General features: G+C 71.1%; 52 protein-coding genes (2 of these 52 cut by a window edge). 31 read left to right on the top strand and 21 right to left on the bottom strand.

Translation table 11 applies throughout. The features are described 5' to 3' along the window. The 3 genes in view from SACCYDRAFT_RS25760 to rimP are tightly spaced (at most 23 nt apart) and all read right to left on the bottom strand, a layout consistent with a single transcriptional unit that may run on beyond the window. On the bottom strand, positions 1 to 27 hold the 5' portion of the coding sequence (locus SACCYDRAFT_RS25760) for a YlxR family protein (protein ID WP_005455521.1). The gene continues 333 nt to the left of window position 1, outside the view; only the first 27 of its 360 coding nucleotides appear in the window; the start codon lies at positions 25 to 27; its stop codon lies beyond the left edge, outside the window. 23 nt (positions 28 to 50) lie between these two features. After that, the gene (gene nusA / locus SACCYDRAFT_RS08855; protein WP_005455519.1) at positions 51 to 1,082 is read right to left on the bottom strand and encodes a transcription termination factor NusA; all 1,032 of its coding nucleotides are present in this window, start codon (positions 1,080 to 1,082) and stop codon (positions 51 to 53) included. Continuing rightward, positions 1,079 to 1,618 (bottom strand): ribosome maturation factor RimP, encoded by a 540-nt coding sequence (gene rimP, locus SACCYDRAFT_RS08850; RefSeq protein WP_005455518.1) that lies wholly within the window; start codon positions 1,616 to 1,618, stop codon positions 1,079 to 1,081. Before rimP ends, nusA begins: the two co-directional genes overlap by 4 nt. Before the next feature lie 100 nt (positions 1,619 to 1,718). On the opposite strand from rimP, the gene SACCYDRAFT_RS08845 reads away from it, so the two are divergent. Beyond that, positions 1,719 to 2,684, top strand: a complete 966-nt coding sequence (locus tag SACCYDRAFT_RS08845) for a ferritin-like domain-containing protein (RefSeq protein ID WP_005455517.1) — start codon at positions 1,719 to 1,721, stop codon at positions 2,682 to 2,684. A 41-nt stretch (positions 2,685 to 2,725) separates the two neighbouring features. On the opposite strand, the gene SACCYDRAFT_RS08840 is transcribed toward SACCYDRAFT_RS08845, so the two are convergent. From SACCYDRAFT_RS08840 to SACCYDRAFT_RS08830, 3 genes are read right to left on the bottom strand one after another with little or no spacing between them, the layout of a single operon-like run. Further along, on the bottom strand, positions 2,726 to 3,397 hold the full coding sequence (locus SACCYDRAFT_RS08840) for a hypothetical protein (protein ID WP_005455516.1): 672 nt from the start codon (positions 3,395 to 3,397) through the stop codon (positions 2,726 to 2,728). 49 nt (positions 3,398 to 3,446) lie between these two features. Next, positions 3,447 to 4,475, bottom strand: coding sequence for an aminotransferase class V-fold PLP-dependent enzyme (locus tag SACCYDRAFT_RS08835; RefSeq protein WP_005455515.1), 1,029 nt, complete (start codon positions 4,473 to 4,475; stop codon positions 3,447 to 3,449). Positions 4,476 to 4,529: 54 nt separating this feature from the next. Beyond that, a complete protein-coding gene (locus tag SACCYDRAFT_RS08830; protein ID WP_005455514.1) occupies positions 4,530 to 4,910 on the bottom strand; it encodes an ArsR/SmtB family transcription factor in 381 nt (126 codons plus the stop codon). Positions 4,911 to 4,980: 70 nt separating this feature from the next. Here SACCYDRAFT_RS08830 and SACCYDRAFT_RS08825 point away from each other — a divergent pair, with 70 nt between their 5' ends. Further along, positions 4,981 to 6,324, top strand: a complete 1,344-nt coding sequence (locus SACCYDRAFT_RS08825) for an MFS transporter (protein ID WP_005455509.1) — start codon at positions 4,981 to 4,983, stop codon at positions 6,322 to 6,324. Positions 6,325 to 6,394: 70 nt separating this feature from the next. Here SACCYDRAFT_RS08825 and SACCYDRAFT_RS08820 read toward each other — a convergent pair whose 3' ends face one another. From SACCYDRAFT_RS08820 to SACCYDRAFT_RS08810, 3 genes are all read right to left on the bottom strand, one after another. Beyond that, positions 6,395 to 7,924 carry a PH domain-containing protein gene (locus tag SACCYDRAFT_RS08820; protein WP_005455508.1) on the bottom strand — a complete coding sequence of 510 codons (1,530 nt, stop codon included), beginning with the start codon at positions 7,922 to 7,924 and terminating at the stop codon, positions 6,395 to 6,397. Further along, entirely contained in the window at positions 7,921 to 8,427 is a 507-nt protein-coding gene (locus tag SACCYDRAFT_RS08815) for a PH domain-containing protein (RefSeq protein ID WP_005455507.1), read from the bottom strand. Before SACCYDRAFT_RS08815 ends, SACCYDRAFT_RS08820 begins: the two co-directional genes overlap by 4 nt. Before the next feature lie 70 nt (positions 8,428 to 8,497). Beyond that, the gene (locus SACCYDRAFT_RS08810; protein ID WP_043536305.1) at positions 8,498 to 9,430 is read right to left on the bottom strand and encodes a threonine ammonia-lyase; all 933 of its coding nucleotides are present in this window, start codon (positions 9,428 to 9,430) and stop codon (positions 8,498 to 8,500) included. Positions 9,431 to 9,501: 71 nt separating this feature from the next. Here SACCYDRAFT_RS08810 and SACCYDRAFT_RS08805 point away from each other — a divergent pair, with 71 nt between their 5' ends. Beyond that, positions 9,502 to 10,431 carry a LysR family transcriptional regulator gene (locus SACCYDRAFT_RS08805; protein WP_005455505.1) on the top strand — a complete coding sequence of 310 codons (930 nt, stop codon included), beginning with the start codon at positions 9,502 to 9,504 and terminating at the stop codon, positions 10,429 to 10,431. Here the strand turns inward: SACCYDRAFT_RS08805 and SACCYDRAFT_RS08800 are convergent. Beyond that, positions 10,385 to 11,542, bottom strand: a complete 1,158-nt coding sequence (locus tag SACCYDRAFT_RS08800) for a CapA family protein (protein WP_005455504.1) — start codon at positions 11,540 to 11,542, stop codon at positions 10,385 to 10,387. The genes SACCYDRAFT_RS08805 and SACCYDRAFT_RS08800 overlap by 47 nt on opposite strands. 46 nt (positions 11,543 to 11,588) lie before the next feature. Beyond that, on the bottom strand, positions 11,589 to 12,746 hold the full coding sequence (locus SACCYDRAFT_RS08795; RefSeq protein ID WP_005455503.1) for an MBL fold metallo-hydrolase: 1,158 nt from the start codon (positions 12,744 to 12,746) through the stop codon (positions 11,589 to 11,591). 123 nt (positions 12,747 to 12,869) lie between these two features. Here SACCYDRAFT_RS08795 and SACCYDRAFT_RS08790 point away from each other — a divergent pair, with 123 nt between their 5' ends. Next, positions 12,870 to 13,808 (top strand): AraC family transcriptional regulator, encoded by a 939-nt coding sequence (locus SACCYDRAFT_RS08790; RefSeq protein WP_005455501.1) that lies wholly within the window; start codon positions 12,870 to 12,872, stop codon positions 13,806 to 13,808. On the opposite strand, the gene SACCYDRAFT_RS08785 is transcribed toward SACCYDRAFT_RS08790, so the two are convergent. After that, complete coding sequence (locus tag SACCYDRAFT_RS08785; protein WP_052309086.1) at positions 13,792 to 14,673, bottom strand: NAD(P)H-binding protein; 882 nt, start codon at positions 14,671 to 14,673, stop codon at positions 13,792 to 13,794. The genes SACCYDRAFT_RS08790 and SACCYDRAFT_RS08785 overlap by 17 nt on opposite strands. A 68-nt stretch (positions 14,674 to 14,741) precedes the next feature. Beyond that, positions 14,742 to 16,235, bottom strand: a complete 1,494-nt coding sequence (locus SACCYDRAFT_RS08780; RefSeq protein ID WP_005455497.1) for an aminotransferase-like domain-containing protein — start codon at positions 16,233 to 16,235, stop codon at positions 14,742 to 14,744. 95 nt (positions 16,236 to 16,330) lie between these two features. Here SACCYDRAFT_RS08780 and SACCYDRAFT_RS08775 point away from each other — a divergent pair, with 95 nt between their 5' ends. Continuing rightward, a complete protein-coding gene (locus SACCYDRAFT_RS08775; RefSeq protein WP_043537166.1) occupies positions 16,331 to 16,576 on the top strand; it encodes a hypothetical protein in 246 nt (81 codons plus the stop codon). 185 nt (positions 16,577 to 16,761) lie between these two features. Continuing rightward, complete coding sequence (locus SACCYDRAFT_RS08770) at positions 16,762 to 17,379, top strand: hypothetical protein (RefSeq protein WP_005455493.1); 618 nt, start codon at positions 16,762 to 16,764, stop codon at positions 17,377 to 17,379. A 144-nt stretch (positions 17,380 to 17,523) separates the two neighbouring features. On the opposite strand, the gene SACCYDRAFT_RS08765 is transcribed toward SACCYDRAFT_RS08770, so the two are convergent. After that, positions 17,524 to 18,291 carry an NAD(P)H-dependent oxidoreductase gene (locus SACCYDRAFT_RS08765; protein ID WP_005455491.1) on the bottom strand — a complete coding sequence of 256 codons (768 nt, stop codon included), beginning with the start codon at positions 18,289 to 18,291 and terminating at the stop codon, positions 17,524 to 17,526. Between the two features lie 71 nt (positions 18,292 to 18,362). On the opposite strand from SACCYDRAFT_RS08765, the gene SACCYDRAFT_RS08760 reads away from it, so the two are divergent. From SACCYDRAFT_RS08760 to ligD, 4 genes are all read left to right on the top strand, one after another. Continuing rightward, entirely contained in the window at positions 18,363 to 19,346 is a 984-nt protein-coding gene (locus SACCYDRAFT_RS08760; protein ID WP_005455489.1) for a GlxA family transcriptional regulator, read from the top strand. Between the two features lie 62 nt (positions 19,347 to 19,408). After that, on the top strand, positions 19,409 to 20,401 hold the full coding sequence (locus tag SACCYDRAFT_RS08755) for a sigma-70 family RNA polymerase sigma factor (RefSeq protein WP_005455488.1): 993 nt from the start codon (positions 19,409 to 19,411) through the stop codon (positions 20,399 to 20,401). Positions 20,402 to 20,507: 106 nt separating this feature from the next. Beyond that, positions 20,508 to 21,593, top strand: coding sequence for an ATP-dependent DNA ligase (locus SACCYDRAFT_RS08750; RefSeq protein WP_198284979.1), 1,086 nt, complete (start codon positions 20,508 to 20,510; stop codon positions 21,591 to 21,593). After that, complete coding sequence (gene ligD, locus SACCYDRAFT_RS08745) at positions 21,590 to 22,615, top strand: non-homologous end-joining DNA ligase (protein ID WP_005455484.1); 1,026 nt, start codon at positions 21,590 to 21,592, stop codon at positions 22,613 to 22,615. The genes SACCYDRAFT_RS08750 and ligD overlap by 4 nt, the downstream gene beginning before the upstream one ends. A 98-nt stretch (positions 22,616 to 22,713) precedes the next feature. On the opposite strand, the gene SACCYDRAFT_RS08740 is transcribed toward ligD, so the two are convergent. Next, entirely contained in the window at positions 22,714 to 23,118 is a 405-nt protein-coding gene (locus SACCYDRAFT_RS08740; protein WP_005455482.1) for a ChaB family protein, read from the bottom strand. Positions 23,119 to 23,371: 253 nt separating this feature from the next. Between SACCYDRAFT_RS08740 and SACCYDRAFT_RS08735 the strand changes: the two genes are divergently transcribed. The 4 genes from SACCYDRAFT_RS08735 to SACCYDRAFT_RS08720 all read left to right on the top strand — a co-directional run bounded on the left by SACCYDRAFT_RS08735 (position 23,372) and on the right by SACCYDRAFT_RS08720 (position 26,888). Further along, complete coding sequence (locus SACCYDRAFT_RS08735; RefSeq protein ID WP_005455479.1) at positions 23,372 to 24,421, top strand: helix-turn-helix domain-containing protein; 1,050 nt, start codon at positions 23,372 to 23,374, stop codon at positions 24,419 to 24,421. Positions 24,422 to 24,466: 45 nt separating this feature from the next. Then, on the top strand, positions 24,467 to 24,907 hold the full coding sequence (locus SACCYDRAFT_RS08730) for a hypothetical protein (protein ID WP_005455477.1): 441 nt from the start codon (positions 24,467 to 24,469) through the stop codon (positions 24,905 to 24,907). Between the two features lie 151 nt (positions 24,908 to 25,058). Beyond that, a complete protein-coding gene (locus tag SACCYDRAFT_RS08725; protein ID WP_005455476.1) occupies positions 25,059 to 25,823 on the top strand; it encodes a tyrosine-protein phosphatase in 765 nt (254 codons plus the stop codon). Positions 25,824 to 26,006: 183 nt separating this feature from the next. Further along, positions 26,007 to 26,888 carry a DUF4429 domain-containing protein gene (locus tag SACCYDRAFT_RS08720; RefSeq protein ID WP_005455475.1) on the top strand — a complete coding sequence of 294 codons (882 nt, stop codon included), beginning with the start codon at positions 26,007 to 26,009 and terminating at the stop codon, positions 26,886 to 26,888. A 1-nt stretch (position 26,889) separates the two neighbouring features. Here SACCYDRAFT_RS08720 and SACCYDRAFT_RS08715 read toward each other — a convergent pair whose 3' ends face one another. Then, the gene (locus SACCYDRAFT_RS08715) at positions 26,890 to 27,570 is read right to left on the bottom strand and encodes a hypothetical protein (RefSeq protein ID WP_005455474.1); all 681 of its coding nucleotides are present in this window, start codon (positions 27,568 to 27,570) and stop codon (positions 26,890 to 26,892) included. A gap of 63 nt (positions 27,571 to 27,633) precedes the next feature. Beyond that, complete coding sequence (gene ggt / locus SACCYDRAFT_RS08710) at positions 27,634 to 29,460, bottom strand: gamma-glutamyltransferase (RefSeq protein ID WP_005455473.1); 1,827 nt, start codon at positions 29,458 to 29,460, stop codon at positions 27,634 to 27,636. Between the two features lie 237 nt (positions 29,461 to 29,697). Between ggt and SACCYDRAFT_RS08705 the strand changes: the two genes are divergently transcribed. The 3 genes from SACCYDRAFT_RS08705 to SACCYDRAFT_RS08695 are packed head-to-tail and all read left to right on the top strand — an operon-like array spanning position 29,698 to position 33,402. Then, a complete protein-coding gene (locus SACCYDRAFT_RS08705) occupies positions 29,698 to 30,705 on the top strand; it encodes a TAXI family TRAP transporter solute-binding subunit (RefSeq protein WP_005455472.1) in 1,008 nt (335 codons plus the stop codon). A 28-nt stretch (positions 30,706 to 30,733) separates the two neighbouring features. After that, entirely contained in the window at positions 30,734 to 32,728 is a 1,995-nt protein-coding gene (locus SACCYDRAFT_RS08700) for a TRAP transporter permease (RefSeq protein WP_005455471.1), read from the top strand. Next, a complete protein-coding gene (locus SACCYDRAFT_RS08695) occupies positions 32,725 to 33,402 on the top strand; it encodes a GNAT family protein (RefSeq protein WP_005455469.1) in 678 nt (225 codons plus the stop codon). Before SACCYDRAFT_RS08700 ends, SACCYDRAFT_RS08695 begins: the two co-directional genes overlap by 4 nt. A gap of 14 nt (positions 33,403 to 33,416) precedes the next feature. Here SACCYDRAFT_RS08695 and SACCYDRAFT_RS08690 read toward each other — a convergent pair whose 3' ends face one another. Further along, the gene (locus tag SACCYDRAFT_RS08690; RefSeq protein WP_005455459.1) at positions 33,417 to 35,030 is read right to left on the bottom strand and encodes an amidase; all 1,614 of its coding nucleotides are present in this window, start codon (positions 35,028 to 35,030) and stop codon (positions 33,417 to 33,419) included. A gap of 268 nt (positions 35,031 to 35,298) precedes the next feature. On the opposite strand from SACCYDRAFT_RS08690, the gene SACCYDRAFT_RS08685 reads away from it, so the two are divergent. Both SACCYDRAFT_RS08685 and SACCYDRAFT_RS25755 read left to right on the top strand, forming a co-directional pair. Beyond that, positions 35,299 to 36,810: a sodium-dependent transporter gene (locus SACCYDRAFT_RS08685; RefSeq protein ID WP_005455458.1), complete on the top strand. Its 1,512-nt coding sequence runs from the start codon at positions 35,299 to 35,301 to the stop codon at positions 36,808 to 36,810. Then, positions 36,810 to 36,926, top strand: a complete 117-nt coding sequence (locus SACCYDRAFT_RS25755) for a methionine/alanine import family NSS transporter small subunit (RefSeq protein WP_005455457.1) — start codon at positions 36,810 to 36,812, stop codon at positions 36,924 to 36,926. Before SACCYDRAFT_RS08685 ends, SACCYDRAFT_RS25755 begins: the two co-directional genes overlap by 1 nt. A gap of 16 nt (positions 36,927 to 36,942) precedes the next feature. On the opposite strand, the gene SACCYDRAFT_RS08680 is transcribed toward SACCYDRAFT_RS25755, so the two are convergent. Further along, on the bottom strand, positions 36,943 to 38,022 hold the full coding sequence (locus SACCYDRAFT_RS08680) for an epoxide hydrolase family protein (protein WP_005455456.1): 1,080 nt from the start codon (positions 38,020 to 38,022) through the stop codon (positions 36,943 to 36,945). A gap of 86 nt (positions 38,023 to 38,108) precedes the next feature. Here SACCYDRAFT_RS08680 and SACCYDRAFT_RS08675 point away from each other — a divergent pair, with 86 nt between their 5' ends. After that, complete coding sequence (locus tag SACCYDRAFT_RS08675; protein ID WP_005455455.1) at positions 38,109 to 38,576, top strand: MarR family winged helix-turn-helix transcriptional regulator; 468 nt, start codon at positions 38,109 to 38,111, stop codon at positions 38,574 to 38,576. Between the two features lie 333 nt (positions 38,577 to 38,909). Here the strand turns inward: SACCYDRAFT_RS08675 and SACCYDRAFT_RS08670 are convergent, their stop codons facing one another. Next, positions 38,910 to 39,389 carry a DUF6292 family protein gene (locus SACCYDRAFT_RS08670; RefSeq protein WP_005455454.1) on the bottom strand — a complete coding sequence of 160 codons (480 nt, stop codon included), beginning with the start codon at positions 39,387 to 39,389 and terminating at the stop codon, positions 38,910 to 38,912. 285 nt (positions 39,390 to 39,674) lie between these two features. On the opposite strand from SACCYDRAFT_RS08670, the gene SACCYDRAFT_RS08665 reads away from it, so the two are divergent. The 10 genes from SACCYDRAFT_RS08665 (at position 39,675) to galK (ending at position 52,447) form a co-directional block, all read left to right on the top strand. After that, complete coding sequence (locus SACCYDRAFT_RS08665) at positions 39,675 to 40,673, top strand: 2-keto-3-deoxygluconate permease (RefSeq protein ID WP_005455453.1); 999 nt, start codon at positions 39,675 to 39,677, stop codon at positions 40,671 to 40,673. After that, the gene (locus SACCYDRAFT_RS08660; protein WP_005455452.1) at positions 40,670 to 41,851 is read left to right on the top strand and encodes a four-carbon acid sugar kinase family protein; all 1,182 of its coding nucleotides are present in this window, start codon (positions 40,670 to 40,672) and stop codon (positions 41,849 to 41,851) included. The genes SACCYDRAFT_RS08665 and SACCYDRAFT_RS08660 overlap by 4 nt, the downstream gene beginning before the upstream one ends. Before the next feature lie 3 nt (positions 41,852 to 41,854). Beyond that, a complete protein-coding gene (pdxA, locus tag SACCYDRAFT_RS08655) occupies positions 41,855 to 42,898 on the top strand; it encodes a 4-hydroxythreonine-4-phosphate dehydrogenase PdxA (RefSeq protein WP_005455450.1) in 1,044 nt (347 codons plus the stop codon). Positions 42,899 to 42,907: 9 nt separating this feature from the next. Beyond that, positions 42,908 to 43,759, top strand: coding sequence for a GntR family transcriptional regulator (locus SACCYDRAFT_RS08650; protein ID WP_005455448.1), 852 nt, complete (start codon positions 42,908 to 42,910; stop codon positions 43,757 to 43,759). A gap of 165 nt (positions 43,760 to 43,924) precedes the next feature. Further along, a complete protein-coding gene (locus SACCYDRAFT_RS08645) occupies positions 43,925 to 45,160 on the top strand; it encodes an SGNH/GDSL hydrolase family protein (protein WP_005455446.1) in 1,236 nt (411 codons plus the stop codon). A gap of 94 nt (positions 45,161 to 45,254) precedes the next feature. Next, positions 45,255 to 47,864 (top strand): P-loop NTPase fold protein, encoded by a 2,610-nt coding sequence (locus SACCYDRAFT_RS08640; RefSeq protein ID WP_332306971.1) that lies wholly within the window; start codon positions 45,255 to 45,257, stop codon positions 47,862 to 47,864. A 36-nt stretch (positions 47,865 to 47,900) separates the two neighbouring features. Further along, positions 47,901 to 49,655 (top strand): vWA domain-containing protein, encoded by a 1,755-nt coding sequence (locus SACCYDRAFT_RS08635; RefSeq protein WP_005455444.1) that lies wholly within the window; start codon positions 47,901 to 47,903, stop codon positions 49,653 to 49,655. After that, positions 49,636 to 50,166, top strand: coding sequence for a hypothetical protein (locus SACCYDRAFT_RS08630; protein WP_005455443.1), 531 nt, complete (start codon positions 49,636 to 49,638; stop codon positions 50,164 to 50,166). The genes SACCYDRAFT_RS08635 and SACCYDRAFT_RS08630 overlap by 20 nt, the downstream gene beginning before the upstream one ends. Before the next feature lie 281 nt (positions 50,167 to 50,447). Continuing rightward, positions 50,448 to 51,269, top strand: coding sequence for a DeoR/GlpR family DNA-binding transcription regulator (locus tag SACCYDRAFT_RS08625; RefSeq protein WP_005455442.1), 822 nt, complete (start codon positions 50,448 to 50,450; stop codon positions 51,267 to 51,269). Beyond that, positions 51,266 to 52,447 carry a galactokinase gene (galK, locus tag SACCYDRAFT_RS08620; protein WP_005455441.1) on the top strand — a complete coding sequence of 394 codons (1,182 nt, stop codon included), beginning with the start codon at positions 51,266 to 51,268 and terminating at the stop codon, positions 52,445 to 52,447. The genes SACCYDRAFT_RS08625 and galK overlap by 4 nt, the downstream gene beginning before the upstream one ends. A 44-nt stretch (positions 52,448 to 52,491) precedes the next feature. On the opposite strand, the gene SACCYDRAFT_RS08615 is transcribed toward galK, so the two are convergent. Continuing rightward, the gene (locus SACCYDRAFT_RS08615) at positions 52,492 to 55,038 is read right to left on the bottom strand and encodes a glycoside hydrolase family 2 (RefSeq protein WP_005455440.1); all 2,547 of its coding nucleotides are present in this window, start codon (positions 55,036 to 55,038) and stop codon (positions 52,492 to 52,494) included. A gap of 349 nt (positions 55,039 to 55,387) precedes the next feature. Here SACCYDRAFT_RS08615 and galT point away from each other — a divergent pair, with 349 nt between their 5' ends. Next, positions 55,388 to 56,044: the 5' portion of a galactose-1-phosphate uridylyltransferase gene (gene galT, locus SACCYDRAFT_RS08610; RefSeq protein ID WP_005455432.1), read on the top strand. It continues 420 nt past the right edge of the window; 657 of the gene's 1,077 nt are visible here — the first part of the coding sequence; the start codon lies at positions 55,388 to 55,390; its stop codon lies beyond the right edge, outside the window.

Below are 56,044 nucleotides of genomic sequence, written 5' to 3'. Positions count from 1 at the left end.
CGAACTCGGCTGTGGGTGTCGCACCACAACCCAGTCTAGACCTTGGTCAATCAGTCGGCGGAACCGGTCGCCGCGGGATGCCGCTTCTCGCTCTGCTCCCCCGCGTCGGGGGCCGCGTCACTGCGGATGTCGATCCGCCACCCGGTGAGCCGTGCGGCGAGCCGGGCGTTCTGACCTTCCTTACCGATCGCCAGGGACAGCTGGAAGTCGGGTACGACGACCCTGGCCGTCCTGGCCCGCTCGTCGACCACACTCACCGATACAACCTTCGCGGGCGACAGGGCATTCCCGACGAAGCGTGCCGGATCGTCCGAGTAGTCGATGATGTCGATCTTCTCGCCGCCGAGTTCGCTCATCACGTTGCGCACCCGAGCGCCCACGTGGCCGATACAGGCGCCCTTGGCGTTCACGCCGGGCACGGTGGACCGCACGGCGATCTTCGAACGGTGACCTGCCTCCCTCGCCACGGCCGTGATCTCGACGGTACCGTCGGCGATCTCGGGCACCTCCAGGGCGAAGAGCTTGCGCACGAGGTTGGGGTGGGTACGGGAGAGCGTGATCTGCGGACCGCGTGCCGAGCGGGCCACACCCACGACGTACGCCTTGAGTCGGGAGCCGTGCTCGTAGCTTTCCCCCGGCACCTGCTCGGCGGCGGGGAGCACGCCCTCGGTGTCGCCGACCTGAACGATCACCATGCCCCTGGCGTTCGCCTTGGCGTCGCGCTGCACGACACCGGCCACGATCTCGCCCTCCTGGGCCGAGAACTCGCCGTAGGTCTTCTCGTGCTCCGCGTCACGCAGCCGCTGGAGAATGACCTGGCGGGCGGTGGCGGCGGCGATCCGGCCGAAGCCTTCCGGAGTGTCGTCCCACTCCTCCTCCACCTCGCCGTCCGCACCGAGCGTGTAGGCCAGCACGCGTACGTAGCCGGTCTTGCGATCGATGTCGATCTTCGCGTGGGGCTGGTGGCCCTCGGTGTGCTTGTACGCCGTCAGCAGCGCACTCTCGATGGCCTCCAGAACCGTCTCGAAGGGGATGTCCTTGTCCCGTTCGATCGCGCGCAACGCCGCGATGTCGACGTTCACCTCGACTCCTCCTTCGTCCCGGTGCCTTCACCGATCTTGCCGCAACCGTCGTCTTCCAGCAGCTTGAGCTCCTCGGAAGGCGGCTGCTTGAACTCGACCTCGACCACGGCCCTGCGCACGTCGGCATAGGGCAGGTCGCGGATCTTCCCGTCCACAAGTATGCGCACCGAGTCCTCGCCCTCGGCACCGACACGACCGACGAAGTCGGAACCCTCCTGCGGAGTGACCCGGACCAGCCGGAACCGCGCTCTGCGCCAGTGCCGCGGCTTCGTCAGCGGTCTGTCGAGTCCCGGCGAGGTCACCTCCAGCGTGTAGGCGCCCGCGATCAGGTGCTCGTGCCGGTCGAGCACCGCGGACACCGCTCTGCTGATCTCCGCGACCTTGTCGAGTTCGACGCCGTCGTCGCCGTCGACCACGACCTTCACCAGCTTGCGCCTGCCCGCCTGTTGCACGTCCAGCGCGTCAAGGTCGAAACCCGCGGCCCCGACGGCCTCGGCCACGAGTGGCTCCAGCCTGCTGGCGAGTTCGTTGGGCACCGTGCTGCTCCCTGTTGTCCTTGTTCTGAAATGGTGGTCCAGCTTATCGTGCCCCGACCACCTCCCGCCGGGCGTCGCCCGCTGCTGGCAGGATGGCCGCGTGACTTCCCGATCTGGCAGAGCCGCGTTCGGCAGGCGGACGTTCCTGCGGGCCGCCGCGCTCACCGCGCTGACGGTTCCGGCGGCGTCCGGCCTCGCGGCGTGCACGTCCGGCTACGAGGACACTCCCGACCCGTTGCGGCGGCTGTGGTTGCAGGCCGCAGGCCACGCGAAGGCCGCAGAGAAGCTGGCCGCCGAGTCGGTCGACTTCGCCGACGTCGCACGCCAGGTGGCCGCCGTCCGTACCGCGCACGCCGAGGCGCTGCGGGCGGAGGTGGAACGGCTCAACCGTCCCGTGCCCGAGGGGGAGAAACCCCCGACGTTCGACACGGACGCCCACGAGCGCTTCTGGCCCTGGCTCGCCGAGGGCAAGGACGACGCGCTGCGGCTGGTCCCCGACCTTCCCCGCCACCGCGCGGGGCTGGTGGGTGCGGTGGCCGCCGGGTGCGCCGCGGCCATGGAACTGGGCCAGGCCCCCCAGGCCACCGAGCCCGCACTCGACCTGGCCTCGGTGACACGGCTGGAGGACGACACCGCGGAGGCGGTGCAGACGGCACTGGAGACGGAACACGCCGCCGTCTGGGTGTACGGCCTGGTGCGGGCGTTCCTCGACGACGACTACGAGGCCGGTGTCACGCGCGGCGAACGGGCCCACCTCGACCGCAGGGACTCGTGCGAACGGCTGCTGTCCGCCGCGGGCCGCGCACCCCGCCCGGCCGAACCCGCCTACACCCTCGCCGAGCCGGTGACCGACGGCGGCTCGGCCGCACGCGCGGTCGCCACCGCCGAGTCCGACGCCGCCACCGCCTGGCACGGCGTGCTCGAACGCACCGACGACAGGACGGTCCGCGAACTCGCCGTCCACTGCCTGATCGGTGCCGCGACACGCGGAGTCCACTGGCGCGGGGAGGCCGGGATCGAGCCGGTCGTGCCGCGGTTGCCGGGTCGGGAACCCGCCGCGCACTGAGACGGCGGCCGAGCTCCCGCCCCGAGCAGGTCGGCGCGAGGTCAACCCGAGGTCAGGTGCTCGGCCAGACCCGCGGCGTCCTGGCTGATGTCGGCGAGCAGTTGCTCGTCGGAGTGCCCGCCGAAGAAGTTGGCCTCGACGATCGTCACCTCACGTCCGTCGACCTCGGAGTGGTACTCGCCCTGGGCGACCACGGGCGCCCCGGGCAGGGTCACCGTTTCGTCGCGGGCGAGGTCGTTGACGTTGCCCGTGCCGTCGGTGTCGGTGACGGCCTTCAACTGCTGCGCCCCGGAGTCGTCCGGCATCACCACCACGACAACGGACACGAGGGCGCGCGCCTCGCCCTCCTGCACGGTGTAGAGGCCGCGAAGCACCTTCTCGCACGGGTGCTGGGAGAACCAGTCGATCATCTTGCCGTAGGAGTTGGCCGAGCAGTCGGCCGCCTCGACGGGACCGGCGACCACGTCGTAGGAGAACCGGCCGTCCGTCAGCGGGTTCGCTGACGGGGGCGCGGCCTGCGGAGTGCCCACCACGCCGCCGTCGCCTCCCGAGCGGACGATCCCCCAGACCAGTCCCGCCACCACGGCGACACCCACGAGCCCGGCTGCGAGGATGAGCGGCGACGGCCCCGTCCCGCCCGGCCGAGGCGCCGCCGGTGGCGCGCCGGACCCCCTGTCGGCCCCGACCGCCGGAAACTGCGCCGTGTTGGTCACTCCGTGTCTGTGCTCCTGTGCAGCCACGAGTCGTGACCGTAGTCGGCGCTCACCCGAGCGCGCGCACCACCCGGTCGACGTCGACCTCCGTGTTGTAGATATGGAAACCCACCCGCGCCCGTCCCGCGCGTGCGCTGGCGACCACGCCCGCCTCGGCCAGCCTCTCCACCCCGCCGTCGACGGTCAGCGCCACGACGGGGCTGTCCTGGGCGGGAAGCCCGACGGCCGCTCTCAGCCGGTCGGCGAGCCCGACTCCGTGGGCGCGCACGGAGTGGAGGTCGAGGGACGCGAGGTAGGACAACGCCGGTGCGGCCCCCGCGAACGCCGACCACGCCGGGGAGACGTCGAACCGGCGCGCACCGTCGGCCAGCCGCAGCGGCAGGTCGTAGATGCTGCTCCAGCGGTCCTGGCCGGCGTACCAGGACGCGGCTACGGGGCGCGTCCGCCCGACCGCCTTCGGGTGCACGGCCAGCCACGCCACACCCCGGGGCGCGAGCAGCCACTTGTATCCCGCCCCCACCACCCAGTCGGCCCAGTCGAGCCGCAGCGGCATCCATCCCGCGGCCTGGGTGACGTCGAGCAGGACGGGCACGTCGGCGGCCTCGGCGGCGGCACGCAGCGCCTCCAGGTCCACGACGGCTCCGTCGGCGGACTGCACGACGCTCACCGCCACGAGGTCGTGCTCCGCCACCGCGCCGGGCAACGCCGCCAGCGGCACCCCGGTGACCTTGACTCCCCGGTCGGCCTGAGCGGCGAACGGGAAGGTCACGCTCGTGAACTCGCCCTCGGCGACGAGGATGCGGCAGCCGTCGGGCACCGCCTGCGCCACCATGCCCACCAGCGGCGACACGGCCGAACCCACGGCCACCCGGTCACCGGGCACCCCCACGAGCCGCCCGAACGACTCACGGGTGTCGTCCACGGCCGCGTCGAAGTCGGCGGGCCGCTGCGCACCGGTGCGCCACCGCCTCACGAACTCCTCCACCGCCTCGGCGACGTGCACCGGCGGGACCCCGACAGCGGGAGTGTTCAGGTAGCCGTCGGCGAGGTCGAACTCGGCTCCGAAAGCAGTTCTCATGCGGTGACCCTAGCCGGGGCGGCCGACGAAGCAGGCCCGCGATCGCCGACGGGTTCAGCGGCTTCGGGTGGCGTGCCGCCGGTCGGCGGGGTGGTCGTCGCGGAGTCCCAGCCGGAGGTGCTCGATGTGGTAGACGGCTTCGTCGAGCAACATCGCGACGTGGCTGTCGTAGAGGCTGTACACGATGTTGCGTCCCTGGCGCGTGCCGGTGACCAGGCCGAGGTTGCGCAGGAGCCGTAGTTGGTGTGACACCGCGGAGGTCTCCATACCGACATCCTCAGCGAGGTCGGTCACCGCACAGGCGCCGGCCCGCAGCCTGGTGAGGATCAGCAGGCGGCTCGGTGTGGCCAGTGCCTGCAGGGTGGTGGCCACCGCAGTGGCGTCCTCCGCGCTCAGCTGAGCGGGCGGGGCGTGTCCCGGTGGCTGGTGACCCATGGCTGGAGTCTAGCGGCGAAGTACAGTTGAATAGTTCTTCAACTGTTCTGTTAATGTGCTCGGCGTGATCATGCACGAGAATCCGGTCCGGGGATCACTGTTCGGCAACCGGGACTACCGGCACCTGTTCGGCGCGCAGGTGGTGGCCCTGTTCGGCACGGGCCTGACCACGGTGGCGCTCGGGTTGCTGGCCTACGACCTGGCCGGAGCCGGGGCGGGCGCGGTGCTCGGGACCGCCCTGGCGATCAAGATGGTGGCCTACGTGACGATCGCTCCCGTCGCGGGTGCCTTCGCCGACCGGCTACCACGCCGACGGCTGCTCGTGGTGTTGGACGTGGTGCGAGCGGCCGTGGTGCTGGCGTTGCCCTTCGTCACCGAGGTCTGGCAGGTCTACGTGCTGATCCTCGTGTTGCAGTCGGCGTCGGCGGCGTTCACCCCGACCTTCCAGGCCGTGCTGCCGGACCTGCTTCCCGACGAGCGCGACTACACCCGGGCGTTGTCGGCCTCCCAACTGGCGTCCAGCCTGGAGACGCTGCTCAGCCCGGTACTGGCCGCCGCGCTGCTGAGCGTGCTGAGCTTCCACTGGTTGTTCACCGGCACCACCGCGGGATTCCTGGCCTCGGCCACCCTCGTGGTGACCGCGCGTGTCCCCCGCGCGCGACCGAGCCCCCGGGAGTCGCTGTGGGACCGCATCGCGGCGGGTAGCCGGATCTTTCTCACCACACCGCGGCTGCGCGGCGTGCTGGCCCTGGACCTCGCGGTCGCCGGTGCGGGTGCGGTGGTGATGGTCAACACGGTCAACTACGTGCGGGACGCGCTCGGCCGCACCGAAGCGGACGTCGCTCTCCTGCTGGGCGCCCACGGTGCGGGCACCATCCTCGTCGCGCTGGCGCTCCCGAAGGTGTTGGACCGGCTGCCCGAACGTCCGGTGATGCTCACCGGAGCCGGTGTCCTCTGCGCGGGATCGCTCGCCGCCGTCGCGCTGTCGACTGCGCACTCCGGCGAGTGGCGGTGGCCTGCCGCCGTCCTGGTGTGGACTCTCGTCGGGATCGGCTCGGGACTCGTGCTCACGCCGGTCGGCCGGGTACTGCGCCGCTCCGCCCGAGAGGCCGACCGGCCCGCCGTCTTCGCCGCGCAGTTCTCGCTGTCCCACGCCTGCTGGCTGCTGAGCTACCCGATCGCGGGCTGGCTCGTCACCGCGACCGGTTTCACCCCGGGCTGGCTCACCCTGGCCGCGCTCACCGTCCTCGGCGGCCTCGCCGCGACCCGGCTGTGGCCGCGCCACGACCCACCCACCCAACACGGTCCGGTCGCAGACGACCGCCTCGCCGGTGCCGAGCCCACCGGCGGCGGTGGGGAGCGCCCTCACCCCTTCACCGCCGGTCCTCGACACCCCCGCGGGCCCCGCCCCTGAGCGGGTCGGTCATCGGCCACGGGGGCGGCGCGAGCGAGGACGCCACCGCATCGGGGCCCCGCCCACCCTGCTACCGGTCGGCGCGCTCCAGAAACGGCGTCAGCAGTCCGGGCACGGCCTCCTCGGCGAACGCGAGGCCCTCGTGCTCACCCACGTCGTAGGCCGAGTACGCCTGGGAACCCGCCGCCGTGGTGGCGGTGACGGTCAGCAGTCCGCTCCTGCGCTGGAACACCGACTGCCGGATGGTCCACCCGATGACGCCACTGCGCCGCAGCGCCACGGTTCCGCGCCGGACGGCACCGTGCCGGGTGACGAGGTATCCGCCCGTGATGCCGTGTCCCAGGCTGCGGTACGCCGCGAACGCCAGGGCCACGGAGACCGGCAGCAGAACGACGGCACTGATCCACGCGACGTGCAGCAACACCGAGGTCACGGTGAGGCCGAGCACGACGAGCGGGAGCTCCACGGCGACGACGGCGGCCAGCGCCCAGCGGATCCGGCGGCCCAGAGCCGCCTTCGGGTGCGCCCGCAGCCGGACGGCCTCGGTCGGCGAGACCGGCTCGCGAAGAACCGCCGCGGCGATCCGGTGGACATGCTCCCGGGGAGCGGCCGGGTGAAGAGTGTTGTGATCGGCGTTGCGTTCCTGCTGCCGCTGCGCCAGTCCCGTGGCCACGGCGTCCACCCTGGCGGCGCCCGCCAGCCGGTTGCCCAGGGGCTCCACCAGCTCGATTCCGCGCAGCCGGCGCTCCTCCACGGAGATCGACCGCGTCGTGAGCAGTCCGCGCCGGACGCGCAGTGTGCCACCCGGCTCACGTTCCAGCCGGTACTGCCACCACATCTCGACGAACAGCGCCGTCGCCGCGACGACACCCACCACCAGGCCGACCGCCACCAGCAGCAGGATCGCCCCGACGAGCGGGATCTCGTCCAGCAGGTCGACGGCCCACATCACGACGTCGGACTGCAGGCCGAACCATTCCGACACCTGCAGCGCACCGCCGAACGCCGCAGCGCCCAGGGTCGGCGTCACGAACGACACCGGCGCGTACCGCGCCCACGAGAGGTCCAGAGTGGACAGGGTGCCGTTCTGGGTGGCTTCGGCCTCGCGCGTTCCGGCGCGGTCGAGCAGCGTCGTGCGCAACCACTCGGCGTCGGCCCGGCTGACCGGATTGAGCGACAGTGAACTGCTGTCGCCGCTCGTCTGCTCCCCTGTACCGACCTTGACGTGCACCAACCGGAACAGGCGCAGCAGCGGCGACGCGGTGATGTCGACCGTGCGGATACGGTCACGCTGGAGCGACCGGCGTGACCGTACGACGATGCCCTTGCGCAGCTCGAACCGGTCGGGCAGTACCCGGTAGCGGGTACGGCTCCAGCGGACACGGTCGACGGCGGTGCCCACCCCGACGAAGACGATCGCAGCGGCCACCACGATGGCGAGGACCGCCCACAACGGGAACACCTTGCTCAACCAGAAGGAGCCGGGCACCCCCGCGGCCACGGCGACCCCGAGGGACCGCAGCGCGGTGACGGTGACCGTGCGTCGGTCCAGCCGCTTCCACTCCGGTTCGGGGACGGATTCGGCGACGGACCCGCTCACGTCGCGTCACCCGGGGTGGCCTGCGTGGTGCGGGTCAGCTGCTCGACCAGGTCCGAGGCGAGCGCGTGGTCGAGCCCCGGGATCACCACGGCGCCCTTGGCCGACGCCGTGGTGACCGTGACGGTGGCGAGCCCGAACAGCCGCTCCACCGGACCCCGCTGGGTGTCGACGGTCTGGATGCGCGACATGGGCGCCACCCGCCACTCCTGCCAGAAACGCCCGGTGCGCGTGTAGACGGCGTCGTCGGTGACCTCCCAGCGATGCACGTGGTACCACCAGATCGGCAACAGCACGGCGGCCGGAACGCCCACGACCGCGAGCACCGCGAGCGAGAGCAGCAGCCACGGACGTGCGGGCGCGAGCAGCCACGCGAGCACGCCGAGTGCCAGGAACGCCGGCACCAGCGTCAGTGCCCACTGGGTCCACCACCAGGACCGGGCACGCCGGTCGATGTTCCGCCTCGGCGGCCGCAACCGAAGCTCGCCGCCCTCCCCCTGCGTCATCGGTCCTCCAGGCTCGGGGGACCGTCGACGACATCGCGCGATCGCGTCCCCCCAAAACGATCAAGCCAGGTCAGACTAGCAGGCCTGCCAGCGTGGGAAGGGCGATGTTCCGTCCGGAGACCACGGCCACGACCCGGCCGTCGACGGGGCCGATCCTGCCCGCGAGCACGGCCGCGAACGCGGCGGCCCCCGCGCCCTCGGCCACGACGCCGTGGGTACGCACCAGGTGCCGCACGGCGGCCCCGATCTCCTCCTCACTCACCGTGACAAGACGGTCGACGTGCTTGGAGACGAGGTCGATCGTCACCGCGCCCGGTTCGAGGTTGGCCGCGATGCCGTCCGCGACGGTCGGACGCACGTCGACGGGCACCGCGCGCCCGGCCCGCACGGCCTCGGCCATGGCGGGGGCGGCGTCGGCCTCCACCCCGATCACACGCACGTCGTCCCGCGTCGCCGCCCACAGGCCGAGGCCCGAGGCGAGCCCCCCGCCGCCGACCGCGCACACGACCGTCAGCGGGCCCCGGCACTGCGAGCCCAACTCCCAGCCGAGCGTGCCCTGTCCCGCGATGACGTCCGGGTCGTTGTAGGGCGACACGAAGCGCGCCCCACGCTCCGCGAGTTCCAGGGCGTGGGCCTCGGCCTCGGCATACTGCTCACCGTGCTGGACGAGGGTGATGTCGAACCGGCGCAGCGCGGCGACCTTCGCCTCGGACGCCGTGGCGGGCACCACCACGGTCGCCCGGCGTCCGAGCCGGGTGGCGGCGAACGCGATCCCGAGTGCGTGGTTGCCCGCCGACGCCGCGACCACCTCGTCGTCCGCGCCCACCGAGGCCAGCACCGCGAGCGCGCCCCGGACCTTGAAGGACCCGGTCGGTTGCCACGTCTCCAGTTTCAGTACGCACTTCCCGGTCACGGTCGGGGACGGGTCGAGCACCGACGCCACGACGTCCACGGCCTTCTCCACGTCCTCGGGGGACGGTGCCCGCACCACGCGATGAGTCATGGCACCAGAGTGGCCCCGTCGCGACGGGCGCGACAAGCGAGTGCTCCTTCGCCTGGCCGTAAGCTCGACTTGTGCTCGAACTCCGGCGGCTCGGACTGCTGAGGGACGTCGCCCGCACCGGCTCCATCGCGGGGGCCGCGCAGCTCGCGGGCCGCACGGCCGCCGCCGTGTCGCAACAACTCGCCGCGCTGGAACGGGAACTCGGCGTCGCTCTCCTGGAACGCGGGCCCCGCAGTGTCCGCCTCACGGACGCGGGGCGGGTGCTCGCCGAGCACGCCGACCGCGTGCTGACCGAGGCCGACAGCGCCGTGCAGGCCGTGCTGCGCGTGGCCGGACTGCACGGCGGCCGGGTGCGGGTCGCCGCGTTCGGCACGGCGGCGGGCTTCACCGTGCCCGCCCTCGCCTCGTTCGCCCGGAGCAGTCCCGAGGTGGAGCTCTCGTTCGTGGAGCTGGAGCCGGAGGAGTCGGTGCCCGCCGTCCGCGCGGGCGAGGTCGACGTCGCGGTGACCCACCAGTACGCCCGGTTGCCGCCTCCCGACCTCCGGGGGCTGAGGCAGACCCCGCTTCGCCGGGACCGGCTGCTGCTCGCCCTGCCGCCGAGTCTGGCGCCCGTGGGTGAGTCCTCGGTGGCGCTGTCCGACTACGCCCTGGCCACGTGGGTCTCGCCGCGTCCGAGTGCCGGATTCCAGGCCGTGGTGGAGCTCGCCTGTCGCGCGGCGGGGTTCGAACCGACCGTGGCGTTTCGCACCAACAGCTACGACATGATGCTCACGCTGGTGGCGGCCGACTTCGGGGTCGCGCTCGTGCCCGAACTCGCGGCGTCGCCCCGGCCCGGAGTGACGTTCCGGGACATCGGCGACCCCGTGGGCCTGGCCCGGGAGGTGCACGCGACCACCCGCGAGGCCGATCCCTCGCCCGCCGTGGCCCGGATCGTGGAGCTGCTCGTGGAGCGGGTCAGTTCCCGGGACGGGTCAGGCCGTCCTCGGCGCCGCCACGGCTGAGCACGATCTCGTCTGTGCGTTCCAGGGCCTGCGTCCTGCGTTCCGTCGGCTCCGCGGTGGTCAGGTCCACGAGGCGGATCGGCGGGCCCAGTTCCACGAGCGTGGGCAGGTACTCCGCCTGCTCGACCGACCAGCCGTCGTCCTCGCGGACGAACGTGAAGCGGGCCGCGATGCCCTCCTCCGACACGCCCCTGGGTTCGGCGTGCCGGGCGACCGAGTTGCCGAGCCCCCAGGCCACCCACGTGTCACCGACCTTCTCGATCGGCTGCACGACGTGGGCGTGGTGGCCGATGACGAGGTCGATCGCGTCCTCCGACGCCAGGCGCTCGGCGAGCGCCCGCTGCTGCGGCGTCGGCTCGTGCACGTACTCCTGTCCCCAGTGGACGCTGGCGATGACGACCTCGGCGCCCGCCTCCCTCGCCGCCTCGGCCTCGGCGACCAGGGCGTCCGCGTCCAGCGGATTCGACAGCCACGGCATGTCGTCGGGGAGTTCGAAGCCGTTGAACCCGAACGTGTAGGAGACGTGGCCGACCGCGACCCCGCCGACGTCGTACACCAGCGGTGTCTCGGCCTCCTCCTTGCTGCGTGCCGAACCGGTGTGCTCGATCCCGGCCTCGTCGAGGGCGTCCAGGGTGCTCGCGACGCCCTCGGTTCCGTGGTCGAGGGTGTGGTTCGAGGCCGTCGAGCAGCCGTCGTAGCCGGTGTCCGCCAGGTCGCCCGCGAGCTCGGGCGGAGCGATGAACTGCGGGTATCCGGAGTAGGGTCCGCCGTCCTCGGCCAGCGGCACCTCCAGGTGACACAGCGCGAGGTCGGCCTCCGACACGAGCGGCTTCACGCCGGCGAGCAGCGGACCGTAGTCGAACTCGTCCGGGCCACCGTTGCCCGCCGCGGCGGCGTCCTCGGCGGCCTGGTCGGTGAGTTCGGGGTGGATGAGGATGTCGCCGGTGGCCACCACGTTGAACGACGGCGGCTCGGCAGGTGAGGTGGCGGTGGGCTCGGCGGTCCGCGCAGCGGCCTCGTCGGGCCCGGGTTCGGGCGCCGAGGAACACCCGGCGACGAGTCCGGCGGTACCGAGTACCCCGAGTACCGCGGCCACGGCGCGACGCGACATGGATGAGCCCTTCGACGAGACGACAGGTCGGGCTCATCCTGCCCGTTCACTCAGCGTGACTCCGTGCACCCCGGCCGTCGTTGCCAGACGCCGGTACGAGTTCCCGCCACCAGTGCCGTGCCGATGACCGGGCCGGGTCCGCCGCCACGTCTGTCACGTCGATGCGTTCGCCCGGACGGGGCACGGCCACCCGCACGTCGTGTTCCTCGGCGGCCTTCAACAGCCGCTCCACCGGGTCGGCCCAGCCGTGGGGCGCGAGGTTGAAAGTGCCCCAGTGCACGGGCACGAGCAGCCCGCCACGGACGTCGAGATGCGTCGCCACGCCTTCCTCGGGGGTCATGTGGATGTCGGGCCAGCTGCTCGCGTACGCGCCGATCTGCACGAGCGTGAGGTCGAACGGCCCGTGGTCGCGGCCGATGTCGGCGAACGCGTCGCAGTACCCGGTGTCGCCGCTGTAGAACACGCGCCCGCGCGGCGTGGTCAGCACCCACGACGCCCACAACGTGGTGTTGCGGGTGAAAGCCCGGCCGGAGAAGTGCTGGGCCGGTGTCGCCGTGATCGTCAGCGCCCCGATGGACGTCCGCTGGTGCCAGTCCAGTTCGACGACGCGTTCCTCCGGAACCCCCCACGCCCGCAGGTGGGCGCCGACCCCGAGCGGCACCACGAACGGCGCCTGCTGCAGGCGGGTCAGCTCCCGGACGGTGGCGAAGTCCAGGTGGTCGTAGTGGTCGTGGGAGATCACGATCGCGTCGAGCCGGGGCAGGTCGGCGAGGCGGTGCGGCACGGGGTGCAGCCGCCGGGGGCCCGCGAACCGCACCGGGGACGCGCGGTCGCTCCACACCGGATCGAGCAACACCCGGACGCCGTCGAGTTCCACGAGCGACGACGCGTGGCCGAACCACGTGACATGCAGGCCGTCCGCCGGAGCCGCCATGGGCGCCACGAGCGGCACCCGGCCCACCGGTTTCCTGGGCTTGCGCGAGAGCAACATCTCACGCACCGCGTCACCCGTGCTGCCGCTCGGCAGCCACCGGGCGGGACGCGCGTTGTGGAAGGTGCCGTCGCGGTACTGCGGCGACGAACCCACGCTGTCCGGGTCAGGACGTCCGCCGAGGGCCGTGAGCAGTCGCGACGTGGCCACCGCCGCGCCCGCCGTGGCGAGCAGGCCCACACTCGCCGCCAGCACCGCCCCGGTTCCGCGCATGTGACCACACTCCGCCCGATCGACGCCCCTGCCGCAGTCACACCCTACTCCGGTTCCGCACCTCGAAGGCTTGCCCGAGCGACCCGCGACGCCCACGCCACGCCGTCGCTCTATGGTTGCGGCGTGGACGCGCTGGGCAGCCTGCTGGACGGGCCGAGAGCACACGGGGCGTTTCTTCTCAGGGCGGTGCTCGACCCGCCGTGGTCGCTGCGCGTGGAGGACCGCGCCGCCGTCACGGTGCTCGCGGCCACTCACGGGAGGGCGTGGCTCGTCCCCGACGGCGCCGAGCCGGTGTGTCTCGACGCGGGCGACGTCGCCGTCGTGCGCGGCCCCAACCCCTACACGGTGGCGTGTGATCCCGGCCTCGAACCCACGGTGGTGATCCAGCCCGGCCAGCGCAGCACCACCACGGACGGCGACGAGATCTGCACGACGTGGTCGCAGGGCGTGCGGACGTGGGGTTCCGGCACCACCGGGCGTGACACGATGCTGATCGGCGTCTACGAGCTGCGCGGGGAGGTCAGCGGCCGGCTGCTCGCTGCGCTGCCCCCACGGCTGGTGCTGCCCCGGGAAGCGGGCCAGGCACCGCTGGTGTCGCTGCTGGAGACGGAGATCGACCGGGACGAGCCCGGCCAGGAGGTCGTCCTGGACCGCCTGCTGGACCTGCTGCTGATCAGCGTCCTGCGCACGTGGTTCGCCCGCCCGGGCAGCGAGGCGCCCGGCTGGTTCCGCGCGCAGACCGACCCCGTGGTCGGCCAGACCCTGCGACTGATGCACGACGAACCCACACTGCCCTGGACGGTGTCGGCGCTCGCGTCCCGCGTCGGTGTGTCCCGGGCCGCCCTGGCCCGGCGGTTCACCGAACTGGTCGGGGAACCGCCGATGACCTACCTCACCGGATGGCGGCTCGCGCTCGCGGCGGAGGCATTGCGCGATCCCGAGCTCACGCTCGACGCGGTCGCTCGGCGGGTCGGCTACGGCACCGCGTTCGCGTTGAGCACCGCCTTCAAGCGTGCCTACGGCGTCAGCCCCAGCCAGTACCGGCTCACGCGCCTGGCGTGACGGTCGCGAGGTCCCACGCACCCTGGGCGGCGGCGTCGCGCACCGCCTCGCCGAAGTCGCGGGGCGGGCGGCCGAGCGCCTCGCGCACCCCGTCGGTGAGGTGGGCGTTGCGGCCGTCCAGCACCGTCGAGAACAACTCGGCCAAAAACGTCGCCTCGACCTCCGGCAGGCCGTGCTCGACGAGCATCGCGCCGTATTCCGCCTCGGGCACGGGCGCGTAACGCACCTCGCGTCCGGTCACTTCGGACAACTCCGCCGCCGCCTCGGCGAACGTCAGCGCGCGTGGGCCCGTCAGCTCGTAGACACGCCCCGCGTGGCCGTCGTCGAGCAGCGCCGCCACGGCCACGTCGGCGATGTCGTCCGCGTCCACGAACGGCTCCGGCACCTCGCCCGCGGGAAGGGCGATGGTGCCGTCCACCACCGCGTCCCGCAGGAAGTCCTCGCTGAACGCCTGGACGAACCAGGCGCACCGCACGACCGTCCACTCCGCACCCGAGGTGCGTACCGCGCGCTCGGCGCGGGCGGCTCCCTCCTCGCCCCGGCCCGAGAGCAGCACGAGCCTGCGCACCCCGAGGGCCACGGCACGCCGGGCGAACGAGCCCATGACCTCGTCCGCTCCCGGAGCACCGAGGTCCGGTGCGTAGACCACGTAGACGGCGTCCACCCCGTCGAGCACTTCGTCCCATGTGGACTCTTCGGTCCAGTCGAAACGCGGTCGCCCCGAGCGGGAGCCCACGCGCACCTCCACGTTCCCGCGCCGCCGGAGCCTGCTCACCACCCTGCGCCCGGTCTTGCCGGTGCCACCGAGCACCAACACCGTCGTGGAGTTCTTCTCGTTCGCTGTGTTCACTGTGTCCGCCGTCATGCCCCCAGCCAAGCAGCCCCGGCCGCGCCCGAACATGGGCAAGACACTCGCCCGCCTACGCGGCCGTCTCACACCACGGGCCGCAGCGGCAGGTCCTCGTGCGGACCGTGCCGCACCAGCTCCGTCCAGGCGGACGCCAGCCGGGAGACCAGTTCGGCCAGTTCCTCCAGCGGGCGCACGAACGGGATCCGGAAGTAGCCGTCGTGCTGACCCGTCGGGTCCATCGTCGACCCCGGAACCACCTCCACGCCGTGTCGCAGCGCGAGCTGGGCGTACACGTCGGCGCTGTGCCCGCCGGGTAGCCGCACCCACAGCGACGAGCCGCCGTCCGGTGTCGTCCAGGTCCACTCGGGCAGCCGCTGCCGCAGCAGGTGTTCGAGTTCGGCCAACTGCCTGCGCTGCACGACGCAGCGGGCCCTGGACAGCTCGGCCAGTCGCGGCACCAGCCGCGCCGCCACCGCCTGCTCGATCAACGGGCTTCCGAGGTCGGCCATGGCCTTACGCCGGGCACACCGTTCGATGATCCCGGCCGGACCCCGCACCCAGCCGACACGCAGACCGGCCCAGATTCCCTTCAGCGACTCGACGGTGAGCACCTCGCCCGACTCGGGGGCGTACGCGGCGAGCGGTGCGGGCAGGGCCGTCTCGTCGACGGTCAGACTGTGTCCGGCGTAGGCGTGGTCCTCGACCACAGCCACTCCGTGCCGCGCCGCCAGCTCGGCGACCTGCCGCCTGCGCGCGGCCGACATGAGACGGCCCGTGGGGTTGTGGAAGGTCGGCATCACGTAGAGCAGAGCGGGTGTCGTCCCGGTCAACGCCTCGGCGAGCGCGTGGACGTCGACGCCCTCGTCGTCGAGCCCCACCGGCACCAGCCGCACGCCGTGCTGGCGGAAGATGTCCAGGCACGGCGCCCAGCTCGGCACCTCCACCGCGACCGCCGAGGCACCGCGTAGGTACACCTCGGCCAGCAGCACCAGCGCCTGGTGTGCTCCGGTCGTCACGAGCACCTGCTCGGGGGAGGTGGGCAGCCCCTGGGTCGTGTAGTGGTGTGCCACCGCCTCACGCAGTGCGGGGAGGCCACGCGGGTGGTAGCCGGCGTCGCGCAGCAGCTCCGTGATGTCGTGGTCCGCCACGGCGCGCAGCGCCTCCGCCACCTCGGGCACGCCCGCGTCGGCCGCGCACCCGAGGGAGATGAGCCGTCCGGGGCCGTCGATGAGCCGCTGCACGATCGCGGTGCCCTGGCCGCCCCGCACCCGCCCGTCACTGCGGGGGATCCGCCGTCGGCCGTTGACCCTCGTGCCGCTGCCCTGCCTGCGGTCCACCACCCCGCGTCCGCGCAGGTCCTCGTAGGCGGCGACCACGGTGGCCCGGCTCACGGCCAGTACCCGGGACAGTTCGCGTTCCGCGGGCAGCCGCTCACCGGCCACCAGCGACCCGTCGTCCACGGCCCTGGCCACGGCGTCCGCCAGCTTGCGGTAGAGCGGACCGTCGCCCGCGCTCCAGTCCCCCAGCAGCATGGCCAGCGCCGCGCCGTGCTGAAAACGGTCCACTTCCCCCGACATTGGCTCTACCTCCAGTCCAATTCTCCGCCGATCGTAGAGCAGGGACAGACCAATATGAAGTGGACCTACGGAGAATGGTCCGGAAGGGGGTCGAAGTGGTTCTCACCGCGCTGTACGTCGCCGTCCTGGCCGCCGTGCTCGGCGGAATCGGTGCGGCCGTGCGTCACAGTGGTCCGGTGTTGGACGTGGAGCCCGCGTTCGCCCGCCGCGTGGCCGAGGGCCTTCGCGTGCTGTGGTCGGTGGGCGACGAGAACGCGAAGCGGACCGAACGGCTGCTCGACGAGCTGAGCCCGCCTCCGGTACCCACGCCCCCTACGCCACGCGCGAACACGCGGGCGTGAGCGCGGAAACGAGACGCCTCGGTCCGTGTCCGCTCCTGGTGTACGCGTGACCGCACCCTGGGTGCAGACACGCGTACAGGAACCGCGGACACGTCAGCGCCGATATCCTGTTCCCGCTGATCACGAGCCCGTGCTCAGCGGACCACGGCAGCGGGCGTGGGTACCGACGGCCTCGGAGGAGAGTCATGGCATCCGGCAAGGCCGGTCGCGGGCGGCGCCCCGCTGGTTCCGAGAAGTTCGAGAAGACGCTGACCCGGATCTGTGTGGGGCTCGTCATCGCGGGCCCCACGCTCGGCCTCGCGGCCGGTGCGCTGGGGGCGGCGGAGTTCTATCCGTCCGACCACATGTTGCCCGTCGCGCTGACCGTGATGCTGAGCCTGGTCGGGGCAGGGCTGTTGATCGCAGCCTGCGCCGGGGCCTACGTCCTGGGCGGTTGGAGGGCGACCCCGTTCGGCGTCGCCCTCGTCGCGGGTGTCGGTGTACTCGCCTACGGGTTGGCGGAGGCCGACGACGCGTGGCGTGACGTCGGTGTCGTCCTTCTCGCGACGTCCTGCGCCGGGTTCTGGGCCGCCCCGGCGGCGTCTCCACGGGAGCGGACGACGAGACGCAGGAGCGGCCCTGCGGCTTCCCGCACGCCGGCCGGGGTCGGCGGCGTCTTCGGCACCGGCGCGGTGATCGCGATCGTCGGACACGTGGTGAGCGTGTGGTGGGTGTTGCTGTTCGGCGCGTTGGCGGTGGGCGCCGCGACAGGTGCCGGGGTCGGCATGTGGCTGGAGAACCGCAGAGAGGCACGCGCGAGCTGAGGGCCGTCCCGTGGAAGCCCCACTGTGACGTGCGGACCGTGGATGGTTCCGGATGGGGACGCAACGGGCTCGGAGCCACCGCAGGCCGCGAAGCTCCGTACAGGAACTGCGAACACCCGTGCACAGCCTGCGGACACGGTGGCGTCAGGCGTAGTGGGCGGCGATGCCGGTGACGCCCGGTGCGACGTGGGGGCGCAGGACGAGGTCCGCGTCGTAGTCGCCGCCGTCCTGGGTGCGGAACGACACGGGGTCCGTCTCCTCCAACGTCGACAGCCGCTGCCGCAGGCGGGCCACCGCGGCCTGGTAGTCGCCCTCGGTGGCCCGGTCCGCGCCGTACACGGCCATCGGGGGCAAGGGGTCCATTCCGGTGTAGTGGGCGATGCCGTGCTGGACGGGGAACAGCACCTGCTCCAGTTCGCCGTGGATACCCCTCGGCCCGAACGACGCCTCCCGCGCCCCGACGGTGGTCACCACCATGGCGCGCCTGCCCCGCAGTCCTCCGTCGCCGTAGCGCAGCGTGGCACCGGTGACGGGGTCGCGCACACCGAAGGCGAAGCCGTTGACGAACACCCGGTCGAACCAGCCCTTCAGGATGGCGGGCATACCGAACCACCACAGCGGAAACTGCACGACCAGCACGTCAGAGGCACGCACGAGCTCCTGCTCGGCGCGGATGTCCTCGCACAGCCTCCCCCGGCGGTAGGCGTCCTCGGCCGCGGCGCCGACCAGCAACCGTTCGGCGGGGTCGTGGGCGAAGTCGGCTGCGTCCACCACCGGGTTCCACTTCATGGCATAGAGGTCGCGGACCCGCACCTCGTGACCGAGAGCGCGAAGGTGGCTGACTCCCTCGCAGGCGAGCGCGTGTGTCAGCGACCGGCGGTCCGGGTGGGCGACGATCCAGAGCACGTTCATGCCTTCGAGCGTGCTCGGCCTGCCCGCCCCCGGCGAGTGGCCGGAAAGACATCCTGCGAAAGAATCGGGCCATGGCAAGTCGACACCGTGTGGCCGTGCTGGTGCGCCACGGCGTGCTCCCGCTGGAACTGGGTCTCGTGCACCAACTGTTCGGGGTGGCCCGTTCGACAGGCGGCGCACCGCTGTACTCGGTGGAGACCTGCGCGCTCGAACCGGGGCCGGTCCGCACCGACGCGGACTTCGTCGTCCACGTCGAGAGCGGCCCCGACCTGCTCGCCCTGGCGGACACCGTCGTGATCCCCGCGAGCCACGAACTCGACGAGACCGACCGGGTGCTGCCCCCCGCGCTGGCCGACGCGTTGCGCCGGGTACGACCCGGCACGCGCCTGGCCTCGATCTGCACGGGAGCCTTCGTGCTCGCCGCGGCGGGCCTGCTCGACGGTCTCCGCGCCACCACACACTGGAAGTCGGCCGAGAGGTTCCGCAGGTCCTTTCCCGCCGTGGACCTCGATCCGGACGTGCTCTACACCGACAACGGCGACGTGCTGACCTCCGCGGGAGAGGCGGCGGGAATCGACCTGTGCCTCCACCTCATCCGCCGCGACCACGGTGCCGCGGTGGCGGGCGAGGTGGCCCGCAGCACGGTCGTGCCGCCGCACCGGGAGGGCGGGCAGGCCCAGTACCTGCAGGTCCCGGTGCCGCCGTCCGGAGCTCACGACTCCACGGCCCCGGCGCGTGAGTGGGCCCTGCGCAACCTGGACCGTCCCATGAGGCTGGCCGACCTGGCCGCGCGGGCGGCCATGAGCACACGGTCGTTCACCCGCCGCTTCCGGCAGGAGGTCGGCCTGTCCCCACGGCAGTGGCTGATCCGGCAGCGCGTCGAGCGCGCTCGCCAACTGCTGGAACGCACCGACCTGCCCGTCGACCGGGTGGCCGAGGCTGTGGGTTTCACCACGGCGGTGTCATTGCGGCAGCACTTCACGGGCACACTCGGTGTGTCCCCCAGCGCCTATCGACGTACCTTCCGTGGCAGCGGTCACAGCCCAGCCGGCTGACCGGCGTTCACGGAATGCATCCGGCCCGGAGTGCGTTGCTCCACGGGAAGGAGGGTGCAGAATTGGCTGACGCGACCCTGACCGCCGCACGTTCCTCGACCGCTCGGCACGCTTCCCGGCGTGGCCGCCCCGCGAACGACGAACCGGACATCGTCCGCTACTACCTCGACGAGGTCGGCGCGACGCCCCTGCTGACCGCCAACCAGGAAGTGGACCTCGCGAAGCGGATCGAGGCCGGAGTGTACGCCGCCGAGCTGCTTCGCCGAGCCGACGCGGACGAGACCACGCTCGACCACGACCGCCGCGAACTCGAAGCGATCGCCCGGGACGGACAGCGTGCCAAGGACCACATGGTCAAGGCTAACCTCCGGCTCGTCGTGACGGCCGCACGCAAGAACCGGCACACCAACCTGCCGCTGCTGGACGCGATCCAGGAGGGCAATCTCGGCCTGATCCGGGCCGTGGAGAAGTTCGACTACGCCAAGGGCTACAAGTTCTCCACCTACGCCATGTGGTGGATCCGCCAGGCCATCCAGCGCGGCAACGCGTTCCAGAGCAACACCATCCGCCTGCCGATGCACGTCAACGAGCAGGTCGCGAAGCTCGACCGCCTGGAGCGCACGCTTCAGGCCCACAGCGATCACGAGCCCACTCTGGAGGAGCTGGCCGCCGCCGCGGACATGCCGGTGGAACGTGTGGTGGCCCTGCGCCAGGCGGGTCGCTCGACCGTCAGCCTCGACGTGCCCCTCGACGAGGACGGTGAGCTGCACCTCGGCGACCTGGTGTCGGACGGCACCGTGCCCGCGGTCGGCGAGCGCCTCGAACGGCAGGCCATGGTGGACCAGCTGCGTGCGGCGCTCGACAGTCTGCCTCCGGCGGAGGCGGCCGTGGTGACCCTGCGCTACGGCCTGCGGGACGGACACCAGCACACGATCCCGGAGATCTCGCAGCGGCTGGGCCTGAGCCGCAAGCGGGTGCGCACGCTGGAGTCACGCGCCATGGACATGCTGCGTGAACCCCGGCGCAGCGAGTCGCTGCTCGACTGGGCGAGCTGATTCGGGCTGACGGGCGCGCCGGCGCACGGCGGCGGCCCACGGCTCACCACAGCGAACGGCGGCGAACGACACTGCCGTTGTCGGACGCCGGTCATAGGATCGGGTCGTGGACCTGCCTGTCATGCCGCCGGTCCGGCCGATGCTGGCCAAGCTGGTGCGGGAGCTTCCCCGCTCGCCGGGGCTGCGCTACGAGCCGAAGTGGGACGGCTTCCGCTGCATCGTGTTCCGGGACGGTGCCGACATCGAACTCGGATCGCGCAACGACCGTCCGCTCACGCGCTACTTCTCCGAGCTGCTCGCTCCGCTGGCCGACGCGCTGCCGGAGCGTTGCGTGGTGGACGGGGAGATCGTCGTGGTCACCGCCGAGGGCCTCGACTTCGACGCGCTCCAGAACCGGTTGCATCCCGCCGCGTCGCGGGTCCGCAAGCTCGCGGCCGAGACGCCCGCGAGTTTCGTCGCGTTCGACGTACTGGCGCTCGACGACCGTGACCTGACCGAGGAACCGTTCGTCCGGCGGCGCGAGTTGCTGGAGAGCGTGCTCGACACGGCTCGGGCACGGGTGCATCTCACGCCGCTCACCGACGACCCTGACGTGGCGCGGGACTGGTTCACGCGGTTCGAGGGCGCCGGTTTCGACGGTGTGATGGCCAAGGACCCGGACCTGCCCTACGAGCAGGACCGGCGCACGATGTGGAAGGTCAAGCACGAGCGCACGGCCGACTGCGTGGTCGCGGGGTTCCGGTGGCACAAGGACGGCAGGGGTGTCGGTTCCCTGCTGCTGGGTCTCCACGCCGGCGGGGTACTGCACCACGTCGGCGTGGCCAGTGGTTTCTCCGTCGAGCGGCGCGGCGAGCTCGCAGCCGAGCTCCGGCCGCTGCGTGCCGGCGCGCTCGCCGCGCACCCGTGGCGGAACTGGGCGGAAGCGGCCCGTGACCCCGGCGCCGCGGCCGGGCGGATGCCGGGCGGGCCGAGCCGGTGGAGCGCGGGCAAGGACCTGACGTGGGAACCGCTGCGACCCGAACTCGTCGCGGAGGTGCGGTACGACCACGTGCAGGCCGGCCGGTTCCGCCACAGCGCCAGGCTGGTGCGGTTCCGCCCGGACCGTACGCCGGAGTCGTGCACGTACGCGCAGCTCGAAGAGGCCGCTCCCGCCGAACTGACCGCGTTCTTCGACGAGGTGGGGTCCCGATGAGCGGGAGCAGGGACCCGGGTGTCGTGCTCGACGTGGACGGCACCGAGGTGACGGTCTCCAACCCCGGCAAGGTCTACTTCCCCGAGCGTGGTGAGACGAAGCTCGACCTCGTCCGTTACTACCAGGCCGTCGCGGGCCCGTTGCTGGCCACGCTGGGCGGGCGCCCGCTGCTGATGGAGCGTCACCCCTCCGGTGCGGGAGGCAAGTCCTGGTTCCAGAAGCGGGTGCCGTCGTCGACACCGCCGTGGCTGCAAACCACGGTCGTGGCCACCCCGAACGGCACGACGAGCGACGCCCTCGTGGCGGCCGACCTCGCGCACGTCCTGTGGGCGGTGAACCTGGGGTGCCTCGGCTTCCACGTCTGGCCCTACCTCGCGGACTCCCCGGAGGCCGCCGACGAGCTGCGCGTCGACCTCGATCCGGCTCCGGGCGTGGCGTTCTCCCAGGTGAGGGAGACCGCATGGGCCACGAGGGCACTGCTGGACGAACTCGGCATCGAGGGCTTCGTCAAGACCACCGGGTCACGGGGCCTGCACGTCTACGTACGACTGGAGCCGCGCTGGGACAGCTACCAGGTCCGCGCGGGCGCGGTCGCCCTCGCCAGGGAGCTGCACCGCAGGCACCCCGACCTCGTCACCGACGCATGGTGGAAGGAGGAGCGGGGCCCGCGGGTTTTCGTGGACTTCAACCAGAACGCGCCCCACAAGACGGTGTTCGGCGCGTGGTGCGTGCGCCCCAGAGTCGGCGGCCAGGTGTCCACCCCCCTCGCCTGGGGCGAGTTGGCCGACGTCGTGCCGGACGACCTCACGCTCACCACCGTCCCGGCGTTGTTGGCCGAGCGCGGGGACCCGTGGCGGGACATGGGCGCGCGGCCGCAGTCGCTGGAACCGCTGCTGGAGATGTCCCGCCGCGACCTGGAGTCCGGTCTGCCCGATGCTCCGTGGCCGCCGGTGTACCCCAAGCAGCCGGGTGAGCCGCCGCGCGTCGCCCCCAGCCGCGCCAAGCGCCCCTCGCGCTCCTGAGTGACCGAGCGGATCGTCCGCTCGCCCGGCCACTCATGACTTCGAACCGCTCTGGAGCTCCTGCCACATCGATCTGTTCGGCTCGCAACGCCGATGTGTCAGGAGCTCTTACGGGCCTTGGCGGTCTGGCGTCCGCTGGCCTTCTGCAGCGCGTTCACGAGATCCTTCTTGCTCATCGACGAGCGGCCCGGGATGTCGAGCTGCCGCGCGCGCTCGTAGAGGTGTTGCTTGCTCGCGTTCGCGTCCACACCACCGGCCGTTTTCGCGGTGCGCTGCCCGGCGCCTCGGGAGGCCTGCTTGTCGGACGGTCCCTTGCGTCCCTTGGGCTCCCAGTGGTCGCCCACCTTCTCGAAGGTGTGCTTGAGCGCGGCGAAAGCCGTCTGGTGGGCCCGCCTGCCCTCGCCATAGGTCTCGACTGCGGAGTCGTGCGCCTCGATCCACGTCCGCTGGGCCTTCTCCGGGGAGCGTTGCAGTGTGCTCGGAAGCTCCTTGCGTCCCGGCACTGGAATCACCCGCCTCGTGATCGGTTGCGGTTCTTCGTGTCGCTGCCGTCCGGGTTACCGATCTCCCGGATCGGCAAACCGGACTCCGTTGGCATCGGCCGCCACGGACGCCGGGTTCCGTCACCGATCACCGGCCACGCCTCCGAGCGGAGTAATCCCCTGATCGTTTTCGGACTTTCCTCGCCCGACGAACCCGTTCACCGGTGTCGTACTCGCTAGCATCGTCGGAGTCAGTCGACCTACTGGGGGTTCGATGGCCGAACGAGAACTACCGTCGAAGGGCAACGTCACGAACCAGGCCGGTCCGGCCGCACCGAATGACCCGGAAACGGTGACGCAGGTCGAAGTACACCACCTCACGCCGAACTCCTCCCTGCGACAGCGGGATCTGCCCCTCGACACGATGCGGGTGTGGACGATGTCGTTCGGCCCCGTGGTGTTACGCCGCACACGCAGGTTGATCGAGCAGTCCAATCCGGAGACCTACAACGTCGTGGTGCTGCGCAGGGGGTTGCTGCGCCGCGTGGACAACGCCACCGAGGTGACGTACGGGCCGGGTGACCTGCACGTCAACGACTCGTCGCTGCCCTTCCGGCTCGACGCCCACGGCGCGAGCACGATCTCCTGTGTCGGTGTGGAGGCGCCGAAGGCGCTGCTGCCGTTGCCGCGTGACCGCGCACGATCGCTGATCGGGCGAAGGGTGTCCGCGAGGGAGGGGCTGGGAGGTCTGCTGACGACCGTGCTCGATCGCGTCATCGCCGACCACGTCTCCTACCGGAACACCGACGCCCCACGGGTGGCAGTGGTACTCCGGGACCTGCTCGCGGGCTTGTTCACACAGGTGCTGGAGGACGAGAAGCAGTACGTGCCCGCGGAGGTCCACCGCCGGAACCTGCTACTGCGGATGCGGACGTTCATAGACCAGCACCTGTCCGATCCGGAACTCGGTCCGCGACTCGTCGCGGACGCCCACCACGTCTCGACGAGCCACGTCCACAGGCTGTTCGGCGCCGACGGGACCACGGTGGCGGGGTGGATTCGCGCACGCAGGCTGGAGCGGGCCCGCAGAGACCTCTCCGACCCGGCGATGAACTCCGTTCCCGTCCACCACATCGCGGCGCGCTGGGGTTTCTCGCACCACGCGGCCTTCACCCGCGCCTTCCGCGCCGCCTACGGGGTCGCACCCCGTGATCTTCGACGCGAGGCACTGCCCCGGTCGACGCGGACGGAGCGTCAAACGATCGGAGAGTCTGCGTCAACGACATCGACCACGTTCCCCGCCAGCATGGTTCCTCGACGATGACACTCGCACCACGGTGGTGCGGGTGGTGATCAGAAGGGTGGCACGATGCGCGCGATGCGTATGCTGTTGCCGGCTGTGGCGGCCCTGCTGCTGGCGTTGATGCCCGCGACGGCGTCGGCAGCACAGGAGTCACCGGCGGCCGGCGGGGAAGGGGTGTCGGTGGCCGAGTACGAACTCGACATCGCCGTGGCGGGGACTCCTCCGTCGAGCGGGCTGACCTGTAGGGAGATAACCGGGGCGCGCGTGTGCTTCGAACACTACGGCGACAAGTGGTGGGTGCGCGACACGGCTGCCGACGGCGCCTCCGCCGTCGTCCTCTGGGACAACTACCGTAACGGCTCCCTCTACCGCCAGGGCGAGTGCCAGAACCGCCTGGGCTCCGGGACCTGGGGTGTCTGCAACAAGAACTACTACGAGGACAGCACGCTCGATTGGCTCGCGTGCGTGTACGACGTGTCCGAGGGCAGGCTCATCCGCTGCGGGTGACGGTTCGGGCACTCCCTCACCGACCGACGGTGCGTCCCGGCGAATCGAGTGAGCCACGGCACGAGCCGCGACAACTCCGTCCACACGCGACACTAGGCCGGACGGGCCACGGTGCTGGCGAACGACTGTCGATGCTGGGACACTGGACGTCGTGCTGTGGCTCGATCTCGAAGGTGCCGTGAACGTCAGGGACGTCGGTGGGATTCCCACCGACGACGGGGAGAAGATCACGCGGGGCAGGCTGCTTCGCTCCGACAACCTCCAGAACCTCTCGCCCGCTGACGTGACGTATCTGGTGGACCACGTGCGGTTGAGCACCGTGGTGGACCTGCGCTCCCCCGCCGAGGTCGCCGCGGAGGGGCCCGCGCCGCTGACCCGTCTCGGCCACATCACACACGTCAACCACTCGCTGCTGCCCGAGCACGGCTTCGACGCCACGGCGGAGGCACTGCTCGTGCGCCGCAAGCGGGAGGAGGAGCGCTTTCCCGGCGACCCGTCGTGCGCGCACTACCTCGGTTACGTGGAGGAGCGGCCCGACAGCATCGTGGCGGCGCTGCGGGCCGTCAACCGCTCGCCCGGCGCGGCCCTGGTGCACTGCGCGGCGGGCAAGGACCGCACCGGCGTGGTGGTGGCGTTCGCGCTCACCGTGGCCGGGGCGCGCCGCGAGGACGTCATCCGTGACTACGCGGCCACGGGAGAGCGTCTGCACCTCATTCTCGACCGGCTGCGCAGTTCCCCCACCTACGCGAGCAGCGTCGACAGCGTGCCCGAGGACCACCACCGCCCGCGTGCCGAGACGATGGAGGCGTTCCTGGAGCAGGTCGACAAGCGGCACGGCGGTGTGCTCGGCGTGCTCGGCAGCAACGGCTTCACCGACGACGAACTCGACGCCCTGCGCCGGAGACTCAGGACCTGACGCCACGTTCCCGAGTCCTCACCACACGTGACGGCGAGGTCGCTCCGTCCGGCCCGTTCCGCACACCCGGCCGGACGCGTCCGCGTCCTTTCGACGTGGCTTCGGCGGGCCACCTGACCGCCGTACCCCGGCGGCCGGTCGTACCGCCGGGGTGAGGTCCGGCACCTGCTCTATCCTTCCCGCATGGCCGAGATCAGTTCGCCCTTCGGCACGTGGACGTTCGACGGCGAAGTACTGCGCATCACCCCCGGCTCCCATCGCCGCGTGCACAAGGTGCGGAAGACACTCGGAGAGGTGGAACTCCCGCTCCCCACGATCGCAGGCCTGTCGTACGAGCCCGGACGCAAGACGGGCAGGCTCCGGGTGCGGGTCAAGGACGGCGCCGACCCGCTGTCGGTGGTGGCGGGCGGCCACCTGCCCGACAACGCCGACCCCTACCAGCTCACCGTCGAACCCGAACAGCAGCAGGCCGCCGAGTACCTGGTGGACGCCGTGCGGTTCACCAGGCGACCGGCCGACGACCCGGCGGCCTTCCACCGGTACGCGCTGCCCGGCCCCGCCGTCCCCGTGACGGTGTCCGTGGGAGAGGCGGCCGTGTCGTGCGACGGCCATCGGGTCGTCCTGGAGTGGGGGTGGCAGGCTTCCGAGGCGAAACGGAAGCTCCACCGCACCGAACTCGCCCTCGACGCCCTCGATGGTGTGGAATGGCGGCCGTCCGCCGGATTCAACGACGGACTGCTGCGGTTCCGCGCTCGCGGTGTCCCCGCCACCCTCCCGCCCGAGAGCGACCCCCACTGCGTGCGTCTCATCTGGGGCACGGAGAACGAACTGTCGACCGTACTGGTCGCCGCCGCCGTCGTGGCCAGGCTGCCGCACCCGAACGCGCCCACCGAGCCGGAGTCGTCGGAAAACGTTCCGCAACCGCCCGACGCGAGCGCGCTCGACGACGTGGACGGCGTGCTGCGGCGGTTGCGTGAGCTCGGCGACCTGCACCGTGACGGCATCCTGGACGACGCCGAGTTCGCCGCCGCGAAGCAGGCTTTGCTGCGCAGGCTGTCGAGCTGAGCTACCGCACCCACCCGTCCGGCGTGGCCGTGCCGTGGGGCAGGTAGCGGCGAAAGCCACGCCCGGTGAGGCCGGGAGTGTCGGCGATGAGCCGAGGCACGTCGTCGTCGGCCCGCAACTGGTTCTCGACCACACGCTGGTGGGAGAGTTCGTCGGTGAACTCGGCCCAGTTGACCATCTGGGTGCCGTCGAGCGCGATGTGGAAGTGGTTGCCGCCCATTCCCTCGGGGAACTCGGTGCCCATGGTCGCGGGGTGGGTCGCGGGGTGGCGGTCGAGCAGCGCGTCGACGACCCGGCGGCCGGTCTCGGCGTCGGCGGTGTCGAACGTGACGACGACGATGATCCCCGGCGTGGGAACCTCCTTCGGCACGGCACTGCGGTAGAGGCGGTGGCGCACCGAGCTCACGACGCCGACGGTCCGCTCGACGGGCTCCGGGTCCCGGACCGCGGCTCCGTCGAGGGCCTCCTCGCCGGTCCACTGTGAGTACCGCAGCACCGTGTGGCCGTCGGTACCGAGGAACACGGTGTCGGAGAGCAGACCGTCGTTCCACGGCCGGTCGGCGGTCAGGAGCGTTTCGGCGACCTCCCGTTGCCGGGCGGGCTCCCGCACGACGACGGTGTCGACGACCGCGAGACCGGCGTCGACGCGCCGCACGTCAGGAAGAGTGATGTTCGATGTCATGCGCCGAACCTACGGACACGGCGGGCCTACGGGCATCTGTCGACCGACCGGGCCGCGGCACGGTCACGGAATCGGATACACCACCCTGGCGTCTCCCCCGCCCCGGCGCCGTGGTTCGGCGACGGCCTGGAACGTCCCGTCGGGCAGGATCTCGACGGCCGCTGCGGCACCGAGCTCCGACGTGGTGGAGAACCGGTGTCCGTAGGCCTCCAGCGAGGGGCCGTGGGTCTCCCGGAACGCGGGTTCCGCCGACACCGTGGCGGTGTTGCGTTGCGTGGCTCTGGGCGCCGCGAGAGCGGTGGGCAGGTCCAGGCCGCCGTCGATGCGGTTGAGGAGGATCTGGGACACCGTGGTGATGATCGTGGAACCTCCCGGCGAGCCGAGCGCGAGCCACGGCTCACCGTCGCGCAGCACGATGGTCGGCGACATCGAGGAACGCGGCCGCTTGCCGCCCTCGATGCGGTTGGGGTCCTCAGGGTCGTACACGTGGCTGAAGTCGGTGAGTTCGTTGTTCAGCAGGAAGCCACGTCCGGGTACGGTGATGCCGCTGCCGCCCGTCTGCTCGATCGTCAGCGTGTACGCCACCACGTTGCCCCATCGGTCCACGACGGACAGGTGCGTGGTCGACAGCCCTTCGGTGTCGGGCCGGTCGACGAACTCGGTGCCGGTATCGCGGCAGGTGGGGTCGTAGTCTCCGTCGGCCTGTCCCGCCGCCACGGGCTTGGCCGCCGCCGTGTCCGGGTCGAGCTCGCAGGCCCGTTCGGCGGCGAAGTCGTCGGACAGCAACTCCTCGACGGGCACGTCGACGAAGGCGGAGTCACCGAGGTAGCGGGCACGGTCGGCGTAGGCCAGGGCCGACGCCTCCAGGTAGTGGTGCAGGCGCTCCTCGGTGGTCATCGCCGAGGTGCCGAAGTGTTCGAGGATGTTCAGGATCTCGCCGACCGTAGTGCCACCGCTCGACGGCGGTGCCATCCCCACGACCTCGTAGCCGCGGTAGTCGTGACGCGTGGGCTCCGGGCGCGCGACCGCGTACGCGGCCATGTCCTGAGCGGTCAGGTGCCCCGGCGGCACCGGCAGGTCCGTCCGCCCGCTGCGCGGCGGGTTCCGTACCGTGGAGGCGATCTCCTCGGCGATCGGTCCTTTGTAGAACCAGTCGGTACCCCGCCTGCCGAGCTCGGCGTAGGTGCGGGCGAGGTCGTGGTTGCGGAACACCGAACCCACCTCGGGGGCGTCCCCGCCCGGCAGGAACAGCTCGGCGGTCGGCGCGATCGCCGAGAAGCGCTCCGCGTTGTCGAGGGTCTGTTCCCGGAACTCCTCGTCGACCACGAAGCCGCGCCGCGCGAGCCGGGTGGCGGGTCGCAACGCCTCGGCGAGTGAGTACGTTCCCCACTCCTGTAGCGCCACCTGCCAGGTGGCGGGTGTTCCGGGAACCCCGACGGACACCCCGCTCGTCACCATGTCCGGGAAGAACGGGTACGGCCGCCCGGTCTCCGGGTCGATGAACGCGTCGGAAGGCATGGCCTCCGGCGCGGTCTCCCGGCCGTCGACGGTGTCGACCTCACCGGTCGCGGCGTCGTAGTGGACGAAGAAGCCGCCCCCACCGATGCCCGCGCTGTACGGCTCGGTGACCCCCAGCGCGGCCGCGGTCGCCACGGCGGCGTCGGTCGCGTTGCCACCCCTGCGCAGCACCTCGATGCCCACGGCCGTGGCTTCCGGGTCCACCGAACTGACCGCTCCGCCCGCACCGACCGCCACCGCGTTCTTCTCGACCTGCCTCGGCTGCGCACCCGCCGCCGGTTGGGTGAGTGCCGTGAGACTCGCCGTCAGGCCCACGGCTGTCAGCGTTGCCAGCGCCCGGCACCGGACCGATCGCGCGTGCCTCGTGGACATCCTCGCCTCCCGGAGTCGTCGTGCGGGACCGTCCCACAGCATCGTCCACGACAGACCGCCGCGCGACCCTGGTCCACCCGGACGAATCACCTTCCACCGTTCGTGGCAATCCGCCGCCCTTCCGCTCGCGAATGTCGCGAACGGATAACGATCAGCGCCGTTCCATCGGCCGGAACGCTCGCCACCACGAAGGTTTGGTACAGACCAAAACTCCCCGGCGTAGGAGGAGGGACAGGCATGCGCACGACGACACGCGCCAGGCGTGGCCGCGGTGCCGGTCGGGTGACCGCGGCACTGCTCGCGACGGTCGCGGTGACCTCGGCCTGTTCGGGCGGCGGTTCGGGCGGCGGAGGCTTCACCACCGACCTGCAGCTCGGCACCGGCAGCACGGGCGGGGTGTACTACCCGCTCGGACAGGAGTACGCGAACATCTTCGCCGAGGAGGTCGGCGTCGAGGGTCTGAACGTCACCGCCGTGGAGACCGGGGCTTCCGTCGAGAACCTCGCCAAGATCGCGCGTGGGGAGCTGCAACTCGCCATCGCCCAGCACAACACGGCACAGGACGCCGTAGGCGGTCGCGGCGAGTTCGAGGGCGCGAAGGTGGAGAACGTCGGCCTGCTCGGCAAGCTCTACCCCGAAGCCGCCCAGGTCATCACCCTGGAGTCCTCGGGCATCGACTCGGTGGCCGACCTGCGCGGCAAGACCGTCGCCATCGGCCCTCCTGGCGGAGGCACCCGCGAGGCGGCCGAGGAGATCCTGGCCGCCTACGGCCTCGAGGAGGGCTCCTACACCGCTCTGGAGGAGGGCTTCGCCGACGCCAAGGCGAAGCTGCAGGACGGCAACGCCGACGCCTCCATCGAGATCCTCGGCGTCCCCGCGGCGAGTCTGCAGGAGCTGCACGCCACGACCGGACAGGTGAAGCTGATCCCGATCGACGGTCCCGAGCTGGAGACCATCGTGGGTAACAGCCAGTTCGAGGAGTACGAAATCCCGGCGGGTACCTACGAGTTCCTCGACGAACCGGTGCCGACCGTCTCGGTGTTCGCCTCCATGTACGCCTCCACCACGCAGGTCAGCGAGGAGCTGGGTTACGAGCTCACGAAGGCGCTCTACGAGCGGGCCGACTCCCTCACGCTGGCGCAGAAGGAACTGATCACGCTGGAGGAGGCCACGGTCGGCCAGGGCGACGTCCCGCTGCACCCCGGCGCGCGCAAGTACTTCTCGGAGCAGGGCCTCCTCGACTGAGAAGGCGCTGGGGAAGGAGCACCGCACGATGCCCGACGACACCGCGTCCCCACCGGCTCGCCCGGCCCCGGAGGCCGGCGCCGAGCCGGACGAGCGGCGGCGGGAGCAGGCCCGCGCCTACGACCGGGAGAGCCGCTACCGCACCCGGCTGGGGCCGTGGAAGTACCTCGTCGCGGTGCTCGGCACCGGGCTGACGCTGTTCCAGCTCTACACGGCCCTGTTCGGCACGTTCACCTCGATCATCCAGGGTGCGGTGCACGTCGGCATGGCACTCAGCCTGGTGTACCTGCTGTACCCGGCGAGGAGAGCGTGGGCGAGCAGGCCCGGAGTGCCGCTGTACGACGTGGTGCTGTGCGTGCTCGCGCTCGCGGCGAACGGCTACATCGTGTTCGACTACGAGCGGCTGACGACACGGGCGGTGGTGCTCGGGTTCACACCGTTCGACGTCGTCGTGGCCACCGCCGCGCTGGCGTTGATCCTGGAGGCCACGCGCCGCTGCGTCGGTCTGCCGATCGTGGTGATCGCGCTGGCCGCGCTCGCCTACGGCTACTACGGGCCGTCCATGCCGGTCTTCTCCCACCCCGGCTTCTCGTTCGACGCCCTGGTGTCCGAATCGGTCTACAGCTCGACGTCCGTGTTCGGCACCCCCGTACAGGTGTCGTCGACGTTCATCTTCCTGTTCCTGTTCTTCGGGGTCGTCCTCGTCAGGACCAACATCGGCCGGTTCTTCAACGACCTGGCCTTCGGGCTCACCGGCCGCTACACCGGTGGCACGGCGAAGGCCGCCGTGGTGGCCAGCGGGCTGCAGGGCATGGTGTCGGGCAGTTCCGTGGCCAACACCGTCGCCTCCGGGTCGTTCACCATCCCGATGATGAAGCGCGCGGGGTTCCGCCCCCACGTCGCGGGCGCGACGGAGGCCACCGCATCCACCGGAGGGCAGCTCGTGCCACCCGTGATGGGCGCGGCCGTGTTCATCATGGGCGAGTACACCGGCACGCCCTACAACGAGCTGATCCTGTACGCGGTGGTTCCCGCGGCGCTCTACTACCTGGGCGTGTTCAGCGGCGTGCACTTCGAGGCGCTGCGCACGGGCGTGCTCGGCTCGCCGAAGGACCAGCTCCCGCGTCTGCGCGAGCTCCTCGGTCGCTCCTACCTGCTCGCCCCACTGGTGGTCATCATCGGACTGTTGCTGGCGGGCCGCTCACCGGCCAACGCCGCGCTGTTCGGCATCCTCACCGCTCTGCTGGTGAGTCTCGTGCGCGCCGACACCCGGCTGTCCCTCATCGGGTTCGCGCGGCTGTTCGAGGCCGGTGCGCGTGCCGCGCTGCCGGTGATCGCGGCCTGCGCGAGCGCGGGCATCATCGCGGGCACCGTCACGCGGACGGGGCTCGGCGGCAAGCTGGCCGGCGGCATCGTCGAGTTGTCGGGCGGCAGCTTCGCCCTGGTTCTCGTCCTCACGATGGTGGCGTGCCTGCTGCTGGGCATGGGGCTGCCGACGACGGCGAACTACGTCGTCACGGCAACGGTCGCCGCCCCGATCCTCATCCAACTCGGTGTGCCGACCGTGGCCGCGCACTTCTTCGTCTTCTACTTCGGCATCGTCGCCGACATCACACCGCCGGTGTGCCTGGCCGCGTACGCGGGGGCCGGGCTCGCGGGTGCCAACCCCATGCGCACCGGTGTGACGGCGTTCAAACTCGCGGTCCCGGCGTTCCTCGTGCCGTACGTGTTCGTGCTCGAACCACAACTGCTGCTACAGGAGGTGACCTTCACCGGATTCACCGTCACGCTGCTCACCGCCGTCGTGGGCATCGTGGCGGTGGCGGCCGGGCTCATCGGATTCGCACCGGACGACGGTGCCCTGCCCCGTGCCGCCCTGGTCGTGGGCGGGTTGGCGGCCATCCACCCACACCCGTGGCTGTCGCTGGGCGGCCTCGCCGTGATCGCGGTGGTGGTCGTGGCCCGCCGTCTGCGACGCTCCGGACAGCCGCTCGGACAGGACGAGAAGAGCAGGACCTCATGAGCGCTTCCGGCCCCCGCTTCCACCCGCTCACGGCCGAGGAGGTCGCGGGCGTGTTCGCCCACGCGGCGAAGGGTGTGTTCCCCGAACCCGACTGGTCGGTGCGCGTGGCGCCGCTGTGCGGTCCCGCCGCCGCGGTGGTGGCCTTCACCGGGTGCTTCGTCGTCACCGCGCCCGTGGACCTCCGGTGGTGGGAGCACGCCCTCACGGAGGCGGGCAGCCTCGACCCCCTGCATCCGCGGGTGCTGCTCGCCCTCGCCGACCACCTCGGAACCACGGTCGGTGAGAACGACGCGGTGCTGGTGGCCCCGCCCTCACCCACCCTGTCGCCCGCGCCGCCGGTGCGGCTGCTGCCGTTCGACGACGGGCATCCACGGGTTGAGCTGGCGCGCCGGTTACGCGACGACGTGCGGGCATGGACGACCGTGGAGGGTGACGGTCTGCTGGTGCTCGGTCGTGGCCTCGGCGGGCGGTGGGAGATGAGCATGGACGTGGCCCCCCACTCCCGCGCCCGCGGCCTTGGCCGCGCGCTCGCCTCCGCCGCCCGCAGCAACATCCCTCGGGGCGAACCCGTCTTCGCGCAGGTCACCCCGGGCAACGCGGCGTCGATGCGGGCCCTGCTCGCCGCGGGCTACCGCCCGATCGGGCAGGAGGTGCTGTTCCCCCTGCGCTCGTGACCTCGCGAGGCCACTCACCCGGACGTGGGCAGGGGCGGTGTCCCCTCCGGCGGGACCCGGTGTCCCGTGCCCTGCTCGTAGGCGTAGGCGAATCCGAGCAACGCCGGCTCGGCGAAGGGCTCCCCCAGTAGTTCCACTCCCACGGGCAGCCCGTCGGAGGTGAACCCGGCCGGGACACTCACGGCGGGAAAGCCGCTGAACGCGGCGAGCCGGCAGTTGCGGTACGACTGCGGGACGCCGATCGGGGTCGGCGGCTCGCTGATGGACGGGTAGACCAACGCGTCGAGGTCGTGGGTGGCCAGCAGTTCGGTGAGCAGGTCCCGCAACCGGTCGCGCTGGCGTAGGGCCTCCTCGTACTCCGGGTTGGGCAGCGACGGGCTGCCCACCCAGTTCCGCAGGGTGTCGAGGACGCTCGGCGTGACCTCGCCGGAGGCCACGATATCGGCGAGGGTGAGTTCGTCACGGGGTTCGGTCAGGTGGGCCAGCCTGCGGGGCGCGCCCCGAGCGGACTCGGCGAGATAGGCGTCGAAGTCGCGCTCGAACTCGTGCCGCACCCGGTTGGCCCGGTCCGCGGCGTCCATGAGCTCCGGCCGCGGCCCGAGTTCCACCACCTCGGCTCCGAGTGCCCTCATGTCGGCGACGGCCGCGCGCACGAGCGCACTGGTGTCGGCGGCACGTCCCTCGGTGTCGAAGTAGTCGGTGACGACCCCCAGTCTGGCGCCCTCCAGCGCCTCACGCCGGAGCTCGCTCGTGTAGGAGCCGGGCACCCGGCCGATCGCCGCCTCGGTGACAGGGTCCGCCGGGTCGTGACCCGCGGTGGCGTCGAGCAACAGCGCCGCGTCCTCGACCGACATGGTGAGCGGGCCCACGGTGTCCTGCGTTCCCGCCAGCGGCGCGACACCGTCGCGACTGGACAGTCCGAGCGTGGGCCGCACACCGACGAGGTTGTTGTGAGCGGCCGGGATGCGCACCGAGCCACACGTGTCCGTGCCGAGCCCCGCCGGAGCGAACGACGCCGCCACGGCCGCGGCGGTCCCGCCGCTGGATCCGCCGGGGTGGCGGCTCGGGTCGTACGGGTTGCGGGTCTGTCCGCCGAGCGAGGACACGGTGTAGACGCTCATCGCGTACTCGTGCAGGTTCGTCTTGGCGAGCACGATGGCGCCCGCGTCCCGCAGGCGGGCCACCTGGGTGGCGTCGTCGGGAGCGCGCAGTCCGCGCAGCGCCAGGGATCCGCTCGTGGTCGGCAGGTCGCGGGTGTCGATGTTGTCCTTCACCACGACGGGAATCCCGTGCAGGGGACCACGAACGTGTCCCCGCGCGCGTTCGGCGTCGAGCCGTCTCGCCTCCGCCCTGACCGCGGGGGCGACCGTGAGCACCGCGCGCAGACCGGGACGGCCCGCCCGGTCGCGGTCGTAGGCGTCGATGCGGCGCAGGTACGCGTCGACGAGCTGAGCGGACGTCACCGTGCCCTCGTCGAGCATGGTGCGCAGGTCGGCCACCGTCAGACCGACCACCTGGGGTTCCGGAGCCGTTACCGTCCGCTCGGCCGACGCTGGGACGACCGTCGTCGACAACACGGCCGCGACAGTGGAGACGACTGCGAGGAGACCGACGAGTCCGTGCCGCACGAGCGCCCCTTCCACCGGAGGTGATCGATCCAGAGCTACTCCGTGCTCGCGGAACGTGTCCAGACGGCTCCGGAAAATGGCGCCGTTCGGCGTAGCCGACGGCCACACACGACCTGGCACAGCCCCACGTCACCCCCGCTGATCGCGGGGTAAGCTGCCTCACTGTCGCGCGGCCCGCCGCCCGGCCACCGACGTTTCGGCGCGCCGCGGACCTGGTAGGTCGAAGGACACCCATCATCGACACGACAAACGATTCGGACTCGACGCCATGCACGCAGAGCACCGTGAGCAGTGGGGAACCCGGGCCGGGTTTCTCCTGGCCGCCATCGGCTCCGCCGTCGGCCTCGGCAACATCTGGCGCTTTCCCTATATCGCCTACGAAAACGGCGGCGGGGCGTTCCTCGTCCCCTACCTCGCCGCGCTCCTGACGGCGGGCATCCCGCTCCTCATCATGGAGTACTCCCTCGGCCACAAGTACCGGAGCACCCCGCCGACGGCGTTCCTCCGCCTGTCCCGACCCGCCCAGGCCATCGGCTGGTGGCAGGTCGCCATCTGTTTCGTCATCGCCGCCTACTACGCCGTCATCATCGCGTGGTCGTTCGTGTACACCGGTTTCTCGGTCAACAAGGCCTGGGGTGACGACCCGGAGACCTTCCTGTTCTCCGACTTCCTCCAGGCTTCCGACGCACCGACCATGGACCTGTCGTACGTCGGTGGCATCCTCGTGCCGCTCATCGTCGTCTGGCTCATCACCCTCGGCGTGCTCGCCGCGGGCGTGCGCCGCGGCATCGAGCGTGCGAACAAGATCTTCATCCCACTGCTGCTGGTGATGTTCCTCGCCCTCGTGATCAGGGCCGTGACGTTGCCGGGCGCCACGGAGGGTCTCAACGCGTTCTTCACCCCCGACTGGTCGTCCATCACCGACGGCAGCGTGTGGGTCGCCGCGTACGGCCAGATCTTCTTCTCGCTGTCCATCGGGTTCGGCATCATGATCACGTACTCGTCGTACCTGCGGCGGCGCTCCGACCTCAGCGGGTCGGCGATGGTCGCCGGGCTCGCCAACAGCTCGTTCGAGCTGCTCGCCGGGATCGGCGTGTTCGCGACGATCGGCTTCATGGCGGCGAACGCCGGCGTCCCGGTGGGCGAGCTGGCCACCAGCGGGATCGGCCTCGCCTTCGTCGCCTTCCCGCAGATCATCTCCAACATGCCCGCGGGTGAGCTGTTCGGCGTCCTGTTCTTCGGCTCGCTCGCCATCGCCGGGCTGACGTCGCTCATCAGCATCGTGCAGGTGCTCGTGGGTTCCGTGGCCGACCGCACGGGTCTGCGCCGGATCCCGGCCGTGCTCATCGTCGGTGGCGCCACGGCCCTGGTCTCCATCATCCTGTTCCCCACCACGGGCGGTGTCTACCTGCTCGACGTCGTCGACCGTTTCATCAACCAGTACGGCATCGTCGTCGCCGCCCTCGTGTCGGTGATCGTCGTGGCGTGGCTGCTGCGCCAGCTCAAGCCGCTGGGAGACCACGCCAACGAGACCTCGGCCATCAAGCTCGGCCTGCTGTGGCGGGTCACCCTCGGTGTGGTCACGCCGGTGGTGCTCGGAGTGATGTTGTGGGACAGCCTGCGAACCGAACTGGCCGAGAACTACGAGGGCTACCCGGATTCCTTCCTGCTCGGCGCGGGTTGGTGCGTGGCACTGGGCGCGCTGGTGCTCGGTGTCGTCCTGTCGCTGGTGCCGTGGAAGCGGGGACAGCAGGTCACTGAAGAGGAGGTGCAACGCTGATGTCGGCGAGTGCCATCGTGATGCTCATCGTCTCCATCGGACTCGTGTGGGGTGGCCTGGTGCTGGCGATCCTGCGCCTGCGCAAGCATCCGGAACAGCCGGAGGACGAGGCCTAGTACGGCCTGGAACCGGTCAACGCACGGCCTCGAAGAAGGTCGTGACGTTGTCGGCGAACAGGGCGGGCACTTCCATCGCCGCGAAGTGCCCGCCTTCGTCGTACTCGGCCCAGTGCACGACGTTGAGGTGTCGCTGCGCGATCGGGCGGGCGGGCAGGTTCAGGTCGTGGGCGAACACGGCGACTCCCACCGGAGCGGCGAAGGACCCCGTGACCCGAGTCGACTCCCGGTACAGCCGCGCTGACGACGCCGCCGTGCCGGTCGCCCAGTAGAGCATGACGTCGGTGAGCAACCTCTCGTCCGGGACAGTCGAACGCGGGTCGGTCCACTCGTCGAACCGCGAGGCGATCCAGGCGAGCTGCCCCACCGGTGAGTCGGTCAGCGCATAGGCGAGAGTCTGCGGCATCTGCGTCTGCACGAGCTGGTAAGCGGGCCGGTTCGCGACGAAGGCGTTGGTGTGCTCGACCCTTGCCCGATCGGCAGGGGACAGCTCGCGCGACTCCTCCTCGGAGGCCGGCGTCGGGAGGTAGTTGAGATGCACTCCGACCACCGCCTCCGGCGCCACCTGTGCCACCAGCCGGGAAATGGCCGCACCCCAGTCACCACCCTGCACCCCGTAACGGCGATAGCCGAGCCTGCGCATCAACTCCGCCCACGCCTTCGCGACGCGGGTCGTGTCCCACCCGCGTTCGATCGTCGGGCCGGAGAACCCGAAACCGGGGATCGACGGGACGACGAGGTGGAAGCGGCGTGCCAGCAGCGGTAGGACGTCGAGGAACTCCACCACCGAGCCGGGCCAACCGTGGGTCAGCAGCAGCGGCAGCGCGTCCGGCTCCGGCGAGCGCACGTGGACCAGGTGCACCCGTTGGCCGTCGATCTCGGTGACGTACTGCGGAACCGCGTTGAGCTCTCGTTCGTGTGCCCTCCAGTCGTAGGTGGTGCGCCAGTGTTCGGCCAGCTCCCGCACCCGGGCCAGGGGAATGCCGTAGTGGTCCCCGGCTCCGGGCAGTTCGTCCGGCCATCGGGTCGCGGCCAGCCTCGTGCGGAGATCGTCGAGCACCTGGTCGGCGATGTGGATACGGAACGGTTCGATCACGAGCCCTCCATCCGTTAGCGCCACTAACGTTAGTCGCACAAACGATTGGTCGTCAACCGTCCTGCCCGGACCGTTAGACTCACGCCATGGCGTCGCCTCACTCCGCCCGGTCCCGTATGACCGAGTTGCCCAGCTGGCTGCTCACCCAGTCGGCGCTGCACGCCCACCGCCTGGTGGGTGAAGGGCTGGCGGAGGTCGGCGCCCGCGGCTATCACTACCGGCTGCTGACGACGCTGGCGGAGGACGGACCCGCCAGTCAGAACACTCTCGGCCGCCGCAGCGGAATCCACGCCAGCGACCTCGTCGCCACCATCAACGAGCTCGCCGAGGACGGCTACGTCCGCCGCGAACCCGATCCCTCCGACCGGCGGCGCAACGTCGTCTCGCTCACCGCGGAGGGCCGACGAAGGCTGCGCCGCCTCGACACGGCGGTGCAGCACATCCAGGACCGGGTTCTCGCGTCCCTGTCGACTGAGCAGCGCACCCAGCTCACCGAGCTGCTCCGCATCCTGCTCGACCACCACACGAACCGCCCGGACCCCGCGGCGACATGATCGCCTGACGGCCGTCCGGTACGCCTGACCGGAACACGTCCGTCGGCACCGCGACCTCCGCGCTCCAGCTCGTCCACGGCGTCACGGGAGTGCGTGGGACACGGGACTCGGCCACACATCACGAGTTGGAACCGCTGGTGCGGGCCGGGCTGTCTCCGCCCACACTCGGACGGTCCACGTGGCGGTCTCCTGGGGCGTTCACCACGGTCCCGCCGGACGGCGACGGATGTTCGACGACAGCGAGCGCCGCGGGGGGAGCTTCTTCCCGCGACCGGGACCGCGCGGCACCGCGCATCGGTTCCCGGATGAATCCATCGGTTCGACTGCCAGGATTCAGCTGGCCTTGGCCGGGACGCCGACCACGGGTTCGCCCGCGCCGCCGCGCCTTCCGCCCACCGATCCCGCGAGGTCGGGGGTCCGCGCCATCCAGCGCAACCCCCGCCGTACCTCCGCGACGGGGAACTCCGGCGGCACCGGCTGCCCCGGCGATTCGCCGCGCAGGAGCGCGACGGTGTAGGCCGCCACGATCTCCGGCTTGGGCAGGGGGTCGTCACCCAGGTAGCTCACGACGATGAGGTCCTCGCCGCACCCGGTTTCGAGCGCTCCGGCCCAGCCGTGCTGCTCGTCCCACAGGAGGGCGACGTCCCGGTTCGGGTAGTCGGGCAGGTGCCCGTCCACCGCGAGGTACAGGGTCAACGGCTCCGACTGCACGAACGAGGAGTCGCCGTTCAGCCCCAGGGTTTCCACGACGTTGCGAACGTAGTTCCGCAAACCCCTCACGACAGGATCCGCGGATCCCAGTTCCCATTCCATGGACGCTCCGACCAGTCACACGGTTTCGCCCGGCGGCTCACCGGGCCGAACGGGAAATACCCGGCCCCATATTCACCCAAACGTGGCGCCGGTGCGTCCGGGTCGTCCCGGCGGCGCGGCGTCTCGGAGCTCACTTCCCGGCTTTCGCCACAGGCCCGGCCATACCGTGGAGGCCGGTTTCGGAGGGCCGCGCGCGTCGGCGGTCGACACCTGTGCCATCTTGTACGCACAAGCTATACGTACAAGTGCGGACAACGATGCCGCACTGCCGACAAGGAGGCCGGCATGAGCAGTACGGAGACCTCCCGAGTCCCGCTGTTCGCCACGATGCAACGCATTCCCGGTGGGCTCATGCTGATCCCACTGGTCCTGGGCACGCTCGTCGCGACGTTCGCACCGGGAGTGCTGGACATCGGCAGCTTCACCACCGGGCTGTTCAAGGACAGCGCGACCCCGCTCATCGCGCTGCTCATCTTCGCCACCGGTACCCAGGTCACGGCACGCACCAGCGGCCCCGTCCTCGCCCACGCGGGCACCGTGCTGCTGCTGAAGAGCCTCGTCCCGGCGGGACTCGTGGTGCTGCTCGGCCTCGCCGTCGGGCTCGACGGCGTCCTCGGCATCTCGCTGCTCGGCCTGCTCGCCTGCGTGGACAACAGCAACGGCGGACTGTGGCTGGCGTTCGCGGGCCAGTACGGCGACGAGCGCGACCGGGGCGCCTACATCGCGAGCGCGGTGAACGACGGCCCCTTCCTCACCATGCTCTTCCTCGGGGCGTCCGGGCTCGGCGACATCCCGCTGACCGACCTCGTGGCGGCCATCGTCCCGTTCCTGCTGGGCGTGCTCGTCGGCAACATCGACGCGCAGTGGCGGCGGGTGCTGGACCCGGTGCCCAACATCGTCATCCCGTTCTTCGCGTTCGCGCTGGGCACCGGCATCGACCTCGGTGACGTGGTCACCGGTGGCGTCACCGGCATCCTCGTGGGCCTCGTGGTCGCGCCGTTCACCGGCTTCCTCGTCTACCTCGGCTACCGGTTCCTGCTGCGGCGGGGCAAGCAGTCCGGCCTCGGCTTCGCCGCGGGCACGACGGCGGGCAACGCCATCGCCACCCCGGCCATCGTCGCGGCGGCCGACCCGTCGTTCCAGGAGTACGTCGGCACGGCCACCGCGCAGGTGGCGTCCTCGGTGCTGGTGACCGCGATCGTCGCTCCCCTGCTGGCCTCGTTCGCCCTCAAACGCGCCGGTGCGCTGGGCACGCCCGCCACACCACAGGAGCAGCCGTCATGACGCCGCGGGTGGCGGTGATCGCCGACGACCTGACGGGTGCGGGGGACACCGCACTGCAGTTCACCGAGGCCGGCTGGACCGCCGAGCTGATGCTGAACCCCGGGGAGAGCTCCGCGGAGGTCGTGGCCGTCACCACCGACTCGCGGGCACTCGCTCCCGCCGAGGCGGCGGGCCGCGTCCGGGCGGTCACGACCGATCTCGTCCGCTCCGGCGTCCCCCGGCTCTACAAGAAGATCGACTCGACCCTGCGCGGACCGCTGCGCGCGGAGATCGACGCGGTGCTCGACGCGCTCGGCGGTGAGGTGATCGCCGTGGTGTGCCCGGCGTTTCCCGCCGTGGGCCGCACGCTGGTCGACGGCACCCTGCTCGTGAACGGCACGCCCGTGGCGGACACGCCGGTGGGCCGCGACCCCGTGACACCCGTGACGTGCAGCCACGTGCCGACGCTGCTCGACGCTCCCCTGCTGTCGCTGGACCCGGACGGCGGCCCCACCGAGTGGGCGCGGCAGGCGCGCGCCGCGGGACGGGTCGTGGTGGTCGACGCCGCCGACGACGCCGACCTCGACCGCATCGCCGCGCTGACGACCGAACTCGGCGACCGTGCCGTCGCCGTGGGATCGGCCGGACTGGCCGCTCCCCTGGCACGGCACTGGCACCGTCCCACGGGTACCGCCCTGGTCGTCGTCACCACGCTGCACGCGGCGACGGGTGAACAGGCAGCGCGGTTGAGCGCCTCCGGCGTGCCCGTGCTCGCACCGACACGACGGCAGCTGCTCGACGACGAGGCCTGGGCCGACTTCACCGGCGCCGCCGTCGCCGAGGCGGCCCGGCGCCCGCCGGTGCTGCTGCTGCGCGCCCCGGAACGCGGGGACGGCAGCCTGTCGCCGGACCTGGTGTCCGCCCGGCTCGCCGCACTCGCGGCGGAGCTCCTCCGCGAGTGCGACATCGCGGGACTCGTGGCCACCGGCGGTGACGGTGCGCGCGCCGTCCTCTCCGCGCTGGGTGCCGGCGGCATCCACGTGACCGGTCAGGTGGCTCCGGGCGTGCCGCTCGGCACCGTGGTCGGCGGCCCGAACGCGGGCCTGCCCGTGGCCACGAAGGCCGGCGGGTTCGGCGGACCAGACGTGTTGACCAAGGCCGCGGACGCGGTCAGGAAGACCCGAAACGACAAGGAGTAACCGGTGAACGACCAGCAGGTGCCCACGCTCGCCCTCACCCTGGGCGATGTCGCCGGGATCGGACCGGAGATCACCGTCCGCACCCTGCTCGACCACGACGAGCTGCGCGGTGTCTGCAAGCCCGTGGTGATCGGGGACGCCGCCGCGCTCCGCAGGGCGGCGGAGTTGCTCGGCAAGGACCCCGGCGCGGTGCGCGTGGTCGGCTCGCCCGCCGAGGCCACGGGCGATCCGGCGCTCGTCGAGGTGATCCAGGACGGGCCGTCGCTGGACGACGTGCCCTACGGGGAGCTGAACCCGCGCGCGGGCGACGCCGCCGCCCGGTTCGTGATGACCGCCTGCGCGCTCGCCCGGGACGGGCAGGTCGACGGCATCGTCACCGCGCCGCTCAACAAGGCGGCCATGCACGCGGGCGGCCACAACTGGCCCGGCCACACCGAGCTGCTGGCCCACGAGTTCGGCGTGAGGAACTTCAGCCTCGTGCTGTCGGCCGGGGAGCTGTTCTTCTTCCACCTCACCACCCACGTCTCGCTGCGCGACGCGATCGCGGGAGTCACCCCGGAACGCACCGACAGCGTGCTGCGACTCGTCGGCTCGTTCGCGCGGGCTCTCGGCCGTCCCGACGAGCCCATCGGACTGGCGGGCCTGAACCCGCACGCGGGCGAGAACCGGCTGTTCGGCGACGAGGACGCCGACGTCCTCGCGCCCGCCGTGGAGCGAGCGAAGGCCGCGGGCATCAATGCCGTGGGTCCCCTGCCCGCGGACGCGCTGATCCCGGCCGCGGTGAAGGGCAGGTGGAAGTTCGTGGTCGTGTGCTACCACGACCAGGGCCACGCGCCGTTCAAGGCGGTCTACGGCGACGACGGCGTCAACATCACCGTCGGTTTGCCCGTCGTGCGCGTGTCGGTGGACCACGGCACCGCGTTCGACATCGCGGGCAAGGGCGTCGCCAGGGAGGCGAGCCTGGTGCTGGCCACCCGCAGGGCCGCCGAACTGGCCCCCGCCTGGCACGAGGTGTGGGAGACCGCTCGCGCGGGCGAGGTCTCGTAGACTGCCGCCATGCTCGACCGGACGGACGGCCGACCGCTGCACCAGCAGGTCGCGGAGTCGTTGCGCCAGGAGATCCTGGGACACGACCTGCCACCCGGGTCGACCCTGCCCAGCGAAGCGGAACTCTGCTCGCGCTTCGGGGTGGGACGCAGTGTCGTCCGCCAGGCCGTCGCCGGGCTCGCCGCCGACGGCCTGGTGATCCGGCGGCAGGGCAGGCCCACGGTGGTGGCCGCGCCCACCGAGTACCGCAGACTGGTGCAGCGGGCGACCGGCCTGTTCGAACAACTCTCCCGCCGTGGCCACGACGTCAGGACCACCGTGCTGGAACTGGCCGAGGCCACGCCACCCGCGCCCGCGAGGGCGTCGCTCGGGACGACGGCGTGCCTGAAGCTGGAGCGGGTGCGGCTGCTCGACGACGAACCGCTCTCCTACGTCCGGACGTGGCTGCCCACCGCCCGGGTCCCCGGCCTGCGCGCCGACGACCTCGTCGACGCGTCGCTGCACCGGCTGCTCACCCACCGGTACGGCCTGCGTCCGGTGAGCGGACAGCGGCAGGTGCGCGCCGTCGCGGCGGACGAGAGGCTCGCCACCGCGCTGGACGTCGACCCGGGCACACCGTTGCTGCTCCTCGAAGGAGAGACGGCGGACCAGCACGGGCGGCCGCTCGAATGGTTCTCCGCGTGGCACCGCGCCGACCGTGTCGTGTTCGACATCGACGTCTCCGAGACGGCGGAGACGTTGACTCTCGACACCCTCCCGAAAGAGGGGAGCACCGTCCCGAGTGGGAGTTCCCCGCCTGCCGAGCGGGATCTGGCCCGCGCTCGGGAACTCGTCGAGGAGTTGCGCACGCTCCTCGGCTGACCCGCGTCCGAACCTCGGTGATCGGCCGTTCGTCGCGGGAGAGGCACCACTCGACCCGCTCACCGGCCGTTGATCGTCGATCACTTGTGACAGTGATCACCGGCCTGCTGGCATGGAAAGCCCGGCATATCAGTGCGAACCAGCCGGACACGAAAGGATCTTTCCATGTCACGAACGCGATCACGCATCGCGGCTTGTTTGGTAAGCGCTTTCACCTCACTGGCACTGATCACCCCCCTCTCCGCCCAGGCCGAGCCCGCCGGGCACCGCGCCGACTGGATCGGCACCTGGCACGCCGCCATGACGGGGCCGGGAGGCAGCGGTCCCTCCGCCGACGGGTTCACCGACACCACGCTGCGCCAGGTCGCCCACCTCTCCGTGGGCGGTGACTCCGTGCGCGTGCGCCTCAGCAACGCCTACGGCGAGGATCCGCTCACCGTCGGCTCGGTCACCGTGGCACCGAGGTCGGACGACGCTGCGGGCACCCCGGACGTCGACGCCGATCTGCTCACCCCCGTCACCTTCGGCGGCGAGACCTCGGTGACCATCCCGGCGGGCGCGGACTGGGTCTCGGACCCGGTCGACATCACCGTGCGGGACGACTCCGACCTGGTCGTCAGCATGTATCTGCCCGGTCCCACCGGACCCGCGACCTTCCACTCCGCGGGCTACTCGACGTCGTTCACCGCCCAGGGCGACGCGACCACCGACACCGGTTCGGCGTTCACGAGGCTGGACAGGTCGCGTTACTTCCTCAGCGGTGTCGACGTCACGGCACGCGCCAAGGGATCCGTCGTGTTCTTCGGCGACTCCATCACCGACGGCGTGGTGTCCACAGTAGACGCGAACCTGCGCTATCCCGACCAGGTCGCCGACCGGCTGCTGCGACGTCCGGATCCGAGGGAGTGCGGCGTGCTCAACAGCGGGATCAGCGGCAACCGGCTGCTGACCGACGCCGGAACGGCCGGGGACTCGGCTCTGTCCCGTTTCGACCGGGACGTGCTGAGCAGGCCCGGCGTGCGCTCCGTGGTGCTGCTGGAGGGCATCAACGACATCGGCAACAGCCGGGGTTCGCTGGAGCCGGAGCAGCTCATCGCCGTCTACCGGCAGTTCATCGCCAGGGCCCACGACGCGGGCCTCACGGTGGTCGGGGCCACGCTGACCCCGTTCGAAGGCGCCGGCTACTACACCGAGGCCGGTGAGGCCGACCGGCAGGCGGTCAACGAGTGGATCAGGACCTCGGGTGAGTTCGACGCCGTCGTCGATTTCGACGCCGCCGTGCGGGACCCCGAGCACCCGACGCGGTTCCTGCCCGCCTATGACGTCGGGGACCACCTGCACCCGAACGACGCGGGATTCGCCGCGATGGCCGCCGCCATCGATCTGCGCACCATCTGCTGAGACCCGGGTTCCATCCAGAGGGACCGCATGAGCCGGTGCGTCGGACACGGTGCGAGAACCGGCGTCATGCGGTCCCCTCTGTCACCCGGATCTGGTGAACTGGATCACCATGGAGCACTTCGCGGGTCACGAGGGTGGGATCCACGCCGTCGCCGTCTCGCCGGACGGGACACGTGTCCTCACCGGTGGTGAGGACCGGGCGGTGCGGGAGTGGGACCTGCTGTCGGGCAGGCTGCACCGCGAGCTCACCGGCCACACGAAACCGGTGCGCGCGCTGGCCCTCCACGGTGACACGATGGTGACCTGCGACGAGGGCGGCCACGTGAGCACATGGTCCTCGGCTTCGGGCAGGCCCCGCCGCCGAAGCCGGATGGAAACCCGCTGGGCCCTCACCGCCACGGCGGGTGCCGCCGCCACCGCGCAGGGCGCGGTCGTCGCGGGACTGGCCAACGGCGACGTGGTGCTGCACACCGTGGAGAACGAGTCCACCCGGCGGCTGCTCTCCACCTCGGCGTGGGTGCGCGCGGTCGCCGTCACCCCGCAGGCCACCCAAGCGGCGGTGGGCGTGGAGCACGCGGGCGTGTTCCTGGTGGACCTCCTCGCGGACCGGACACGCCAGGTGGGCACCGGCACCGTCACGGCGGTGGCGTTGCGCGACGGCGAACTGCTGACCGGCGCGGCGGACGGCAAGGTGACGTTGCTGGGCGCGAACACCGGAACGGAGCTGGTGCGGTTCCCCGGGCACACGGCGGCCGTGTCCGCTGTGGAGTTCGGCGGCGACACTCATGTCTTCGCCGCCGCCGACGACGGCACGTTGCTCGCCTGGGACCGCACCCGACCGCACGACCCCGTCGTGTTGAACGGGCACCTCGGCCCGGTGCTCGCCCTGTCCACGGTGCCGGACGCCGACCACGTCGTGAGCGTCGGCCACGACCAGACCATCCGGGTATGGGACCACCTCGTGGGCGTCCAGGTGGCCGGAACCGGGTTCACCGAGCCCGCGCCACCGCCTCCCCGGCCCACGCCGGCGAGCGACGAGGCCAGCGCACGGGACCTGCTCGGTTTCCGTGAGGACGTCCGCACACTCGCGGCCATGATCACCGACCGGGCGACCGAACCGCCGCTGTGCGTGGCACTGCTGGGTCCGTGGGGATCGGGCAAGTCCAGCTTCCTGCGGCAGTTGCACGACCGCGTCGACACGCTGGCCGACCTGTCACGCAACAATCCCGGCCGCAGCGCCTTCGCCGCCACGGTCAGGCAGGTCCGGTTCAACGCCTGGCACTACCACGACGACGAACTCTGGGTCGGATTGGTGGAACAGTTGTTCACCGATCTCGCCGACGACATCGACGACGTGGACGTCGCACGCGACGAGTTGCGCACCCGGCTCCGAGGCCTGGAAAGCGTGCGGGACAACGCCGACCGCTCCCCGCTGACCCGGGCGGTACGGCTGCTGGCGTCCGGGGTGGACCCCGAGATCCGGCGCAGGCGCCGCCGTGCCGCGGTCGTCTCCGGAATCATCGGCCTGCTCGGCGTCGGGGCCGTGCTGGTGGGCTGGTTCCTGCTGCGGGACACGCTGATCACGGTCGCGGGTGCGGCCGTCGCCGCCATCACCGGACTCGCGTCGGTACTGAGCGCGCTCGACACGGTGCGGCTCTCCCTCGCCCCGCTGGCGTCGGGTGTGCGCGGGACCGTCGCCGCCCGACGGGAGGAGCTCGACACCGAGATCCGCAACGTGCGGGAGCGGCTGAACCAGCTCGACGCGGCACATCGGCTCGGGCGGCTTGTGGCCGAGGTCCGCCAGGGGCGCTACGAGCCGTACCGCGGCCTGCTGGGCCGCGTACACGACGATCTGCGGGCTCTGGACCGGGACATGCGGGCCGCGCAGGCCGAGTGGCAGCTCGCGGGGTCGCAGGGACCTCCGCCGTTGGAACGCATCGTGCTCTACATCGACGACCTGGACCGCTGCGAGCCGAAGAAGGTCGTCGACGTCCTCGCCGCGGTGCACCTGTTGCTCGCGCTGCCGCTGTTCGTCGTGGTCGTCGCGGTGGACCCTCGGTGGCTGCACAAGTGCCTCCACGAGGCCGGACTGCCTCCCGAGTACCTCGACAAGGTCTTCCAGATCGTCTACGCCCTGCGACCCATGGGAAACCGCACCGCCACGCTGATCGACGCGCTGATTCCCACGGAAGCGGACGAAGCGGCCGAGGAGCCGCCGCGGCAGGCCACCCCCGTTCCGGACCCGGTCCCCGACACTCCCGGTGTTCCCGGCGCGGAACAGAGCGCCGCGCCACCCTCGCCCTCACCGCGCACGGACCCCTCCGAAGTTCGGGAACTGCGCACGCGACGGCTTCAGCTGCGGAATGAGGAACGCGACCACATCCACCGCATCGCTCCCCGATTGCCCACTCCCCGTTCGGTGAAAAAACTGGTGAATCTCTACCGGCTGATCCGCGTGGGTATTCGCGACGAGGAGTTCGACTCCTTTCCTCACCGCGCCGTGCTCGACCTGCTGGGACTGCTCGTGTCCGACCCAGCGGCAGCACGTGAGGCGTTCATCGCGATCCTGACTACCGACGATCTCGACTCGGCCGTTCCCCTTGAATGGCGCGGGGAAATGTTCGATGATCTTCACACATATCGGCGCTGGGTCGGCACAATCGCGCGATTCGGTTTCGAAACGCACGATCTGGTGACATCGTGACCGGTGCGCCGGGCCGGGAACATGGGGGAGGTTGCCGTGACCGTGGGGCGCACCGTACCGCTTGTGGTCGGGTCCCTGGTGGGCATCATCGGCGTCATCGGTGCGGTGCTGGTGCCCTCGGCGTCCGTGGACTACTCCGACTGCGTCTCCCTCCGGGTCAACTCGTCCACGGAGAAGGGCGACCTGGTCACCGTCCTCGCCGACGAGTACAACAGCGAGAAGCACGTCGTCGAGGGCCGGTGCGCGGAAGTGCGGGTGAACAAGCTGACCTCGGGCGAGGCCGCGCAACACCTCGCGGAAGGGTGGGACGCGAGCCAGGCGAAAATGCCCAGGCCGGACGTGTGGTTGCCGAGCACTTCGCTCTGGGCGGGGCTCGCCGAACTCCGCAGCGATCGGACGCTGTTCACCGGTGAGAACGACTCCATCACCACGAGCCCGCTGGTGATCGGCATGCCCAGGAAGATGGCCGTCGCGCTCGGCTGGCCGGACAAGCACCTGGGTTGGTCCGACCTGCGCAACCTCGCCAGAAACCCCGACTGGACGGCCCACGGCCACCCCGAGTGGGGACTGTTCGCCATGGGCAAGGACAAACCCCCGCTGTCCTCCTCGGGACTCGCGGCGACCATCGCGGCCTATCACGCCGCCGCGGGCAATCCCGCCCAGCTCACCGAGGGGCATCTGACCGACTCGGAAACACTGGAGTTCGTGCGCGACGTGGAGTCGTCGGTGGTGCACTACTCCGAGGACTCGGTGACCTTCCTCGGCAACCTCTACGTCGAGGACCAGAAGGGAACCGGAAAACCCTACATCAGTGCCATGATCATGCAGGAGCAGATGGTCTACGCCTACAACCAGGGGGCTCCCACGGGCAATCCTTCCCACATGGGAAGGCAGCGGCGGCCGAACGACCCGCTCGTGGCCATCCAACCCGCGGACAGCACGGTGGTGCTCGACCACCCCTTCCTCGTCCTCGACCACGTGAGCGACGAGCAACACGCCGTCGCGGAGCACTTCCGTGACTTCCTCCTCGAACGAGAACAGCAGGACAGGTTCATCGAGCACGGCTTCCGCGACAGCGAGGGCCGCACCAGTGGCGACGTGGCTGACAGCGTGGGCACCACCCCGCAGCTCACCACCGACGCGGTCGGGCTGCCCGGCCCCGAGGTCGTCGACCTCATGCTCGACGTCTGGCAGGACCGGATACGCATTCGCGGGAACGTGCTCCTGCTACTCGACGTGTCGGGCTCCATGAACGAGCCGATCGACCCTGGTGCGCCCGGGTCGACGACCAAGCTCGATCTCCTGAAGCCCGTCGTCAAGCAGGCGCTCGACTTGCTCGACGAGGAGATCAACGTCGCGTTGTGGACGCTCACCACCGCACCCGAGCACGTGGTCCGCGAGCAGCTGCGCCCGATCGGGGAGGCGCGCCAGGAACTCCTGGCGCTCGTGGACGACCTCGAGGCGGACGGCGAGACGAATCTCTACGACGCGACACACGCCGCGTACCAGGCCATGGGGGGAAAGATCGACCCGAACCACTTCAACGCCATCGTGCTGTTGACCGACGGCCGCGACACAGCGCGAGGCGGCGTGTCACGGCAGGAACTGTTGGACGCCGTCACCACGGAGGACGTCAAGACGTCGGTGCGCATCTTCACCATCGCCTACGGCGGTGACGCCGACCGCGCGACGTTGGACGCGATCGCCACCGCGACGAAGGCGCGAGCCTACGATCCCAGCAACCTCTCCGACATCTCGCAGGTGTTCCGCAGTGTCTTCAGCCACTTCTGATCCGTGGGGCCTCGCTCTGTCCGGTCTCTTCGGACTCGCAGGCGGGATCGTCACCGCGACCAAACAGGGGTGGTGGGGCCTGCTCGTCGGCGTGGCGACCGCCGCGGCGGTGTACGGCTCGATCGTGGTCACCAACGCGCTGCTCGCCCGGGACGGCACTCCTGACCAACGGCCGAGAGCACACGGGGGACCTGCCACCGAGCAGGCCGAGGAGTTCACCGCGCGGTGCCGGCAGGCACTGGTCGATCTCCCCGTGCACGACCCGGGTGTGCGCGCCACAGCGGTGCTCCTCACCGAGCTGATCGAAACCTCCTCGGGGTCCGTTCACGAACACCAGGTGACAACGCTGATACTCGACGACCTCCGTGACGCCACCCATCAGTTGGAGCGGATCGATCCCGAGTCACCGGAGCCGGAGATCGAACGGCGGCTCAGGTACATCAAACAGAGCCTGCAGAAGACCATCGGCATCGTGCGTAAGCTGCTCGGTCACAACCATTCCGGCGACTGAGGCCGCCCCCTCGTCGGGGCGGCACGGAGCGCGGGGCCCGCTTCCGGCACGCATGACCGAACCGAGACCTGTGGGTTTGTGTGTGAAATTGAGGTTTTTTCGGTAAGTCGACACACCCACGGCACGACAAGGGGTCCCCAGCACACTCGATGACCTGCGACGCGTACGAGCACCCGGCGCGGAGCGGTCGATCGCCCCGCTCGATAGGCTTGGGAAAATGTGCGATCCTGTTCCTGCGGCACACTGCGTGGCAGCCGGAACAGCGCAGGAAGGACGGTCCCATGTTGGCGAGCCAACGCCGGTCACGGATCCTGGAGGAGATCCGCCGCTCCGGCGCCGTACGGGTGAGCGCGCTGGTCGAGCGGCTCGGCGTGTCCGACATGACCGTGCGCCGTGACCTGGAGGTACTGGCGCAGCAGGGCCAGCTCCAGAAGGTGCACGGCGGAGCCGTCCTGCCCGGCGGACGCAGCACGGAGGAACCCGGCTTCGCCGCGAAGTCGAGCCGGGAGAACGCCGAGAAGCTCGCCATCGCCACGGCGGCCGTCCGGCTGGTCGAGCCCGGCATGGCCGTGGGTGTGTCCGCGGGGACCACGACGTGGACGTTCGCCCGGCTACTGCGCGACCTGCCCGACATCACGGTGGTCACCAACTCCGTGCAGGTCGCCGACGTGTTCTCCCGCCGCCCGCGCACCGACCAGACGGTGGTGCTCACGGGTGGCATCCGCACACCGTCGGAGGCGCTGGTCGGACCGTTCGCCGTGACCGCGATCCGCTCGGTGAACCTGGACGTCATGTTCATGGGCGTGCACGGCATGGACGTGCGCAGCGGCTACACCACGCCCAACCTCATGGAGGCCGAGACCGACCGCGCGTTCGTGGCCGCCTCCCGCAGGTTCGTGGTGCTGGCCGACCACACCAAGTACGGCGTGCTCGGCATCAGCACCATCGCCGACATCGACGCCGCCGACGTGCTGATCACCGACTCCGGGCTCGCGGACGAACACCAGCGTGCCCTTCGCGACCGCGTCGGTGACCTCGTCGTGGTGGACGCCGCGGCGGACGAGGAACCGAACGAGAACGCTGAAAGCGAGACCGGCGCATGACCCACGAGCCGACCGTCCCGTCCCGGAGCTCCGAGGTCCTCCCGGCGGTCACGGCGTTCACCGAGACCTTCGGCAGGCAGCCGGACGGGGTGTGGGCCGCACCGGGGCGGGTCAACGTCATCGGTGAACACACCGACTACAACGACGGGTTCGTGCTGCCCATGGCCCTGCCACAGGGTGTGCGCGCCGCGGCGGGCCGGACGCCCGGTGCCCAGGTACGTGTGCTGTCGCTGCAGGAGACCGGCGACCCGGTCACGCTGGAGCTCGGCACCCGGCCCGGCGAGGTCGCCGGCTGGGCCGCCTACGTCGCCGGCGTGGTGTGGAGCCTGCGCAGCGCGGGCCACGACGTGGGCGGGGTCGACCTCGTCGTGGACGGCGACGTCCCGGCCGGTGCGGGCCTGTCGTCGTCGGCCGCCCTGGAATGTGCCGTGGCGGGAGCGTTGAACGACCTGTTCGAGCTGGGTGTCGAACCCACCGAACTGGCGCGGTTGGCGCAGCGCGCCGAGAACGACTTCGTCGGCATGCCCTGCGGCGTGATGGACCAGATGGCGTCCGTCAACTGCCGGGAGGGCCACGTGCTGTTCCTGGACACGCGGTCGCTGCTCACCGAGCACGTGCCGTTCGACCCGGCCCGCCACGGCCGGACGCTGCTCGTGATCGACACCCGAGCCCCGCACCGACTGGTCGACGGCGAGTACGCCAAGCGCCGCGCCGCCTGCGAGGCCGCCGCCGCGGCCCTCGGTGTCCCCGCGTTGCGCGACGTCGCCCTCGACGACCTTCCCACCGCGCTGTCGCGAGTGGACGGTGAGGAGCAGCGGCGGCGAGTGCGGCACGTGGTCACCGAGAACGCCCGCGTGTCGGACACGGTGCGCAGGCTGCGTGACGGCGACCTCGACGGGATCGGGCCCCTGCTCACGGCGTCGCACGCCTCGCTGCGGGACGACTACGAGGTCACCGTCGGCGAGCTGGACACGGCGGTGGAGGCCGCCCTCTCTGCAGGTGCGCTGGGTGCGCGGATGACCGGCGGCGGATTCGGCGGCTGCGTCATCGCGCTGGTGCCGGACGACCGCGCCGACACGGTGTTCGACGCGGTGCGCACGGCGTTCGCCGACTCGGGCTACACCGAGCCGAGCGCTTTCACGGCCACCCCCGCACCGGGAGCGCGCCGAATCCGTTGACCCCAGGTGGTGCGGGACGGCACTCACCGCCCCGCACCGCCTGCTCAGTTCCTCACCGAAGCCAGCTCGGCGACCTCGTCCCGGGACAGGGCGCGGTCGAAGACCCTGACCTCGTCGACGTCGCCGCGCAGGTGGTCGACCTCCTGTCCGCCGTACTGGGCGCGGCCGATCACCGTGTTGCCGTCACCGCCCTCGGCCAGGCACGCGTTCTTCGTGTCGACGTGCTGCCCGTCCACGTACAGCGAGAGGGTTCCGGCCTGGGCGTCCCGGACTCCCGTGAGGTGGTACCACCGGCCGGGCTCCGGCTTCTCCGGCGACAGCGCGCGCAGCCCGGCGTAGCTCATCGCCCACCGCTGGTCCTGTCCGGAGTACTGGAGGAAGAAGGCGCTGTGGGTTCCCGTGTCCTGGCTGACGACGGTCTGGAAGCCGCCACCCGCCTCGTCGAGCCGCACCCACGCCGACACCGAGTAGCTGCCCTCGGGGTCGACGAGCGCCGTCCCCGTGTCGGCCTCTCCCGCGCCGCCGAACGACACGGCGCCGCCGCGCACGCCGTCCGTCCACTCGGCGCCGGTGAGCGTGGCGTCGGCATCACCGACCGCGTCCGAGGCGACCGTGCCCGAACCCTCGTCGAACGGGTAGGCGTGCACGCCGTCGAGTCCCGGAGTGCCCGGGTCGGGGGCGGGACCGCCGTCGCCGGAGCCGTCGGCGCCTTCGATGATCTCCTCGTTGACCCGGCGCACGGCCTCGAAGTCCATCTTCTCCACCTGCCGGTCGTAGGTGAAGAAGCCGTTGACCTCGTGTTCGACGTCGGTGATCTGGGTGTAGATCGCCCCGCTGATGCCACACGACCGCGCGGCGTGCAGTACGGCGCGCTGGTTGTCGACGTACGCGGCCGTCAGACTCTCGGAGTCGGGCAGCATCTGGTAGGCGTGGCCTTCACCGAACCACATGTGGCCGTCGACCTCCAGGCCGAAGCCGCCGTGTTCGCCGTCGATGGACACGCGGTGCTCGTCGGGCGTCGGTGTGGCCGGCCCGACGTAGGCGTGCCAGTCGATGACGTGGCCCTTGCCCGAGTCACCGAGCGAGTCGCAGCAGTTGACGCCGCTGTGCGCGTTGACGAGCCGGGTCGGGTCCTGCTCGGCGACCTCCTCGGCGATGCGGCCGGTGGCCTCCCGTGACCACTCGCCCCAGCCCTCGTTGAACGGCACCCACCCGATGATCGAGGTCCAGTTCTTCTTCTCCTCCACGAGTTCGTGGAGCTCGGCCTCGAACTGCGCCGCCGCGTCGGCGGGCGGCCTGCCGCCGGTGCGCATCGACGGCATGTCCTGCCAGACCAGCAGGCCGAGGCGGTCGGCGTGGTAGTACCAGCGGTCGGGCTCGGTCTTGATGTGCTTGCGCACGGTGTTGAAGCCCAGGCGCTTGTGCGCCTCGAGATCCCACCGCAGGGCCTCGTCGGTGGGCGCGGTGTAGATGCCGTCGGGCCAGTAACCCTGGTCCAGAGTGGACATCAGGAACAGGATCTCGCCGTTGAGGGTGATCCGCAGCCTGCCGTCCTCGCCCTCGGCCATCCCGATCTCGCGCATGCCGAAGTAGGACGACACACGGTCCACCGGACGGCCGCGCCCGTCGCCGTCACGCAGCACCACGTCGAGGTCGTAGAGGAACGGCGAGTCGGGCGACCACAGTTTCGCGTTCGGCACCGGCAGGGAGAGTGGTTCGTCCGCGTCGCCTCGGGTGCGGCTGACGACGCGGCGGCCGTCCCGCACCACGGCCTCCACGGTCGTGCGCTCGGAGGCGCCCACGGTGTTCACCGTGAGGTTCAGCGTGGACGTGTCGATGTCCGGCACCATGTCGAGCGTGGTGACGTGGGCGGAAGCCACCGGCTCCAGCCACACGGTCTGCCAGATACCCGACGCGCCCTCGTAGAAGATGCCGCGGTCGGGGACCCGCCGTTGCTTGCCGACCGGCTGCCACGTGGCGTCGGTGCGGTCGGTGACACCCACGACGATCTCCTGCTCGCCATGCGGTTTCAGCGCGTCGGTGACGTCGGCGGAGAACGCGCCGTAGCCGCCGGTGTGCGAGGCGACCTCTCGCCCGTTCACATACACCGTGGCCTCGTAGTCGACGGCTCCGAAGTGCAGGACGAGCCGGTTGTGCTCGCCGATCCGCCACTTCCTGGGCACGTCGAACGTCCGGCGGTACCACATGTGATCCTCGTGCCGTTGGATACCGGACAACGCCGACTCCGTCGGATACGGCACGAGGATGCGCTCCGGCAGCGTTTCACCGAACGGTGGTTCCTCCCCCTCGGTGGCGCCCGCGAACTCCCAGACGCCGTTGAGGTTGCGCCATTCGGGGCGGGTGAGTTGCGGCCGGGGGTACTCCGGGAGCGCGTTGTCGGGTGACACGTCGTGGGTCCACGGCGTCACCAGTCGCGGTTCGCCCATGGTCCAGCTCTCCGTGGTTTCCGTGGGCTCCGCGGCGGCCGCCGGGTTCAGCGTCGTGGCCAGCAGCGCCGCCAACGCGGCGAGCCCGGTCCGGGAACCGAACCTGCGGCGACGTGGTCGAGTCGGTGGTGCGGGTGGCAGCATCGAACACCCTCCTCGCAGAAGGACCGCGTCGGCCTCGCCGCCGACGCCGGACACGCCGGTCCGCCCCGCCCGGGAGCTCACCGGCGTGAAGCATTTCACACATGACGACTCAGAGTGTCAACACTTGCACGCAGTATCGACCACGTTCCAACACCAGGGCCCGTCGGGCACTGATGGTGCGGGCACCACCGCGCGTGCAGCCCGGTGGCGGCACCCGGGGGACACTGACTCGTTCGGCGTAGTCGAGACGATACGGGCCGGTTACCACCCTCGTCTGTTCGTTTCTGTTGCTTCGTGGTTGAATTTCTCTGATCGGCACATCGAGTGAGATCGAGAGGATGCGGGACCGGTGAAGAGGACGCGCACGACGTTGGCCGACGGCCGCGAGCTGCTGTACTTCGCCGCCGATGGCGAGACCGTGCCCGCGCAGCCGGACCCGAGGGAACTGCCCTCCGTCAGCACCGCCTCGCAACTGCGGTGGGACCCGCTGCTGGACGAGTGGGTGATGATGGCCTCCCACCGCCAGAACCGCACGTTCATGCCCGCCCGCGACGACTGCCCCCTGTGCCCGTCGCGTGACGGCAGGCAGACCGAGATCCCCGCCCCCGAGTACACCGTCGCGATCTTCGAGAACCGTTTCCCCAGCCTGTCCACGGGCGCGCACCTCGGCGACGTCGACGTGCGACACCCACTCGTCGACGTCCGGCCCGGCTTCGGCCGCTGCGAGGTGGTCTGCTTCACCAGCGACCACAACGCGCGCTTCGCCGACCTCACCCCGGCGCAGGCTCGGCTGGTCGTGGACGCCTGGGCCGACCGCACCACCGAGCTGTCCGCGCTCGACGGCGTGGAGCAGGTGTTCTGTTTCGAGAGCAGGGGCCGCGAGATCGGTGTCACACTCTCCCACCCACACGGCCAGATCTACGCCTACCCGTTCGTGACGCCCCGGACCGGGCGGATGCTGGACGTCGCCCGTCGATACCGCGAACGCACCGGCCGCGACCTGCAC

Source organism: Saccharomonospora cyanea NA-134, from assembly GCF_000244975.1.
Taxonomy (GTDB): Bacteria; Actinomycetota; Actinomycetes; order Mycobacteriales; family Pseudonocardiaceae; genus Saccharomonospora; species Saccharomonospora cyanea.
Note: the sequence above shows the minus strand (reverse complement) of the source record. Positions and strands in the feature narration are given on the sequence as shown.

Excerpts from the sequence above, each read along its gene's own strand:
- SACCYDRAFT_RS08735 (WP_005455479.1), top strand. The coding sequence starts at position 23,372 with ATGGCCGAACGAGAACTACCGTCGAAGGGCAACGTCACGAACCAGGCC.
- SACCYDRAFT_RS08660 (WP_005455452.1), top strand. The coding sequence starts at position 40,670 with ATGACGCCGCGGGTGGCGGTGATCGCCGACGACCTGACGGGTGCGGGG.
- SACCYDRAFT_RS08720 (WP_005455475.1), top strand. The coding sequence starts at position 26,007 with ATGGCCGAGATCAGTTCGCCCTTCGGCACGTGGACGTTCGACGGCGAA.
- SACCYDRAFT_RS08770 (WP_005455493.1), top strand. The coding sequence starts at position 16,762 with ATGGCATCCGGCAAGGCCGGTCGCGGGCGGCGCCCCGCTGGTTCCGAG.
- SACCYDRAFT_RS08700 (WP_005455471.1), top strand. The coding sequence starts at position 30,734 with ATGCCCGACGACACCGCGTCCCCACCGGCTCGCCCGGCCCCGGAGGCC.
- SACCYDRAFT_RS08825 (WP_005455509.1), top strand. The coding sequence starts at position 4,981 with ATGCACGAGAATCCGGTCCGGGGATCACTGTTCGGCAACCGGGACTAC.
- SACCYDRAFT_RS08650 (WP_005455448.1), top strand. The coding sequence starts at position 42,908 with ATGCTCGACCGGACGGACGGCCGACCGCTGCACCAGCAGGTCGCGGAG.
- SACCYDRAFT_RS25755 (WP_005455457.1), top strand. The coding sequence starts at position 36,810 with ATGTCGGCGAGTGCCATCGTGATGCTCATCGTCTCCATCGGACTCGTG.
- SACCYDRAFT_RS08830 (WP_005455514.1), bottom strand. The coding sequence starts at position 4,910 with ATGGGTCACCAGCCACCGGGACACGCCCCGCCCGCTCAGCTGAGCGCG.
- SACCYDRAFT_RS08705 (WP_005455472.1), top strand. The coding sequence starts at position 29,698 with ATGCGCACGACGACACGCGCCAGGCGTGGCCGCGGTGCCGGTCGGGTG.
- SACCYDRAFT_RS08715 (WP_005455474.1), bottom strand. The coding sequence starts at position 27,570 with ATGACATCGAACATCACTCTTCCTGACGTGCGGCGCGTCGACGCCGGT.
- SACCYDRAFT_RS08810 (WP_043536305.1), bottom strand. The coding sequence starts at position 9,430 with ATGACTCATCGCGTGGTGCGGGCACCGTCCCCCGAGGACGTGGAGAAG.
- SACCYDRAFT_RS08670 (WP_005455454.1), bottom strand. The coding sequence starts at position 39,389 with ATGGAATGGGAACTGGGATCCGCGGATCCTGTCGTGAGGGGTTTGCGG.
- galK (WP_005455441.1), top strand. The coding sequence starts at position 51,266 with ATGACCCACGAGCCGACCGTCCCGTCCCGGAGCTCCGAGGTCCTCCCG.
- SACCYDRAFT_RS08785 (WP_052309086.1), bottom strand. The coding sequence starts at position 14,673 with ATGACGGCGGACACAGTGAACACAGCGAACGAGAAGAACTCCACGACG.
- SACCYDRAFT_RS08795 (WP_005455503.1), bottom strand. The coding sequence starts at position 12,746 with ATGCGCGGAACCGGGGCGGTGCTGGCGGCGAGTGTGGGCCTGCTCGCC.
- SACCYDRAFT_RS08675 (WP_005455455.1), top strand. The coding sequence starts at position 38,109 with ATGGCGTCGCCTCACTCCGCCCGGTCCCGTATGACCGAGTTGCCCAGC.
- SACCYDRAFT_RS08760 (WP_005455489.1), top strand. The coding sequence starts at position 18,363 with ATGGCAAGTCGACACCGTGTGGCCGTGCTGGTGCGCCACGGCGTGCTC.
- SACCYDRAFT_RS08815 (WP_005455507.1), bottom strand. The coding sequence starts at position 8,427 with ATGACGCAGGGGGAGGGCGGCGAGCTTCGGTTGCGGCCGCCGAGGCGG.
- SACCYDRAFT_RS08835 (WP_005455515.1), bottom strand. The coding sequence starts at position 4,475 with ATGAGAACTGCTTTCGGAGCCGAGTTCGACCTCGCCGACGGCTACCTG.
- SACCYDRAFT_RS08645 (WP_005455446.1), top strand. The coding sequence starts at position 43,925 with ATGTCACGAACGCGATCACGCATCGCGGCTTGTTTGGTAAGCGCTTTC.
- SACCYDRAFT_RS08625 (WP_005455442.1), top strand. The coding sequence starts at position 50,448 with ATGTTGGCGAGCCAACGCCGGTCACGGATCCTGGAGGAGATCCGCCGC.
- SACCYDRAFT_RS08685 (WP_005455458.1), top strand. The coding sequence starts at position 35,299 with ATGCACGCAGAGCACCGTGAGCAGTGGGGAACCCGGGCCGGGTTTCTC.
- SACCYDRAFT_RS08800 (WP_005455504.1), bottom strand. The coding sequence starts at position 11,542 with ATGTCGCGTCGCGCCGTGGCCGCGGTACTCGGGGTACTCGGTACCGCC.
- SACCYDRAFT_RS08695 (WP_005455469.1), top strand. The coding sequence starts at position 32,725 with ATGAGCGCTTCCGGCCCCCGCTTCCACCCGCTCACGGCCGAGGAGGTC.
- ggt (WP_005455473.1), bottom strand. The coding sequence starts at position 29,460 with ATGTCCACGAGGCACGCGCGATCGGTCCGGTGCCGGGCGCTGGCAACG.
- SACCYDRAFT_RS08765 (WP_005455491.1), bottom strand. The coding sequence starts at position 18,291 with ATGAACGTGCTCTGGATCGTCGCCCACCCGGACCGCCGGTCGCTGACA.
- SACCYDRAFT_RS08615 (WP_005455440.1), bottom strand. The coding sequence starts at position 55,038 with ATGCTGCCACCCGCACCACCGACTCGACCACGTCGCCGCAGGTTCGGT.
- SACCYDRAFT_RS08730 (WP_005455477.1), top strand. The coding sequence starts at position 24,467 with ATGCGCGCGATGCGTATGCTGTTGCCGGCTGTGGCGGCCCTGCTGCTG.
- SACCYDRAFT_RS08665 (WP_005455453.1), top strand. The coding sequence starts at position 39,675 with ATGAGCAGTACGGAGACCTCCCGAGTCCCGCTGTTCGCCACGATGCAA.
- ligD (WP_005455484.1), top strand. The coding sequence starts at position 21,590 with ATGAGCGGGAGCAGGGACCCGGGTGTCGTGCTCGACGTGGACGGCACC.
- SACCYDRAFT_RS08780 (WP_005455497.1), bottom strand. The coding sequence starts at position 16,235 with ATGTCGGGGGAAGTGGACCGTTTTCAGCACGGCGCGGCGCTGGCCATG.